General features: G+C 40.0%; 53 protein-coding genes and 1 pseudogene (1 of these 54 running past the window's edge). All 54 read left to right on the top strand.

Features of this window, described 5'->3' with window-relative positions; genetic code table 11:
- Nucleotides 1-971: the 3' portion of a stage II sporulation protein D gene (gene spoIID, locus BMZ99_RS07535; RefSeq protein WP_090934779.1), read on the top strand. It extends 22 nt beyond the left edge of the window; the window shows 971 of its 993 coding nt (coding positions 23-993); its start codon lies beyond the left edge, outside the window; its stop codon occupies nucleotides 969-971.
- 54 nt (nucleotides 972-1,025) lie between these two features.
- The gene (locus BMZ99_RS07530) at nucleotides 1,026-1,754 is read left to right on the top strand and encodes a M23 family metallopeptidase (protein ID WP_090934776.1); all 729 of its coding nucleotides are present in this window, start codon (nucleotides 1,026-1,028) and stop codon (nucleotides 1,752-1,754) included.
- Between the two features lie 157 nt (nucleotides 1,755-1,911).
- Nucleotides 1,912-2,178, top strand: coding sequence for a sporulation transcriptional regulator SpoIIID (spoIIID, locus tag BMZ99_RS07525; protein WP_090934773.1), 267 nt, complete (start codon nucleotides 1,912-1,914; stop codon nucleotides 2,176-2,178).
- Between the two features lie 152 nt (nucleotides 2,179-2,330).
- Nucleotides 2,331-3,359 (top strand): rod shape-determining protein, encoded by a 1,029-nt coding sequence (gene mreB / locus BMZ99_RS07520; protein WP_090934770.1) that lies wholly within the window; start codon nucleotides 2,331-2,333, stop codon nucleotides 3,357-3,359.
- A gap of 50 nt (nucleotides 3,360-3,409) precedes the next feature.
- A complete protein-coding gene (gene flgF / locus BMZ99_RS07515; protein WP_090934767.1) occupies nucleotides 3,410-4,153 on the top strand; it encodes a flagellar basal-body rod protein FlgF in 744 nt (247 codons plus the stop codon).
- A 153-nt stretch (nucleotides 4,154-4,306) separates the two neighbouring features.
- Nucleotides 4,307-5,095: a flagellar basal-body rod protein FlgG gene (gene flgG / locus BMZ99_RS07510; RefSeq protein ID WP_090934764.1), complete on the top strand. Its 789-nt coding sequence runs from the start codon at nucleotides 4,307-4,309 to the stop codon at nucleotides 5,093-5,095.
- A 9-nt stretch (nucleotides 5,096-5,104) separates the two neighbouring features.
- Entirely contained in the window at nucleotides 5,105-6,097 is a 993-nt protein-coding gene (flgA, locus tag BMZ99_RS07505) for a flagellar basal body P-ring formation chaperone FlgA (RefSeq protein ID WP_090934761.1), read from the top strand.
- A gap of 59 nt (nucleotides 6,098-6,156) precedes the next feature.
- Nucleotides 6,157-6,756, top strand: coding sequence for a flagellar basal body L-ring protein FlgH (locus BMZ99_RS07500; protein ID WP_090934758.1), 600 nt, complete (start codon nucleotides 6,157-6,159; stop codon nucleotides 6,754-6,756).
- A gap of 13 nt (nucleotides 6,757-6,769) precedes the next feature.
- Nucleotides 6,770-7,882, top strand: coding sequence for a flagellar basal body P-ring protein FlgI (locus BMZ99_RS07495; RefSeq protein WP_090934755.1), 1,113 nt, complete (start codon nucleotides 6,770-6,772; stop codon nucleotides 7,880-7,882).
- A 44-nt stretch (nucleotides 7,883-7,926) separates the two neighbouring features.
- On the top strand, nucleotides 7,927-8,274 hold the full coding sequence (locus tag BMZ99_RS07490; RefSeq protein ID WP_245754873.1) for a rod-binding protein: 348 nt from the start codon (nucleotides 7,927-7,929) through the stop codon (nucleotides 8,272-8,274).
- 55 nt (nucleotides 8,275-8,329) lie between these two features.
- Nucleotides 8,330-9,739, top strand: coding sequence for a phosphodiester glycosidase family protein (locus BMZ99_RS07485; RefSeq protein ID WP_090934750.1), 1,410 nt, complete (start codon nucleotides 8,330-8,332; stop codon nucleotides 9,737-9,739).
- Between the two features lie 50 nt (nucleotides 9,740-9,789).
- Complete coding sequence (locus BMZ99_RS07480) at nucleotides 9,790-10,098, top strand: biotin/lipoyl-containing protein (RefSeq protein WP_090934747.1); 309 nt, start codon at nucleotides 9,790-9,792, stop codon at nucleotides 10,096-10,098.
- A gap of 16 nt (nucleotides 10,099-10,114) precedes the next feature.
- Entirely contained in the window at nucleotides 10,115-11,920 is a 1,806-nt protein-coding gene (locus tag BMZ99_RS07475) for a SpoIVB peptidase S55 domain-containing protein (protein ID WP_090935002.1), read from the top strand.
- A gap of 237 nt (nucleotides 11,921-12,157) precedes the next feature.
- Nucleotides 12,158-12,931 (top strand): MlaE family ABC transporter permease, encoded by a 774-nt coding sequence (locus BMZ99_RS07470; RefSeq protein WP_090934744.1) that lies wholly within the window; start codon nucleotides 12,158-12,160, stop codon nucleotides 12,929-12,931.
- Nucleotides 12,932-12,953: 22 nt separating this feature from the next.
- Nucleotides 12,954-13,718: an ABC transporter ATP-binding protein gene (locus BMZ99_RS07465; RefSeq protein ID WP_090934741.1), complete on the top strand. Its 765-nt coding sequence runs from the start codon at nucleotides 12,954-12,956 to the stop codon at nucleotides 13,716-13,718.
- A complete protein-coding gene (locus tag BMZ99_RS07460) occupies nucleotides 13,715-14,989 on the top strand; it encodes an MlaD family protein (protein ID WP_090934738.1) in 1,275 nt (424 codons plus the stop codon). Before BMZ99_RS07465 ends, BMZ99_RS07460 begins: the two co-directional genes overlap by 4 nt.
- Nucleotides 14,990-15,118: 129 nt before the next feature.
- Complete coding sequence (locus tag BMZ99_RS07455) at nucleotides 15,119-16,432, top strand: TolC family protein (RefSeq protein ID WP_090934735.1); 1,314 nt, start codon at nucleotides 15,119-15,121, stop codon at nucleotides 16,430-16,432.
- A gap of 267 nt (nucleotides 16,433-16,699) precedes the next feature.
- Nucleotides 16,700-21,013 (top strand): translocation/assembly module TamB domain-containing protein, encoded by a 4,314-nt coding sequence (locus BMZ99_RS07450; protein ID WP_090934732.1) that lies wholly within the window; start codon nucleotides 16,700-16,702, stop codon nucleotides 21,011-21,013.
- Nucleotides 21,014-21,030: 17 nt separating this feature from the next.
- Complete coding sequence (locus BMZ99_RS07445) at nucleotides 21,031-21,669, top strand: sigma-70 family RNA polymerase sigma factor (RefSeq protein WP_090934729.1); 639 nt, start codon at nucleotides 21,031-21,033, stop codon at nucleotides 21,667-21,669.
- 154 nt (nucleotides 21,670-21,823) lie between these two features.
- On the top strand, nucleotides 21,824-22,378 hold the full coding sequence (locus BMZ99_RS07440) for a hypothetical protein (protein WP_090934726.1): 555 nt from the start codon (nucleotides 21,824-21,826) through the stop codon (nucleotides 22,376-22,378).
- An 18-nt stretch (nucleotides 22,379-22,396) separates the two neighbouring features.
- Nucleotides 22,397-24,124 (top strand): BamA/OMP85 family outer membrane protein, encoded by a 1,728-nt coding sequence (locus BMZ99_RS07435; RefSeq protein ID WP_090934723.1) that lies wholly within the window; start codon nucleotides 22,397-22,399, stop codon nucleotides 24,122-24,124.
- 171 nt (nucleotides 24,125-24,295) lie between these two features.
- Nucleotides 24,296-25,504 (top strand): hypothetical protein, encoded by a 1,209-nt coding sequence (locus BMZ99_RS07430; RefSeq protein WP_090934718.1) that lies wholly within the window; start codon nucleotides 24,296-24,298, stop codon nucleotides 25,502-25,504.
- A 104-nt stretch (nucleotides 25,505-25,608) separates the two neighbouring features.
- Entirely contained in the window at nucleotides 25,609-26,082 is a 474-nt protein-coding gene (locus BMZ99_RS07425; protein WP_090934715.1) for an OmpH family outer membrane protein, read from the top strand.
- A gap of 68 nt (nucleotides 26,083-26,150) precedes the next feature.
- The gene (locus tag BMZ99_RS07420) at nucleotides 26,151-27,092 is read left to right on the top strand and encodes a molecular chaperone Skp (RefSeq protein WP_090934712.1); all 942 of its coding nucleotides are present in this window, start codon (nucleotides 26,151-26,153) and stop codon (nucleotides 27,090-27,092) included.
- Nucleotides 27,093-27,191: 99 nt separating this feature from the next.
- Entirely contained in the window at nucleotides 27,192-27,608 is a 417-nt protein-coding gene (locus BMZ99_RS07415) for an OmpH family outer membrane protein (protein WP_090934710.1), read from the top strand.
- 30 nt (nucleotides 27,609-27,638) lie between these two features.
- Nucleotides 27,639-28,661 (top strand): UDP-3-O-(3-hydroxymyristoyl)glucosamine N-acyltransferase, encoded by a 1,023-nt coding sequence (gene lpxD / locus BMZ99_RS07410; protein ID WP_090934706.1) that lies wholly within the window; start codon nucleotides 27,639-27,641, stop codon nucleotides 28,659-28,661.
- A gap of 233 nt (nucleotides 28,662-28,894) precedes the next feature.
- On the top strand, nucleotides 28,895-29,521 hold the full coding sequence (locus BMZ99_RS07405; RefSeq protein WP_090934703.1) for a YjbH domain-containing protein: 627 nt from the start codon (nucleotides 28,895-28,897) through the stop codon (nucleotides 29,519-29,521).
- A 35-nt stretch (nucleotides 29,522-29,556) separates the two neighbouring features.
- The gene (locus BMZ99_RS07400; RefSeq protein WP_090934700.1) at nucleotides 29,557-30,426 is read left to right on the top strand and encodes a lysophospholipid acyltransferase family protein; all 870 of its coding nucleotides are present in this window, start codon (nucleotides 29,557-29,559) and stop codon (nucleotides 30,424-30,426) included.
- A gap of 204 nt (nucleotides 30,427-30,630) precedes the next feature.
- Complete coding sequence (locus tag BMZ99_RS07395) at nucleotides 30,631-32,982, top strand: hypothetical protein (protein ID WP_090934697.1); 2,352 nt, start codon at nucleotides 30,631-30,633, stop codon at nucleotides 32,980-32,982.
- A 57-nt stretch (nucleotides 32,983-33,039) separates the two neighbouring features.
- The gene (locus tag BMZ99_RS07390) at nucleotides 33,040-33,813 is read left to right on the top strand and encodes an amino acid ABC transporter ATP-binding protein (protein ID WP_090934694.1); all 774 of its coding nucleotides are present in this window, start codon (nucleotides 33,040-33,042) and stop codon (nucleotides 33,811-33,813) included.
- A 161-nt stretch (nucleotides 33,814-33,974) separates the two neighbouring features.
- Nucleotides 33,975-34,805, top strand: a complete 831-nt coding sequence (gene lpxC / locus BMZ99_RS07385; RefSeq protein ID WP_090934691.1) for a UDP-3-O-acyl-N-acetylglucosamine deacetylase — start codon at nucleotides 33,975-33,977, stop codon at nucleotides 34,803-34,805.
- 6 nt (nucleotides 34,806-34,811) lie between these two features.
- Nucleotides 34,812-35,240: a 3-hydroxyacyl-ACP dehydratase FabZ gene (gene fabZ, locus BMZ99_RS07380; protein ID WP_090934688.1), complete on the top strand. Its 429-nt coding sequence runs from the start codon at nucleotides 34,812-34,814 to the stop codon at nucleotides 35,238-35,240.
- Between the two features lie 180 nt (nucleotides 35,241-35,420).
- Complete coding sequence (lpxA, locus tag BMZ99_RS07375) at nucleotides 35,421-36,239, top strand: acyl-ACP--UDP-N-acetylglucosamine O-acyltransferase (RefSeq protein ID WP_090934685.1); 819 nt, start codon at nucleotides 35,421-35,423, stop codon at nucleotides 36,237-36,239.
- 11 nt (nucleotides 36,240-36,250) lie between these two features.
- Complete coding sequence (locus tag BMZ99_RS07370; RefSeq protein WP_090934682.1) at nucleotides 36,251-37,054, top strand: LpxI family protein; 804 nt, start codon at nucleotides 36,251-36,253, stop codon at nucleotides 37,052-37,054.
- Nucleotides 37,055-37,197: 143 nt separating this feature from the next.
- Nucleotides 37,198-38,355, top strand: a complete 1,158-nt coding sequence (lpxB, locus tag BMZ99_RS07365) for a lipid-A-disaccharide synthase (RefSeq protein ID WP_090934679.1) — start codon at nucleotides 37,198-37,200, stop codon at nucleotides 38,353-38,355.
- Nucleotides 38,352-40,076 (top strand): lipid A export permease/ATP-binding protein MsbA, encoded by a 1,725-nt coding sequence (gene msbA / locus BMZ99_RS07360; RefSeq protein WP_090934676.1) that lies wholly within the window; start codon nucleotides 38,352-38,354, stop codon nucleotides 40,074-40,076. The genes lpxB and msbA overlap by 4 nt, the downstream gene beginning before the upstream one ends.
- A gap of 28 nt (nucleotides 40,077-40,104) precedes the next feature.
- Nucleotides 40,105-41,400: a 3-deoxy-D-manno-octulosonic acid transferase gene (locus BMZ99_RS07355; RefSeq protein WP_090934673.1), complete on the top strand. Its 1,296-nt coding sequence runs from the start codon at nucleotides 40,105-40,107 to the stop codon at nucleotides 41,398-41,400.
- Between the two features lie 17 nt (nucleotides 41,401-41,417).
- Complete coding sequence (lpxK, locus tag BMZ99_RS07350) at nucleotides 41,418-42,581, top strand: tetraacyldisaccharide 4'-kinase (protein WP_090934670.1); 1,164 nt, start codon at nucleotides 41,418-41,420, stop codon at nucleotides 42,579-42,581.
- 14 nt (nucleotides 42,582-42,595) lie between these two features.
- A complete protein-coding gene (gene kdsB, locus BMZ99_RS07345; protein WP_090934668.1) occupies nucleotides 42,596-43,318 on the top strand; it encodes a 3-deoxy-manno-octulosonate cytidylyltransferase in 723 nt (240 codons plus the stop codon).
- A 142-nt stretch (nucleotides 43,319-43,460) separates the two neighbouring features.
- Nucleotides 43,461-44,285: a 3-deoxy-8-phosphooctulonate synthase gene (kdsA, locus tag BMZ99_RS07340; protein WP_090934665.1), complete on the top strand. Its 825-nt coding sequence runs from the start codon at nucleotides 43,461-43,463 to the stop codon at nucleotides 44,283-44,285.
- Between the two features lie 132 nt (nucleotides 44,286-44,417).
- Complete coding sequence (locus tag BMZ99_RS07335; protein ID WP_090934662.1) at nucleotides 44,418-45,386, top strand: KpsF/GutQ family sugar-phosphate isomerase; 969 nt, start codon at nucleotides 44,418-44,420, stop codon at nucleotides 45,384-45,386.
- The gene (locus BMZ99_RS07330; protein ID WP_090934659.1) at nucleotides 45,386-45,931 is read left to right on the top strand and encodes a KdsC family phosphatase; all 546 of its coding nucleotides are present in this window, start codon (nucleotides 45,386-45,388) and stop codon (nucleotides 45,929-45,931) included. Before BMZ99_RS07335 ends, BMZ99_RS07330 begins: the two co-directional genes overlap by 1 nt.
- A 65-nt stretch (nucleotides 45,932-45,996) precedes the next feature.
- On the top strand, nucleotides 45,997-46,929 hold the full coding sequence (locus BMZ99_RS07325) for a lysophospholipid acyltransferase family protein (RefSeq protein WP_090934657.1): 933 nt from the start codon (nucleotides 45,997-45,999) through the stop codon (nucleotides 46,927-46,929).
- The gene (lptC, locus tag BMZ99_RS07320; protein ID WP_090934654.1) at nucleotides 46,926-47,477 is read left to right on the top strand and encodes an LPS export ABC transporter periplasmic protein LptC; all 552 of its coding nucleotides are present in this window, start codon (nucleotides 46,926-46,928) and stop codon (nucleotides 47,475-47,477) included. The genes BMZ99_RS07325 and lptC overlap by 4 nt, the downstream gene beginning before the upstream one ends.
- Complete coding sequence (locus BMZ99_RS07315) at nucleotides 47,474-48,187, top strand: LptA/OstA family protein (RefSeq protein WP_090934651.1); 714 nt, start codon at nucleotides 47,474-47,476, stop codon at nucleotides 48,185-48,187. The genes lptC and BMZ99_RS07315 overlap by 4 nt, the downstream gene beginning before the upstream one ends.
- 190 nt (nucleotides 48,188-48,377) lie before the next feature.
- On the top strand, nucleotides 48,378-49,100 hold the full coding sequence (gene lptB, locus BMZ99_RS07310) for an LPS export ABC transporter ATP-binding protein (RefSeq protein WP_090934647.1): 723 nt from the start codon (nucleotides 48,378-48,380) through the stop codon (nucleotides 49,098-49,100).
- Nucleotides 49,101-49,113: 13 nt separating this feature from the next.
- Nucleotides 49,114-50,202, top strand: coding sequence for an LptF/LptG family permease (locus BMZ99_RS07305; protein WP_090934644.1), 1,089 nt, complete (start codon nucleotides 49,114-49,116; stop codon nucleotides 50,200-50,202).
- 147 nt (nucleotides 50,203-50,349) lie between these two features.
- The gene (locus tag BMZ99_RS07300; protein ID WP_090934640.1) at nucleotides 50,350-51,582 is read left to right on the top strand and encodes a DUF3084 domain-containing protein; all 1,233 of its coding nucleotides are present in this window, start codon (nucleotides 50,350-50,352) and stop codon (nucleotides 51,580-51,582) included.
- A gap of 389 nt (nucleotides 51,583-51,971) precedes the next feature.
- A complete protein-coding gene (locus tag BMZ99_RS07295; RefSeq protein WP_090934637.1) occupies nucleotides 51,972-53,090 on the top strand; it encodes an S-layer homology domain-containing protein in 1,119 nt (372 codons plus the stop codon).
- 339 nt (nucleotides 53,091-53,429) lie between these two features.
- On the top strand, nucleotides 53,430-54,671 hold the full coding sequence (locus tag BMZ99_RS07290) for a UFO1_4202 family uranium-binding S-layer protein (protein ID WP_090934634.1): 1,242 nt from the start codon (nucleotides 53,430-53,432) through the stop codon (nucleotides 54,669-54,671).
- 206 nt (nucleotides 54,672-54,877) lie between these two features.
- The gene (locus tag BMZ99_RS07285; RefSeq protein WP_090934631.1) at nucleotides 54,878-55,174 is read left to right on the top strand and encodes a hypothetical protein; all 297 of its coding nucleotides are present in this window, start codon (nucleotides 54,878-54,880) and stop codon (nucleotides 55,172-55,174) included.
- Between the two features lie 267 nt (nucleotides 55,175-55,441).
- Entirely contained in the window at nucleotides 55,442-55,864 is a 423-nt protein-coding gene (locus BMZ99_RS07280) for a RuvC family protein (RefSeq protein ID WP_090934628.1), read from the top strand.
- A gap of 218 nt (nucleotides 55,865-56,082) precedes the next feature.
- Nucleotides 56,083-57,315 (top strand): UFO1_4202 family uranium-binding S-layer protein, encoded by a 1,233-nt coding sequence (locus BMZ99_RS07275; protein ID WP_090934625.1) that lies wholly within the window; start codon nucleotides 56,083-56,085, stop codon nucleotides 57,313-57,315.
- 115 nt (nucleotides 57,316-57,430) lie between these two features.
- Nucleotides 57,431-57,671: pseudogene (locus BMZ99_RS26710) on the top strand (hypothetical protein); the annotation flags it as partial.

The following is a 57,671-nucleotide window of genomic DNA, read 5'->3' as shown; positions in this document are numbered from 1 at the left end:
CGGTTTTGTTGGTGCTGGTGTTGGTGATTGTTATTCCGATTCTAGTAATAGGCGGTTTTCATGGAGAACCAAGGCAGGGTGGGAATGCTAAAATGGCAAAAGGCGATCATATCATCATCAAAGTGTATTTTCATGAACAGCAGAAAATTGTTGAAATGAAGTTAGAAGAGTATTTAAAAGGTGTAGTAGCGGCAGAAATGCCTGCAGAATTTGAATTGGAGGCCTTGAAGGCTCAAGCAGTAGCAGCACGTACTTATGCGGTAAAAAATATGACTGCCTTTGGCGGCAGTGGCCTGGCAGAGCAGCCTGGTGCTGATGTGAGTACTGATTATAAACAAAGTCAGGCATGGCTGAATGAAGAAGTGCTAAAGAAGCGCTGGGGGAGTAACTATACTAAATTTTGGGGGAAAATTAGCCAGGCAGTTGAGGACACAAGCGGTGAAGTAGCTACTTATAATGGGGAATTTATTCAAGCTGTATATCATTCTACCAGTGGGGAGAGAACAGCAAGTGCAAAAGAGGTATGGGGATTTGATTATCCTTACTTACAAAGTGTAGCTTGTACATGGGATCAAAAATCTCCCCGATATTATGATAAAAAAGAATTTTCTTTTGCTCAGGTGGAACAATTATTGGGTCCAGAAACGCAAGTGGTTGCCGCTATGCAAAATGATAGCAGCGGAGCTATGGCTATTTTGAATACCACGGAGTCTGGGCGAGTCGGTCAAATTCGTATTGGCAGCAAAGTCTTGTCTGGGGCAGAGGTAAGGGAAAAATTGGATCTGCGTTCAAATAATTTTAATGTAGAGCTAAAAGACAATAAGATGATTGTCAATACAATCGGTTATGGGCATGGTGTAGGTTTGTGTCAATATGGAGCCAATGGCATGGCAAAAGAAGGCATGGATTATCGGCAGATTATTACGAAATACTATACTGGCGTGGCTCTTAAGAATATAAACGCCTACTAAGTAGGGGCGTTTAAAAACAGTTCTTATCGGACATACTGAGTATGAGGTGATAGTATGTCAAAATTAAAAATTCCTGCATTATCTTTTATTACGCTGCATTTAAAAAAAATAAATACAAGTTTATACAACCGACGTTTCTATCGAGAGCGGATTCCCTTCAAGAGTCTGTATACAGGTGCCTGTTTGTTAATGCTGGCAAGTGTATTGGTAACAACAGTATTTGTAACCATACAGAAAAAAGAACAAAATAGCACTGTCATTCCCCAGCCGGTTCAGAAAGAGGAAATTTCTGCTCCTACTGGGGTATTGATCGTAGACAAAAAAACGGCTTTACCTCAAGAAGTTGCTTCAGCATCCGCGCCAGTGGCAGTAAAAAGCCAATTTTCTAAAGAAGACTCAGGACGGTTTTTAAGAGTAAAAGGTGAGATAAGAGTAAACTTTGGCTGGCATTTGCATCCATTGTATAACGATTGGCGCTATCATACAGGAGTTGATATAATGGGGCATAAAGGACAGGCGGTATCAGCAATACATAATGGACAGGTAACTGAAATATTCCAAGATGCAAATAGTGGATTGACAGTAGTGGTAAAGCATAATAATTATCAAGTATATTATGGATCTCTTTTGAAGGTTTCCGTTGCGAAAGGAGACTTTGTTCGAGAGGAACAAGAGATTGGCAAAATGGGAAGCTGCGATGCAGAGCCATATGATCATTTACACTTAGCAATTAAAGAAAACGATGACTATGTAGATCCCTTGCTGATACTCAACAAAGACTAAAACTCTTATAGATGTATAGGGAGGCAGACTTAGTTCTTTCAGCTGCCAAATGGTAAGTTAATAAAAAAGTATCCTTTAAAAAGCACAGTAGTGCTTTTTTTTATTTTGTCCGCATATATATATCTTAGCAAAGCAAGGGTGAGGGGGCAGAAAGGTTATGAAGGATTATATCCGTAAAAGGGTATTGGACATTTGTCAGCACATTTTGGAAAGTAAGCACACGGTGCGGCAATCAGCCATAGTGTTTGGGGTAAGTAAAAGTACGGTGCATAAGGATATGATAGAAAGATTGCCGCTCGTGAATAAGAAGATGGCAAATCGTGTAAGAGTAATATTAGAACAAAATAAGGCGGAACGCCATATTCGCGGTGGAGAAGCTACACGAAAAAAATATAAGGAAGCGGGAGAATATAGCAAAAAATAAAGGATTTTTTTTATTCATGTAGAATGGGAGCAAGTGAAGCTATTTTTTAAGGCGTTAATTAACCACAAAGGCATAGATGTAGTTTTCTCAGTCTTTGTGGTTTAAATAAAAACTAAACAATGGACAAGTAGGAGTAGGAGAGGGGATTATTCATGTTTGGAATGTCAATGGACATTGGTGTAGATTTAGGTACTGCGAACGTTTTGGTGTACATAAAAGGGAAAGGGATTGTATTGCGAGAGCCGTCAGTAGTAGCGATTGATCGTGATTCCAATACTGTATTGGCTGTAGGGGAAGAAGCGCGTCGAATGCTTGGACGGACTCCCGGCAACATTATTGCGATTCGGCCACTACGAGAAGGGGTAATTGCTGATTATGATACAACGGAAACTATGCTGCGTCATTTTATTAGCAAAGTGGTTCCCAAAAACTTCTTTTTTAAACCTCGTATTATGGTTTGTATTCCTTCTGGTGTAACAACCGTTGAAAAACGGGCAGTACTAGAGGCTGCAGTGCAGGCTGGTGCTAAAAAAACCTACTTAATTGAAGAACCGCTGGCTGCTGCTCTTGGTGCAGGATTAGATATTTCAGAACCGTTTGGTTCTATGGTAGTTGATATTGGCGGCGGAACTACTGATGTAGCAGTATTAAGTTTGGGTGGCATTGTAGTGAGCGAATCACTAAGAGTTGGTGGAGATAAGTTTGATGAGGCCTTAGTACGTTATGTGAAACGAGAATATAACGTGATGATTGGTGAACGTACTGCAGAACAGATCAAAGTTACCATTGGTACAGCGCTAGTCTCAGGTCGTAATGAAAGTATGGAAATTCGCGGGCGGGATTTAGTTTCTGGCTTGCCGAAAACATTACGTATTACTTCAGCTGAAACCTTTGAAGCATTAAATGAGTCTGTGTCGTTGATTGTTCAGCGGGTAAAAACAGTACTGGAAATTACTCCTCCTGAATTGTCATCTGACATTATGGATCGGGGCATTGTCATGACTGGCGGTGGTTCGATGCTTTATGGTCTGGACAAGTTGATTCAGCAAGAGACTGGTATTCCTACTTATTTAGCAGAAGACCCTCTTTCTTGTGTGGCATTAGGTACAGGGAAAGCTTTGGATTCATTAGGGACTTTAGAAGATAGTCTGACAACATTAAAAAGAGGCAGTATTGCTTGATAAAGCGGTACTTGCAGAAATCTTGAAAATGAAAAAAAAGGAGTGATTACATGATTCGCGGTTTGTATACAGCAGCTTCTGGTATGTTGGCAGAGGCAGAACGTATTGATGTTACCTCCAATAATTTAGCAAATGCAAATACTGCTGGATTTAAAAAAGATGTAGCTGTTACTAAGGATTTTGCTAACATTTTAATTTCTCGTGTTAATGATGGTGAAGAAGCTCCTGTTATTGGCGGTATGGGGACGGGAGTTATGGTGGATGAAGTGGTAACAACGCATACTGGCGGCTCTATTAGAACGACCGGGAATGCCTTTGACTTAGCAATAGAAGGAAAAGGCTATTTTGCAGTGCAGACTCCCCAGGGATTACGATATACACGCAACGGTACTTTTGCAAAAAGTATTCGAAATCAATTAGTAACAAGTGATGGATATCAGGTGCTAGGAGATAATGGTCCTATTATGATTAATGGCAATAAGATGTCCGTTGACGCAAACGGACGTGTAGTCGTTGACAATGAGGTAGTGGGACAGCTAAGGTTGACAGAATTTGCTGATGAAAAGCAGCTTTCTAAGGAAGGAGCGAGCCTATTTGCTGCAGCCCAGGGGGATCAAGGGCAGCCAGCTACTGGCAGTGTAGTGCAAGGTGCCTTAGAAATGTCTAATGTAAATGTTGTTGGAGAAATGGTGAATTTGATTACGAATTATCGTTCCTATGAAATAAATGCAAAAGTAGTACGTTCTCATGATGATCTATTGGGAAAAGCTGCCAATGATATCGCAAAAATTTAAAACTTTATATTTTATTTAAGATTTCTCTCATTTGTAGCGATATTATAAATGAGATCAGTTATGGTCTAACTAGGATAATATAGTTAATGTTTGTGTTTTACTTTGTGGGAGCTTTAGCAATATACTTTTGTGTTTAGGGAGGATTTTTAGACTATGATGAGATCATTGTGGACTGCTGCATCAGGAATGGTTGCCCAACAGGCGAATATTGATGTAGTTTCCAATAATTTGGCAAATGTTAATACGACAGGGTTTAAGAAAAGCCGTTCAGATTTTGAAGATTTAATGTATCAAACTATGCGGCAGTCAGGAACGGCGACTGGTGCTGATACTCAATTACCTACTGGGATTCAATTGGGTAGCGGTGTTCGTCAGGTTGCTACTCAAAAAATCTATACCCAAGGTCCGACGCAATCAACTGGTAATGATCTTGACATGACGATAGAAGGAGATGGCTTCTTTCAAATCACTATGTCTGATGGAACGATTAATTATACTCGTGATGGAGCATTCAAGCGCGATGAGCAAGGCAGAATTGTGACATCGGAAGGGTATCCGCTAGAACCAGCTATTACGATTCCAGAGGGTTCTTCTAATATTGCGATTTCGGCTGATGGACGGGTTTCCGCTACCTTAGCGGGACAGACGGCAGCGCAGGAATTGGGACAAATACAGCTTGTTAAATTTGTAAATCCTGCAGGTTTGGATAGTGTTGGACATAACCTGCTAAAAGAGACTGCAGCTTCAGGAACTCCGGTTGCCAGCGACCCGGGAGTGGATGGAACGGGCACGATTATGCAGAAGTATCTAGAAATGTCTAATGTCCAAGTTGTCGAAGAAATGGTGAATATGATTGTAGCACAGAGAGCTTATGAAATTAATTCAAAGGCTATTACTACATCTGATAACATGTTGGAACAAGTTGCTAACCTGAAGCGTTAGGTGAAGGCAGTGAGTAAGAAAATATATCTGCTTCTTCTAGTCCAACTTTGCTTATTTATGAATTCAGTTTTTGCTGAAAGCACTGTAGTTATTATTGATGAGCAAGTTAGAGTGAATGGAGCGGTTATCAGCCTTGGACAAGTTGCAAAGATCAGCGGGGACGATGAGGCAGCCAATCAAAAGCTTCGTAAATTAAAAATCGGCGATGCACCTGTACCGGGCAGCAGCTTTGTGTTAACTAAAGAAGTTCTCAATATGCGATTGGCAGCAACGGGGATTGACTTAGCAAGTGTTACATGGCTAATACCTGATCGAATAACTGTGATTGGTGACTCTCAGGTTATAAGTGCACAAACGCTGATTGATCGAGGAATAAATGCGATTAGGGAACAAGTTGGACCTAATGTGCAATATGACGATTTACATATATTTTATGTTGGGCGTGAACAAGATGTAACAGTGCCTGTAGGGAATGTTATTCTATCCACCTCGCTGCCTTATGGAATACGTTATAATGCTCCCACGACTGTGATGATTTTTATAAGCGTGGATGGACAAGCCGTTACCAAAGTGGGACTGAGATTTAAGGTGAATTTATACCGTCAGGTGGCAGTGGCGGCTAGTCAAGTAAATGCCCGTGAAATCTTTACCGAAGGTAATTTGCGGTATGAACGGATGGACGCTGGACAAATTGCAGCTGGCTTTTTTACTGACAAGAACAAAGTCCTCGGATTGGAGGCAAGACGAGCAATAACTCCGGGTACAGTCATAACCGATTCTATGGTAAATAAACCTGTAATTGTTAAACGGGGCAACATGGTAACGTTAGTAGCTTTTGTAGGCAACATACAAGTAATAGCTTCGGGGCAGGCTATGCAGGACGGGTATGAAGGTCAATTGATTCGCATTAAGAACGTCATCACTAATAAAATTGTTTTGGGTAAGGTTATCGATGAGAATAAGGTGCAAGTATTAACGTATAAGAGCGCTTCTGCCTCTTAGAATGTGTTGTTACGGTATATGGGATTTTGTAAAGTGAGTAGAAAGTGAGGGTGTGGAATATGTTTAACCTAACAAAATTTAGTACTTGTTTGCTGTTAGGTTTCTTGTGCTTGGTGCTCTCAATAACATCTTCGGTTTCGGCTATGTCTTTGTGGAGTGATACTGGAGCGAGCAGCAGTTTATATAGTGATTATAGGGCTCGTGCAGTAGGCGATACCCTTACGATTATCATTAGTGAAAGTTCTAGTGCAAATCGCGTTGGAAATGCTGCTAACTCTAAATCTACTAGTTTAAATATGAACGCCGGTACGGGGATATTTCATGGTATAGCATCTGCGACAGCGGGTAATTCTGACAGTTTTCAAGCAAAGGGTTCTATTGCAAATACGAATAATGTCACCGCTAGAATGACAGCTCAGGTTCTTGAGGTCAAGCCCAATGGAGATCTAATTATTTCTGGTACGCAAAGCATTAAACAGAATGGTGAAGAACAAAAAATTACTATTTCTGGTATTGTGCGCCAGGCCGATATTACAGCTGATAATACAATATTATCAAGTTATATTGGAAATGCTCAAATTAAAATAGATGGCAATGGTCCAATCGCAAGAAAGCAGCGTCAAGGGATCGTCAGCCAATTATTGAACTTCTTGTTTTAAAACGGAGGGTATTATGCGCAGGTTAATCATCATGATAACGATTTTATCTTGTGCTATGGCTATTGTGCCAACAGCACTAGCAGCCAGCTCAATCACGCGGATAAAAGATGTAGCAAAAGTGCAAGGTGTTAGAGCCAACCAATTAGTAGGGTATGGATTGGTGACAGGATTAGCAGGTACAGGTGATTCGAATACACTTGTTCAAACGAGGCAGTCTATTGCTAATATGTTAAAAAGTTTTGGATTAACAGTAAGTGATTCACAGCTAAAATCAAAAAACGTAGCTGCAGTAATGGTTACTGCTCAATTGCCGGCTTTTGTAAAACCCGGTGATACGATTGATATGACCATTTCTTCTATGGGCGATGCCAAAAGTCTTCAAGGGGGAATTTTACTCCAAACGCCCTTGAAGGCAGCTAATGGGCAAGTATATGCCGTAGGTCAGGGACCTGTTTCTACAGGTGGCTATAGCGCAAGTGGCGGCGGCAGCAGTCAGCAAAAGAACTTTCCGACTACTGGCACTACCCCCAATGGTGCGATTGTAGAACGTGAGGTGCCCTCTCAGTTGATATCGCCGAATGGTTCGATTACACTAGCATTGAGCCAGCCTGATTTTACCACTGCTGCGCGAATTGGCGAAGCGATCAACAATCGATTCGGCCCTATTTCTACGACACGTGATCCAGGTACTGTCGTGATTTCAGTTCCTAGCGCTTATGATAGTGATGTGGTAGGATTTGTAGCGTCTATAGAAGAACTATATATTAATCCTGACACTATCGCCAAGATTATTATTAATGAAAGAACAGGTACCATTGTGATGGGGTCTAATGTTACGATTGATGAAGTAGCAGTAGCGCAAGGCGGACTCAGTGTTCGTATTGACAGGACGACAGATGTATCCCAGCCTCCGCCTTTCTCTGGTGGATCTACCGTGGTTACAAATAATACTTCTGTTGATGTGAAGGAAGATAAAGCAAATGTTATGGTATTGCCTTCTACGGCAAGTGTAGGCGATGTTGTAAATGCATTAAATGCTATTGGTGCAACACCGCGGGATATTATCTCTATATTGCAGGCTATGAAGGCCTCGGGAGCCTTACATGCTGACTTGCAGATTATTTAGGTAGGTGGATATGAGTGCAGATATCAGGGATTAGTTCCTCGAGTATGATAAATAATTTAGAATCTGTGCAAACTAAGGCTAAAGGTGATTTTGCTGAGCACTTAGCGCAGGAAACAGAAAAAGCACAGCAGACAAAAGATGATATTAAATTAAAAAAGACCTGTCAGGACTTAGAAGCTGTGTTTCTCAATATTATGATGACAAATATGCGTAAAACGGTGGATAAATCAAAATTAGTAGATACTTCTCAAGAAGATACAATGACATCCATGTTGGACGCAGAAATGACTAAAGATATGGCAAAGGCTGGAGGTATTGGATTGGCGGATATGATGTACCGCCAATTACGTACCCCGGATCCTGTCAGCAATAAGTCCCAGGCACCGAAATAGTGCCTGGGTTTTTCTCATAAAATGCACTAGTGGTTTTCTTAGGGGGAATATAATAATGAAGACGTTTAAACGTGTGTACATAGTAATGATTCTGCTTATATTTTGTTCGCAGATCGTATGGGCAGCAGCTCCAGCTAAGTCGGTGCTGCAAAAGTTGCGTTACAGCCAAAGCGCAGAGCAAGTACGTATTGTATTTGATGTAAATGAATTGCCCGAATATACAGCCCAGCTTACTGCCAAGCAAGATCAGATTATTATTGATTTTACAAATACAGATACCAGTAAATTGCCAATGCTGCAATTAAATGATCCGACAGTCAGTAATGTACAAGTTACTCAGGTGCAGCCGGACAAACAACGAGTGGTCATTACTCTCAAACAACCAATTGTCTCCTATAAATTATTTACGTTATCAAATCCCAAACGAGTTGTAATTGATATTGTAAAAGAATTTGACCGAAAGTATGAGGAACAAATTGGAACCGGCTTAAAGTACACTTCTTTATATCGCAGTACTAAGGCAGGACCTATTTCTGCATATGTGGTGGATTTAGCACCAGGTAATAACTATATTGTAAAGCCAGTTTTGTCCAATAATGCGATTGTAGATTTAGAAAAAGTACAATCGATGGCAGAGCGCAGTAAAGGTATCGTTGCTGTTAATGCTTCTTATTTTGCACTTAATGGGGAGATTATAGGGCTGCTGAAAATGGATGGAGAAATTGTGAGTTCTCCCACGATTGGACGGACCGCTTTAGGAATTTTGCCTGATGGAAAAATGCTGTTTGACCAAATTGACTATAAGGGGACGGTCACCCTGCCCGATGGAGCCATCATCGCTATTACGGGGGTAAATCATGAGCGAGGTCAGGATGATTTAATTCTTTATAATAATTATTATGACAATATGACTGGTACAAATGAATATGGTACCGATTATATTGTGAGTCAAAATATTATTACTGCAATCGTGCACGGTAATGCGGTTATTCCACCTGGTGCAATTGTACTTTCAGCTCATGGCAGCAACGAAAAAGCATTGTCTAGCTTAAAAATCGGGGATGCAGTAAAAATGAATCAGACGCTTGGCCCTATTTGGGATAAGACAATATATGCCATTGGGGCAGGCCCTAGGTTGGTTAAAAATAATAGTGTATTCTTAACGAGCAAAATGGAAGAATTCCCTCCGGATATAGCCGTTGGAAGGGCACCGCGTACTGCAGTGGGCGTAACGAAAGACGGTCATATTCTGCTTGCGGTAGTGGATGGAAGGCAACAGCACAGCATAGGGGTAACGCTGTTAGAATTAGCCTTATTGATGCAAGAATTTGGAGCTGTGGATGCTATGAATTTAGATGGCGGAGGCTCTAGTGAAATGGTCGTAAAAGGTAAAATTATGAATAAACCCTCTGATGGGCGTGAGAGATCAGTGGGAGACGCATTAATTATTGCCCCTAAGGATTGATAATTCATATTAATGTTGTATAATGAAACTAAGTAAGGAGGTGGCTTACCATGCTTCATAGAAAAAGCATAGCAGTTTTGGTAATCGGTTTTGTGCTAATTGTTGGCAGCTTATTAGTTACTGCAAATAGTGTTGTAGAACAAAAGGCATCTCTGGCTGGAACCATTACAAGTAATGGCTTGGTTAAACCTGGGGATACTGTCCGTGAAGGTGATGTTTTAGTGAAAATTGACACAATAACAGGAGCCATACCAGCATCAAGAGCCACAGCTAACGGCGTTGTAAAAGAGGTTTTAGTTTCACCAGGAGTCTCAGTGGCTGTTGGCGATGTAGTTGCTCGTATTGAAATCGGTAAATAAAGAAAGGATGATATATTTGGTAAGATTATGCAGGCAGTGTCGTCTGGCACTGCTTATTTTTTTATTAATGCTGCCCATGTCTTTAGTATGGGCTGCACCCGAAATCATGCCAGTAGAGGATATAAAGGTAGGTATGCAGGGCGTTGGCAAGACGGTAGTCTCCGGTACTAAATTAGAAGAATTTGGTGTAGAAGTATTAGGGATCATGAAAAACAAAGGACCAGCAGGAGATTTGATTTTAGTGCGAACTTCTGGAGATGTTATTGACCGAACTGGAGGAATTGCACAAGGAATGAGCGGCAGTCCTGTATATATTGATGGTAAGCTGGTAGGAGCTGTTGCCTACGGCTGGTCTTTGACGGATCATAAAGTTGGCATGGTTACTCCTATTGGGGATATGTTGAAATTATGGAATATGCCAGACAACTATAATGCTACAATGCAATTTGTAAAGGAGATACCAGATTTTGAGCCAATGACCACACCCTTGATGGTATCTGGTTTTAGTGAACATGCTCTAACGATGCTGCAAGACAAACTTAAGCCATTTAATTTAGTTCCCCAAGAAGTAGGAGAGACTCCTTCAGATGTGGTGTTTGCTCCTTTAGAACCTGGGAGTGCTGTTGGTGTTGAGTTAGTCCGTGGTGATGTAAGTGTGGGTGCTTTGGGGACTGTTACTTACGTGGAAGATAATAAGGTCTTGGCATTTGGTCATCCATTTCTTAAAAAGGGGAATATTGGATATTTTATGACCAATGCATATGTGTTTTCTACTGTTAGTGGCTTAGAAAACTCATTTAAAGTTGGTACAATGGGAGAACCTGTCGGTATTATCAATCAGGATCGAGGAGCAGGAATTGCTGGATATCTAAGCAGGTACCCAACGATTATTCCGATACGCATCATCGTGAAAGATAATGATACAGGACAAACTCAGGATGCAGCGGTACAAGTAGTAAAAGATGAACAACTCTCCTCTATTTTATCGGCTACTACCATGTTTAATGTGATTGATAAAACGATGGATCGGGTAGGACCGGGAACAGCTAAGGTGAGTTTTGAAATTTCTGGACGGAATATGCCAGTGGGAGTTATTACCAGAGAAAATATGTTTTATAGTCCTGTTAGCATTGGTGAAGCTGCAGTAGGTGAATTTTTAGATGCTATGGCGATGCTTACAGGTAATCCTTATAATCAAGTTGACCTGATGGATGTTAAGATCAACGTTTCTGTTAGTGAAGAGCGTCGTACAGCTACCATTGTGGAAGCACAGGCCAAAACTCCTAGTGTAAAACCTGGTGAAAATGTTGAAGTTGGCGTGAAAATAAAGCCTTTCCGCGGCGAGCCAATTCAGCGCATCGTTTCCTTTACGGTCCCTAAAGATCAGCCAGAAGGGCCTCTTACCTTAGAAGTGCGCGGGGGCGGCATGGTACCTTTGATACAGCTATTAGCTAAGAATCAAGGAGGGGATGAAGGATTATTGCTGCTTGGCAAGGCAAAACCCAGAAATCAGGAATTTGCTGATGTCATTAAAGAATTTATGGAACGTGACCGCAACAATGAAATTGTTGTAGAAGTTTTGGACATGGGAATGAATGAATTATTTGGTAACGCTACTTTAGGCAAAGAAAAAACAAATAGTAAGAATCAAGAGAAAGGTATAGTAGAAAATACAGTTTCTCTAAAAACTGATATTAAAGCGATAAATTCTAAAGATAAGAAAAAGCAAGGAAAAGTAAAGAATAGCATTACCACAGATTATATTATTGACGGCGATACACAAGTTGTAGTCAACGTGGTAAAAGACTCAACGAAGAAATAGATAAAGAAGACTCTGATTGCGGAGGGGATTCAAACCTTCTCCTAAGCGGAGTCTTCTTTGTGTTTTTCGAGTCTTCGCGTTTCAAGTGTTTTACTTTTTCGATCCATGTTTCACTATTCCATCAATTTCCCCTTTAAGAGGTGCAGGGAACTCACGTTTTTTATGGAATACTTCATTATAGGATAATTTTTAATGAAAGATAATAATAAAGTTTAAATGTCAATGTGAGGGATTATAATGTTGTTAGCTATAGTAGAAAGTATTGGACGGCAAGTGATACTTTGGATGGAAAATAGCGGTCGGATTGTTATCTTGCTAGGCAATACCCTGTTTCATTTGCGGGAAAAACCCAGAATAAATCATGTATTGCATCAGATGGCGCATCTAGGTGTAGATTCCTTGCCGATCGTATTACTCACGATATTATTTACAGGCATGGTTATTACATTGCAAACTGCCACCGAATTTATTAAATATGGTGCTCAATCATCCGTGGGGGGGGTTGTGGCAATTGCAATGGCAAGGGAATTAGCCCCTGTTTTAACAGGGGTGGTAGTTGCAGGACGTGTAGGGGCAGCCATTACAGCAGAAATTGGTTCGATGAAGGTCACAGAACAAATTGATGCGCTAAGGGTGATGGCCATCAATCCCATTAAATATTTAGTAGTACCCAGGTTGTTAGCTTGTGTAATTATGGTGCCTATATTGGTGATCTTTGCTGACGTCATTGGTACAATTGGTGGGTATTTGGTAGCAACCTTATATGCTGGCATCAGCTCTTTTACCTATATCAATTCCATAACAATTTTTACTGTAGTCAATGACATCATGGGCGGTTTGATTAAGGCTATGTTTTTTGGAGGTATTATTGCAATTATCGGCTGCTATAAAGGTTTAACAACAGGTGAGGGTGCCGAAGGTGTGGGTCGAGCTACAACAGCATCTGTAGTTAGCTCAATTATTCTAATTTTTATTAGCAATTATTTTTTGTCTTTAGTACTGTATCGCTAAGAGGCGAAAGGATGGTGGATGAATGATAAAATTAGAAAATATTAGCATGAGTTTTCATGGAAAACATATATTGCAAGGTATTGATTTGGAAGTGAAAAAAGGAGAAACGTTAGTCGTAATCGGTCCCAGCGGTTCGGGAAAAAGTACACTGCTGCGTTTAATGGTAGGACTGTTAAGGCCTACTCAGGGAGAAGTATGGATTAAGGGGCAAGAGATTTCTCGTTTATCGGAGGATCATTTAAATACAATTCGTATTGGAATGGGGATGGTTTTTCAGTACTCTGCCTTATTTGACTCCATGACAGTTGGGGACAATGTGGCCTTTGGACTCCGTGAACATACTGCTATGACTGAGGCTGAGATTCATAAGATTGTCACTCGCAATCTTCGCATGGTGGGGCTTGCAGGGCAGCAAGATGTTATGCCCAATGAGTTATCAGGCGGTATGAAGAAACGTGTAAGCTTAGCCAGGGCTATTGCGATCAGGCCAGAAATTATGTTATATGATGAACCAACAGCAGGGTTAGACCCAATTATGTCAGGAACGATTGATCGGCTGATTATGAATGCTAAGCGTGTATTAGGTGTTACCTCTGTAGTCGTTACCCACCATATGTCCAGTGCCTTTAAAATTGCTGACCGGGTTGCTATGATCCATGGAGGACGAATTATTGAGGTGGGTACGGTAGAACAAATCAAGCAATCAGAAAATGCAGTGGTACAACAATTCATTCTTGGTCTAAAATCACCGAGTGCGTATATAAGAAGGAGGTCTGAAATGAAATGAATATAAGCACAGAAGCAAAAGTCGGCTCGATTAGCCTGATCGCCTGTGTGTTATTGGTATATATTATAATTCATTTGAGTGGCTTTAGTTTTGGCGATAAAGGGTATCCGGTCCAGGCTGTATTTAGGCAAGTAAATGGAATTAAAGAAGGAAATATAGTACGATATGCAGGTGTGGATGTTGGGCGGATTAAAGAAGTACGTGTTTTGCCGCAAGAAGGTGTACAAGTGACGATGTTAATGGATCCTGGTGTTAAGATCCCTGAAGGATCGAAATTTCTTATTGGTGCTGATGGATTAATGGGAGAAAAATATATTAATATTATTCCTGCGGAACATAGTTCCAGTTATTTACTGCCAAATGCCAAGGTAAAAGGCGAAGAGATCCAAGGATTGGATGAGCTCATAGCCTCGTCAGATCGAGTATTAGCAGAGGTGCATGATTTAGTAAAATCTCTAAATGAGATCGTAGGGGATGAAAAAGTTAAGGCTGCTATGAAAAATACTATTTTAAATGCGCAGGAAATCACAGATAATATGAATATCATGATGGGAAATCTTGCACGCATGACACAAGAAAATGGTGACATTGATACTACAGTCAAAAATTTAAGTGCGATGTCGAAAAGCTTGCGGGAAGCTGCGGCAAGGGCAGAAATTATGATGCAGGCAGTAGACAATAATGGACAGACGGCAAAAGATCTGCGAGAAACGCTTATCAATATTAAAAACACCAGCAGCCGTGTAGAAAAAATGGCAGCAGCTTTGGAAGGGGTAGTAACAGATCCTACCACTGCACAGGACATTAAAGAGACATTAAAAAACGCTCGTATGGCGAGTGAAAGAGCGAATAAGATGTTAACCAAGGTATCTTCCATCGAAACAAAGGTGGGATTTGAGACATTATATAACCATGATACTGGAAAATATAGCAGTAATGCAGATTTGAAGATCAATACTTCTCCTACAGATTTTGCTGTGATTGGAGTAAGTCATATTGGTGACGGTAGCAAAGGAAATTTTCAGGTTGGCAAAGGCAATGAAGAGTTTGCTGGTAGAGCTGGTGTGATTGATAATAAAGTGGGGGTAGGAGTAGATACAAAAATTGGAAAACAGATGTCTTTATCACTGGATGTTTATGATCCTCAAGATGTACGAGTAAAATTGCGCTCTTTATATCAGGTTGCTCCTGATACATTTATTGTGGGACAGAGTGACGGAATCAATAAAGAGGACGAGCAGACGTATTTTGGTGTACGAAGAAATTTTTAACGAAATTGAATGATCTTTGCAATGATCTTTGATTGACAATAACTGGACTTCATCCTATAATTAATTACAGATTAATGATGTTGACTAACTAGTCATATCTCTTTGATGAATTGAGGGGGATTTTTTTACATGCTGAAACAAACTCATTGGAAGAAACAATTAATAGCAGCACTAACGGGTGGATTTTTAATATTCAATGCAGCGATTGCCTTGGCAGCTCCTATAGAGTTGTCTTTAGATGAGAGCATTGAGATGGCTTTAAATAGTAATCCAGCAATTAAGATGGCTGATGCAGAACGAAAGAGCGCAGAATGGGGGATCAGTGAAGCAAAAGGTGGTAAAGGTCCATCTTTTACATACACTCATGTTGATGAGCGTTATAAGAAGTATTCTACTACTACTGGGATTCCTTACCGATCGAATTATTTTACGAATACAGGTACGTTAAGCATGAATTTGTATACTGGTGGTAAGGTCGAAAGTGCTATAAGAACAGCCAAGCTAAATTTAAAAGTGGCTGACTTGAGTGTAGAAGAAAGTAAACAGCAAATCAAGTTGGATGCTACCGTTGCATATTTTACTATTTTACAAGCAAAGAACACCGTGAAAGCAGATCAAGAAACCGTTGATCAGATGATAGCTCATTTGAAAAATGTCCAGAGTCAATTTGATGTAGGTACGGTAGCCAAAACCGATGTATTGGCTTCGCAAGTAGCGTTGGCTGATAATCAACAAACGCTAACGAAAGCACAAAATGTTTATAATGTAGCAGTTGCTACTTTTAATAATGTAGTGGGTTTACCATTACAGTCTGAAATCAAAGTAAAAGATGAACTTACTCATGAGAAGTATAATTTATCCTTAGAAGATAGCATCAATTATGCTTTAGAGCATCGTCCGGAAGCAATTCAGGCGGATCATAATATTAAAATTGCTAAAGAGGCAGTGAAAACGGCAAAAAGCGGCAAGCTGCCTACGGTTACTGCTAGTGCCAGTGCATTCTGGGGTGATACAACGTTCCCAGGAGTAGATCAGGATAAAGATACATGGACAGTTGGCTTGACAAGTACTTGGACTCCTTTTGATTCAGGCGTAACCAAAGCTAAAATTAGACAGTCTGATTCAGCGGTGGTAAAAGCTGAACAACAAGCAAAACAAAAAAAGGATTCTATTCAATTAGCAGTAAGAGAAGCGTATTTAAATATGATAGAAGCTGAAAAACGTATTGATACTTCTCAAGTGACAGTGGAACAAGCGGAAGAAAATCTAAAAATTGCTGAAGTTCGTTACAGTGCTGGAGTTGGCACCAATACAGAAGTGATTGATGCTCAAGTGGCATTAACGAAGGCTAAAACAAATTATATTCAAGCAATGTATGATTTTAACACCAATAAAGCTAGCTTGATTAAAGCAATGGGTGTAAATGTTAGTGATAAATTATAGTAAGTTGAAAAGATAATTTGAAGAGAATCGAGAGAATTTCGGTTCTCAGGTTGTAGACAAAGTTAGCATCCCTGCCAATGTGGTACAATAAACCTATTGGTAGGGATACTTTTATGTATAGAAGATTAAGTGCTTTTTGAAGCATTGGAATAAATTACTGTACCAGGGATAAAATAATTTCAGCTAAAAGATAAAGGAAGCTGGCACTGCTATGTAGAAGTATATGCTGTTATGAACGCCTTATGAGGTGGAATCAGGAGGCTAAGAATGAAAGAAAGAGTCATTGCAGTATTGGCAGTATGTATGATCCTTTTAATTGGCAGTGCCTATTGGCTAACTAAAAGCCAAACCGTTATGACGGGGGCACAAAATGCGCTGAGCATAGAATTGGCCAATGTATTCGGCAGCTTAGTCACCGTGGGAGACATTGAAGTCACCTCTTATAATCAAGTAGCCATACATAATGTGACTATTTATGATAAACAATCGGAAATTCTAGCTGCTACTGACAAAATTATTATTTCCTATAGTCCCTGGAGTATTTTGACTGGATGGAATGTGATAAAATCTATTTCTGAGCTAAGGGTGGAGGAGCCTACTCTTTGGCTTACGCAGCGAGAAAGCGGTCAGTGGAACATTCAAGATATTGTGATTAAAGATGATTCATCAGAGTCATCTTTATCGGCCAAAATAAAAGTAGTGAATGGTAAAACTATAGTCAATGCTTATCATTCTCAATGGACAGTGGAGGAGTTAAATGGAATTTTAGATCTTGCTAATGCTCCTAGAATCAAGATGGAGTTAGAAGGATTGCACAATGGGACAGCAGTGAAAGCAAAGGGGACGATTCATAGTAAAGGGCGCAGTACTCTCGCTCTTCATGCAGATCAACTCATGCTAGCTGGTTTTCAAAGGTTAATACCTGAAAGCGGATCGATTCAGTTGGTGGGAGGCAGCGTAAAGCAGATAGAAGCAACCATTGCCTATGAAAACGGGGCTATGGAGTGGGCTGGTGAAGCACGCCTGGAAAAAACCGATATAAATCTTGATGAGATCCCTTTACGTCAAATCGATGGAGGTATCGCATTTACCAATAAGAAGATATATATGTTTGTGGCAGGAAAAATATTTGAGCAGCCTATTGATGTACGAGGCAGTGTGGATACGGATGCCAGTGAAATGATTGTGGATCTAACAGTGGCTTCGGCTGCTTTTGATCCTAGTGCAACAAATTATGATATTCCTGTTAAAGGAATAGTAGCATTGAAGGCTGGCATTACAGGCGTTATCTCAAATCCTGTTGTTACAGGGGGATTTGAAATGCCAACAGGGGAAGTAGCCGGGTATCAGGCAGCTAATGTACAGGCGAAAATGAGTCTGGTGGATAAGATCATTACAATTCAGCAATTGGAAGGGGATATTTTTGATGGACATGTTGCTGTTTCAGGGCAATTTCAGCATGATACAGGCAGTTATCAGCTTTCCCTTAATGGTCAGCATATTAATATTCAAAAATTCCCTGAATTAGTGCCGGATATGAACGGTTATGCAGATGCGGTTTTAGCGATTAAGGGGGCAGGAGATTTAGCAGGAGCTGAGATTCAGGGGAATGTGACAATCGGATCAGGTGAAGTTAACAATATTCCCTTTACTTCCGTGACCAGCGGATTTTACTACCATAAGGGAAATGCTGCTATAGACTATTTGAATATTGGTATAGGTCAAGGTATGGTAACGGCTCAAGGGGTGGTGAAAGATCAAGCTATTGCTGTGCAAATATCTGGTCAAGGCATACCATTAGAGCTGCTAGGCAAAAGTATAGAAGGAAATACTGCAGGAGTCGGTCAATTTAATGGGGAGGTTCGTGGTACGTTAACAGCCCCTGAGATAACTGCTGATTTTATAGCTATCAATGGGGAACTATTATATCAGCCTTTTACTCAAGTAACAGGCAATATTCATATAACGCCTGACCAAGCCACACTGCAAAATGCTGAAATGGTTTACGGTCCAACTAGACATATAGCCCAAGGTCAGATTGGATTATCTGGTGGGCATGAAGTGGATATTTCTATTGTTTCCAGAAGAGCTAGAGCAGAAACGTTAGTGCCTCTATTGGTGCCGGGAGAGAAGCTGACAGGTAATGTAGATAATGAGATGGTCATTACGGGTTCCTTGGAGAATCCTATGATCGCTGGTAAAATCACTTTGACGGATGGCAGTTTCCGTGGTCAGTTGTTGGCAAAGGCAGCTGGCTCTTATAGAAGAGAACAAGGAGTAACCAGCATCCATGATGTTGTTATCCAGTCACTCGGTACCCAGATTCAGCTTTCAGGTACAATTTCTCCCAATAATGATTTGAATTTTGATGTTGCCGCCCAAAATATTGATTTGGAGAAATTAACTTTAAGTAATAGTGCTTACACTGCTGCAGGCAAGGCGCAATTTGTTGGTAAGTTGACGGGCAGCCCTTCGATTCCTATTTTTAAAGGACAATTATCTGCAGAGACTCTTAGCCTGAATCAGCAGAAAGTCACAGGCGTAACTGGCACCATTGCTGTTACAGGTGATGACGTAGAGATTCCCAGCCTTTCTTTTGCTCAAGGAAAGGGTAGATTTACTTTCTTTGGCGGTTTTGATCGGGGAACAAATGAAATTTATGGTACTTTAAATGTAGAAAATGGCGAATTACAGCCTATACTAGCAGCAGCTAAGTTAGGTAATAAAGAGATTTTGGGTACATTAAACGGTCAGATAAAGGTAACTGGCAGTCTTGATAAGCCCAATGTTCGACTGATTGGCGATTTAAAAGCCGGTAGTGTGAAAAAATATCCAGTTGAGTCCATCACTGTGGATGCTGCATTAGAAAATAATATTCTTACTATCTCAGATTTTTCTGCCAAGCAGGGCACGGGAGTTATGCTGGCGCGTGGAAGAGCAGATTTAAATGCCAATGGGCCTCTTAACATGGAAGTAGGCGGAAGGGGAATCGATGCCGGCTTAGTCGCTGCCTTCTTTAATACCTCCATTCAGCCTACGGGCAAGCTGGATTTTGCCGCGCAAGTTTCAGGGGTATCGGATAATCCTCATACTGCTTTATCGTTAGAGCTTGTGAATGGCGGAATAGGTGATACGACTTTTGACTCTTTATATGGGTTATTGATCCTGGATAAGGATGTAATTCATGTGGATCAAGTATTGCTGAAAAAAGGCCCTTATCAGGCCAGTGCTTATGGTGTTATTCCTGTGGCAGCCCTTAGTTCTGAAGGCAGAGAGCAAGCCAGTTCCAGAGAGCAGATGAATCTCAATGTGAAATTGGATAAAGCAAATTTAAGCATTTTGCCACTATTAACAAAACAGGTTGCATGGGCTGAGGGGGCGACCCAAGGTGAAATCACTATAGCTGGTACCTTAAAGCAGCCAGCTCTTAAGGGAAATATTACGGTTAGTAATGGCACGCTTAAATTGTCAGCGTTAAAAGACCCCATCCAAAAAGTGGGGGTTGCTATTGCCTTTGAAGGTGATACAATTAATATAAAGCAATTTGATGGTTATATGGGAACTGGTTCGTATCGCGCGACAGGCACTGTGAAGTTAGATGGATTTCGCTTGGCGGATTATAGCATGTCGTTAATTTTGGATAAACCTATGATTCGCAGCAAATATTTTACTGGTGCTGTTGATGGAAATTTGACTATTAGCCAAGGCAGTATACGACCGAAATTAACAGGTAAGTTGCTTTTTGAAAATAATATCATCGACATTCCTGCTCTGCCGGATATGGAACCATCCAATCTGGACATGAATTTGGATGTTGATATACAGGTTGGGAAGAAAGTTCGCTTTTATAATCCCTATCTGTATGATATGTTAGCTGTTGGTAGAGTGAAAGTAGGGGGCAGTATTGCAGAACCTGATGTTTCGGGACGCATTGTCGTAATTCGTGGTACTGTAAGTTATCTAAGAACGCAATTTAAGGTGGAAGAAGGAAGTGTAGAATTTCGGCAATTTGCGTCTTTTGAACCAATTATTAAACTACATGCTAAAGCAACCCTGCAGCAAACGGTGGTATATTTAAATATCAATGGTCCTGTGGGAGAAATGGCATTTAATTTGACTTCAGAGCCAGCTATGAACCAGCAGGAAATTCTATCACTTCTGACGCTGCGCAGCCGTTATTTTGAAAAGCAAAACAGCGGAGATACAGGGATTGGGCGGGATGAACTCATGGGGGCCCTTGATGCTGGTCTGCAAATGCGTTTTATTAGTGAAATTGAAGGAAATGTCCGTAGTGCTTTGGGCTTGGATGAATTCCGTTTTGTTCGAGATACTAGCTCTAGTATTGTGAAAAAGAATACTACTAAAAGTGATGAGAGCTCTACCATCAATAAAGAAGTATATAATTTGGAGATGAGTAAATATTTGACCGATAAATTACTGATAAGCTATGTTATGGGCGTTGATCACAGTAAAAATGAAGTATCGTTTCGTTATAGCTTAAATCGTAACATTAGTTTAACAGGCTCTATTGATGATGAAAAAGAGACATGGCTTGGCGCAGAAGCTAGGTATAGGTTTTAAGAAGAAGGATGATCCACATGATATTAAGTCAATATGTAAAAGAGCTTAAGAAAATACGCATGCTGTCACGAGAAGAAGAAGAAGCCTTGTGGCTCCAGTATAAAGAACATGATAATATGGACTGCCGCAGCAAGATTATTGAGCATTATCAACCGCTGGTATTTAAGATTGCTACTGGCTGGCGTTTGAATGAAACGGTGATCATGGATTTGATTCAAGAAGGGACAGTGGGACTGATTGAGGCAGTAGAGAGATTTGATCACCAAAGAAACGTGGCTTTTAGCCTATTTGCGTCTCAGCGAATACGAGGACGTATCATTAATTATATGGAAAAAGAAGGTAAATTTAGCATTGCCTCTATGGATAGTCCTTTATCAGCACAAGAAGACCTTACTCTCAGAGATGTGTTAGTTGATGCTAAAGCTGGTGTCTCCAGCCAAGCTGAGCACAATTATCTAGTGGCCCAGGTCAAAAATGCCATGGATCGTCTGCCTGTTAAGGAGCAGGCGGTGCTGAGCGGCGTATTCTTAGAAGATTGTGAACCCAAACAATTGGCGGAAAACTTAGATCTAAGCATCTCTCATATTTACAAATTACAAAAACAAGGTATCAGGCGTATTCGAGGCATGTTATCCAAATTTATGCAGCACTGGTAATGATGAAAAAGAGAGAAAAAAGGCACATATAGTACGAATTGTTATAGAAAACATGATTAATCATCGAAAACAAAGGTTTTTCAAAGGAAATCAATGACCATAATCTGGCCTCTTTTCAGGATTGTATATATTGTTTATAATAGGGGTGTTGTATATGGCTCATTTTAGAAAAAATGTATACCAGCATTTGTCTTCTGCGAAAAAGTGGCTGACAAGAGCAGAGGAAGCTTTTGACAAAGAACGAGATATTCGTGGTGAGCTTGATCTAATGTTAGCTCAAGCTGAACTTCAGCATGTAAAAGAAGTCAGCCGTTCTAAACATTGGCGTCACAAATATACAGTGGTTCGTCATGGAGTCGCTTTGACCTGTGCCGTAGTAATGGCAGCAGGATTGGGGGGAGTCTATTGGTGGACGTCTAAACCAGATCATGTTGTACCTGTTCCTCTGGTGAAAAAAGTAAGTGCACCAGTGGAATCTCAGATACAAAGCAGCAGTAATGGTGGGCAATTGCCAGCTGTCTCTGTGGAGACAAAGAAAGTAGTAGTAATAGATGCTGCTCCGCCAGTACAACGTGTTGCAGCACCAACTTCAATGAGTCAGGAAAAAAGAACTGAAACTTCTCAGCAGGTGGAGCCAGCGGCGGCCATCTCACCTGATGAAATGCAAAAATTGGTGCGGGCCGCCGGAAAAACATTACGCGGCCAGTAAGACAAAAGGAGGTAATGCATGAAAATTCAAAAAAACTATAAGCATATTCTGCTTGCAGCTATCTTTAGTATCAGTCTTGTATTTTCTATTTTAGCTCCAGCTTATGCTGCTGATCCTACAGGTAAAACTGTAACTTCCATAACTGTCACTGGCAATACAACAGTACCAGAAGCGACGATCATGGGTGCAGTAAAGTTGAAGCCTGGTGAAGCGCTGACAGCGGACAAGGTGAAACAAGATATGCAAGCGATCTACGAATTAGGTACTTTTTTTGATGTAGTATCCAACTTCAATGAAGTTCCTGAAGGGGTACAAGTAGTCTATACCGTGATGGAAAATCCAGTATTGCAGGAAATTATTATAAAAGGCAATACCAAGGTGTCATCCGATAAGCTAAGCAGTATGCTGACAGTTAAAACAGGCAGTATTTTAAATTCGAAAGCGTTAAATGAAAATGTAAGATCCATTGAAGAGTATTATCATGATAAGGGTTATATCTTGACCAAAGTAAGCGATGTTGCAATGGGAACTGGCGGTGTGCTGACAATTACCATTAATGAAGGTATGCTGGAAGGCATTGAAGTCAAAGGCAATGAAAAGACAAAGACCCATGTTATTACTCGTGAAATGAAATTAAAGCCGAATCAGCCATTTAACGTAAAAGATGCGAAGCGCAGTATGCAAAAAGTGTACAACCTTGGTTATTTTGAAGATGTAAATATGAAACTGAACCCAGGAAAAGAACCGAATGCCATTGTTCTCGAGACTACAGTTGTAGAACAAAAGACAGGTCGTTTCTCCATTGGGGGCGGCTACAGCAAAAGCGATGGTATGATTGGGATTATTGAGCTTGGTGATGACAACTTCCGTGGTACGGGAGATAAAGTGAAGTTGCATTGGGAGTTTGGCGGCAGTGCCAGCAACAAGAACTATGAAGTGAGTTACACTCGCCCATGGCTGGATGACAAGCAAACATCTCTTGGATTTAGCTTTTATGACATGACCAACGAATATAATGATTATGATGATGATGGAGATAAGAAAGCTACTTACGACAAAAGACGTAAAGGCTTTGATATCACCCTTGGTCGTCCTCAAGGTGAGTATGTACAAAACTATATTACTTTGAAACAAAGAAAAGATGACTATGTAGAATGGATATCAGGAGAAGATTATACAAAAGATCCCGAGTATCTTAAAGATAATTTTGGTACAACTCGCAGTATTAGCTTAATGCGTGTTTATGATTCCCGTGATAATGTATTTAGCCCTACAGAAGGGAATCGTGTGGCTCTAACAGCAGAATTTGCCGGAAAAGCTTTAGGCGGTGATTTTAACTATAATAAATACACTGCTGAGACTCGGAACTATCTGAAGGTAGGACATGCACAAGTAGTAGCACTGCGGGGAACTGTTGGTTATGCTGATGGCAAAATGCCAGACAGCGGACGTTTTGCCGTAGGTGGTTCTGACACTCTGCGTGGTTACCGTGATGATCAATTTAAGGGTAATAAAATGCTGGCCGCTACAGCAGAATATCGCTTCCCGATTGCCAAAAAAGTAGAGGGTGTAGCTTTTACTGATGTTGGTAAAGCGTGGACAGGTGAAGGATATAAGCTGAATGATCTAGAGGCCAGTGTAGGTGTGGGGATTCGTGTTTCTACGCCAATCGGTCCGATTCGTCTTGACTACGCCCAAGGCAGTCAAGGTGGTAGAAGTCACTTTAGTTTTGGCGGACAATTCTAATCCAAATGTTTATCAGAGTCAGGTCATTGGCCTGACTCTGATATCTATATATTGCGATTAAGTCATACTGGGACATAGAGCATTTTTAGCGGGAGGTGTATTATTATTCCTCTATATCATTTTCGTCTTATTCTCACAAGCACGTTACTCAGTTTACTATTGTTTTCAGGGGTGGTTTATGCTTCTGATGACTTAGTAGAAACAATCGATGTCACTATCGTTTCTAGTCATATGCCTCCTTCTAAAATTGAAAAACGCATGATGGCCAGTGTGAATACTGTAGGTGAGCAAATGATTGTAGGCCGTAAGGTGACTGAAGTAAAAGAAAATCAGATTACTTATGAAAAACTGATTAAGGAAATTTTTGATCGCGTATTAGTAGGATATTCTGTTCAGTCTGTTGATCTTAGACCTGGTTTGAACACTGCTCTTACGATTGAGATAGTACCCTGGGGAGATGTGGTGCGTCAGGTCTCTATAGCATATGACTTTGGTACTCTTTCCCCGGATATCATAAATCTGATAAAGAATGATATGGGAAATGTAGAAGAAAAATTAAATGATGTACTAATTGGACTACCTATTGATGCAGTAGACTGGGCAGGAGGGTTGTCGAAAGTCGCAATACGTGAATCATTGGCAAATCTGCTGCCTGAATTTCATGCTAATATGGATATTATTCCGGGAGAATACACAGTAATAAAGTTCTCCTTATCACCATTGGGAACGACTGTACAGGATGTTCATGTCTCCCTTCGTTCTACGACCATCCCTAATGTCGTGTTAGCGGCAGTGCGACCGACGATGAATGAGACCAGTAAAATACTAATTGGCCTGCCTGTAGCCTTTGTGGAACGGCACCGTGAGTATTTTACAGCGAAATTGCTTGCAGAACAGCCTTTGACTAAAAAATATGGAATTACAGTAAATCCCTTGCTTAATGCTGGGGCAGATACTGAAATTGCTTTAGATGTTGAAACCGATAAATATAACATCACGCTGGAAGCTTATTTGGATATGGGTCACGATGAAGACAATGCTTTTGCTAGATTGCATGCAGGAAAGATTGTCAGTAAGCGTGATGAGGTCTTTCTAGAAGTGAATTTTATTCCCAGCTCTGTTTCCTGGGAGTTTGTGCCTGGGTGGGGGCATAGACTGGGAGCTAATACAATAGCTGGGATCAAATATAATACATCAAATTCACAAAATGGGCTGTGGCTGCAAAAAGAGCTTAATCCAAGCTGGACAATGCGATTAGAGCGGAATACTAAAAATCGCAATAATGAACTAGGACTTCGTTACAAGCTCCATGATTTTTTAAGTGCTGAATATATTATTACAAAGGATGATCAATGGCTGCGACTGGTTGGTCATTTGTAAAAATTAGGAACACCTTTTAGCAGCAATATCTTGAATATGTGGATATACCCTGTTATAATGGAGAGGTAAAAATTTGATGCCAATAGGCAGAGAGAAGGTTTTTTATGCTGAAATTACAGAAAAAACAAGTGAAATTTGTATCCCTGGCAATAGCAGTGATGTTTCTGCTAGGTATAGTTGGATTGGCTGTATCACAAAGTAGTACATCTTATGCGGCAGAGTCCAATAACTCCTCTAAGATTGGTGTTGTAAATCATCAGCTGTTAGTTTCTCAGCATCCAGATATGGAGAAAGCGCAACAAACAATGCAAGCTGAAGTAGAACAGGCCAAAAAAGATTTTGAAGAAAAATCAGCGACAATGAATGATAAAGAAAAGCAAGATTATTATGCGCAAGTTCAACAGCGCTTGACCTTGAAAGAACAAGAATTAATTAATCCGGTATTCGAAAAAGTAGATGCAGCGATCAAAGCGGTTGCAGATGCTAAAGGATTATCTGTGGTTATGGATAAAGGCAATGTTGTTTATGGCGGTCAGGACATTACAGCTGAGGTTGGCAAAAAAATAAGCGGCAAGTAATTTAAAAATTGTAGCATGGCCGAGCAGGTTTCACCAGCTCGGTCCTTTATTAGAAAGAGGGTGATGGGGTGTATAATCATAAGTTTCTGATCATGATACTGGCTTTCATGTTGCTTGTTGCCGGATGTAGTACGAAAAAGGTGCAAGACGCTAAGGAACCTCAGCCCTTGATAGGTATTGTTGATATGAAAAAAGCAGTACAATCACATCCTAAATATAAACAAGTATTGTCTTTAGAGCAAGAAGTGCGAAGCATATCAGCTCAGGCTCAGGCCCAGCAGGCTGCTATGGCGCAAAATGCCCAGAGAACGTTAAATCTACCAGAAGCATCTCAAGGAGATTTGGCGGAATTAAACAAGGCTTTTCAGCAAGAGTTTACAGAAAAGATGTCTTTAAAAGAAAAAGAAGTTAATACGAAGCTTGCTACAAAAGAAAATTCTATTCATCAGACTTTTTCCGATGAATTTAAAGTGTATACGGATGAAATTGATAAGGAATATCAGCCACAAATTTTTAATTTACAGCTGAAATTGAAAACCGTGCAGCTAACGAAAGAAGAGGCTGCCTCATTAGAAGAACAATTAGAAACACTGCAAACACAGCGTACTGAAAAAATCGCTGAGAAGCAAAAACAGTTGTCTGAACAAATGACTGAAAAGATAGCCCCTGATAAAGAAGCTGCCCAGCGTGAATTAGAAACTTATAGTAAACAAGTTAACCAGGAACTTTCTCAAAAAGCTGCTGCAAAACAAGAGGAAATAGCAGCACGGAGTACGCAAAGCTTGTCTTTGCCGGGAAGTACGACAACAGAGGCTGATAATATCCAGCAGCAGGCAATGATGAAGCAGCAAGAACTGAAAGTATTACAGGACTCAATTATTCAAGATATCAATGATAAAATTGGTAAGGTTGCAATTGACTCAGGTCTTGAAGCAGTGTTGACCAATGTGACTGTGAATGTGAGTGGTGTAGATATAACCGCTGCTGTTATTGCAGAGTGTAATAAATAGTAAAGTTGTATATAATAATATTGTTTAAGAAATAGTAAAGTATTTCTTAAACAATATTAACTTCGCAAAAAATGAAGCAAAGGAATAGGAGGACTTACAATGAAACAAGGAAGAAAATTAGCATTACTGTTCTTATTAGTATTTACAGCTGCACTTTTAGGCGGTTGTAATTCGAGTGGTAATGTGGGTGTAATTGATGTAAATAAGGTGATGACAGAAAGTCCGAAGGTGAAGCAATTTCAAGAACAATTGAATGTCAAAGGCAAAGAACTTAGTGACCAGTTAGAAAAAGATAAAACATCGTTAAGTGCCGCTGATTTTCAAAAAAAACAAGAGACGCTTTATGCAGAGTTCATGAAAGTCAAGCAAGAAATGGAAGGACAAATTGACAGCAGTATTAAGGAAACATTAGATGGTATTGCGAAAGAGAAAAAATTGGGTGTGATTTTATATAAGAATGGCGTAGCTCAAGGTGGTACAGATATTACAGATGATGTGATTAAAAAATTACAATAAGAATTGATAGCAATTCAGGAGGATTTCTCATTGAAGAAGACATTAAGAGAAATTGCTGACTTGGTAGAAGGTGTGTTACTAGGTGATGGTGATATTGAAATAACGGGGGTAACAAATCTGGAGGATGCTGGTACAGCAGATATTTCTTTTGCTGTTCCACCTCATTTGGAGAAGGCGGCACGATCTAGTGCCGCTGCCGTTATTATCCCGATGACTACTACAGAATTTAGTAAACCTGCCATTCAGGTGGAAAATCCAAGAGCAGCATTTACAGAATTATTAAAAGTATATGCACCTAAAATCATGATTGAACCCGGAGTTCATCCTACAGCTGTCGTAGGACAGAATGTTACTCTTGGAGAAAACGTTGCGATTATGGCTTGTGCAGTAATTGATGATCAGGTTGAAATCGGCAATAATACAATTATTTATCCCCATACTTATATTGGAAAAGAAGCTGTTCTGGGTAGTGACTGCATTCTATATTCCAATGTGACAGTGCGAGAGCGTTGTCACATTGGCAATCGATCCATACTTCACAGTGGTGCAGTTGTTGGCAGCGATGGTTTTGGTTTTGTTACGATAGGTGGTCGCCACCAAAAAGTTCCTCAAATCGGCAATGTAATCATTGAAGAGGATGTAGAAATAGGAGCAAATACGACGATTGATCGGGCGACTACAGGCAGTACAGTTGTTAAGCAAGGGACTAAAATAGATAATCTAGTGCATTTGGGTCATAATGTTGTCGTCGGGGAAAACTGCTTTTTTGTGGCGCAGGCAGGTATTGCAGGCAGTGTTAAAATTGGCAATAACGTTACCTTTGCAGGACAAGCAGGCTGCGCTGGTCATATAACCATCGGAGATAATTCTGTCTTTGCAGCTAAAGCAGGAGTCATTGGCAATGTACCTGCAGGATCCTTCTATTCTGGATTCCCAGCCAGACCACACAAAGAATGGTTGCGAGGAGAAGCGAGCTCCAATAAAGTCCCTGATTTACTTAAAAAAGTTAAAGATTTGGAAAAGCGCTTAGCTGCTATAGAAAGTAAATCATAAAAAGAGTCGAATCAAAAGAGAACGCAGAGAACACGCTACAGTGTACTCTGCGTTCTCTGTGATTCAAAAATTCCGGTACATAATATGTTTTAGGATGTGGAGCTTTTTTCTTACTAGGTTCCCCTATCTTTATAATGGGCAATTATTACCTAAGTAGTTTTGGCAGGATTGTAGCTAGTTATGAAGAATATATAAATATTGGACTAAAAGTAATTGTTCTTAAGGAGGATCTCGTGAAAAAAGTTTTATTTGGAATTAGCTGTGCTCTAGTATTAGCGTCTGGGTCTGCCTTGGCAGCACCATCTGTGAATGGATCCACAGGTTTAATTAATAACCCATCTGCAGATGTACTGCGGGAAGGTGAATTTTCTTTAGGTTATTATCACCTGAAAGATGGTGGTGTCGGTATATTTAATACGAATATATTACCTAAGTTAGAAGTTGGTGTGGCAGGGTTTCGTTATGACCATCAAGATAATGAGAATTATATAAATGCCAAGTTTAGTATCTTATCAGAAAGCGTATTAAGCCCGGGGGTGGCAGTAGGGATAGAAGATATAGCCAATACTCGTGAACGTTCGGCATATGCCGTAGCAAGCAAAGCATTGCCTTTTGGATTTCGGATGCATGTAGGTGCAGGTAATGGACGATTTGATGGTGTATTTGCCGGTATTGAAAAAATCATTAATCCCATTAGTGTTTTGACAGGAAATAATGTTTTTCCTGCGACAACACTAATCGCTGAGTATGATGGCAAGCATATGAATTATGGCGCGCGTATGGCGATTGTGCCTGGTCTTAAACTGGATGCAGGCTGGCGCAATCACGATGGATATGTTGGTATGAGTTATACCTATTAGTCGTTTTGAGAAAAGTCTGTTGAGGAGGAGCATACATGCTATATAAATTTGTAAAAATGATGAGTAGTATTATTAGTATGCTGCCTCGGGCTGTATGGCAAAGTTTCGGAAGTATGTTAGGGGAAGTATGCTGGGTATTACTGCCTGGTAAACGAAAGAGCATGGCAATTGAAAATATTATGTGCAGTTTATCTCTTGACCGAAGGCAGGCACATCAGATCGCCAAACAAAGTACGACACGATTTGGCAGGATGTTTATGGAAGTGTTGCGTATGCCCAAGATTAATAAAGATAATATAAAACAATATGTAGCAATTGAGCATCCTGAATATTTAGCAGAGGCATTATCACACGGAAAAGGTGCAATTGTGGCAACAGCTCACAGTGGCAATTGGGAGCTATTGGGGGCTTCCTTAGCAATGTATGGTTTTCCTTTGGTGGCTGTGGTACAAAAACAAACCAATGGGGATATGGATAAATTTATAAATGAAAATCGTACAAAAGCGGGCATGCATGTGACCTATAAAACCGGTGTGCGGGAAATGGTTAAGATGCTAGGAGAAGGACAGATTATTGGACTCTTAATGGATCAGGACGCGCATCGAGATGGTGTTTTTGTTGAATTCTTTGGGCGTTTAGCCTCAACCCCTCCTGGGGCTGCAGCTTTAGCCCGTATGAAAGGCGCTCCCATTATTCCGGCTTTCATTACGGCAAACCCGGACGGTACTCATAAAGTAATATTACATCCTCCTGAGTGGGTAGAAAAAACAAATAACCGGGAAGAAGATCTTCTTCTCATGACACAAAAATTAACAAACATTATTGAGCAGCATATACGAACTATTTCTCATGAATGGTTCTGGCTGCACAATCGGTGGAAGAGTACACCAAAAATAAGTAAATAAATACAAAAAAGTGAACTTTGCTTCGTTCCTGGTATTCGACATTCGTGTCACCAGAAACATAGCAAAGTTTTTTTATTTGTGATTTAAATGTTTTATCATTCTTTCACTTCCAGTATATACATTTATGCAAAATAGTATATACGTATTCAGTTTTTTTGATATACGTGATATAATTAATCCTTGAAGGAAAGGGGTGAATAAGTCATGTCTACTAGTCTAGCCAAAAGAAAGATCATGAATCTAACAAAGGATTCATTTTATCGAGATATCATTACCCTGATGGTAGTTAGTATCGTGATTGGTTCACTGCTTGCTACTTCTATCTCTACGGCAGCTAATTCCTATTTTTCTAAAACCTTAGCGAGTTTAGTAGGTGACTATGGTGAATATGATATTCTCATTCAATCCCGGGAGGAAATGAAAGAAGATACTGCAACTCATATTCAAAAAATTATTGAAGAAGTTTTTCCGGGAGCAAGAATGAAAGAGGGACCGACGATTACAGGTAAAACGTCTTTCTTTATTGCTATACCTGAAGAAAATAAAACCAAGCAAACCTATGAAGAATTAGGGAAGATTTTTGGCGGTATTCCTGGTGGTGCAGGAGTTGGTGTTTTAACGGAACCAAGACTGACCATTCGTGGTGTGCCAGAGGGAGCAAGAACCATGATGATGGATGTTATTACGCAAATTGACGGTGTACGCTTTGCTTTTCGTGATGGCTCATCTATTGGTGTTGTACTATCATCCCTTGATAAATCTACCATGGTTACAGAGGAAATTAAGAAGGTCTTAAAACAATACCAAGTAATTGAAATCAGTTTCCCCGTTGGCAGTGAACCCCAAAATCCGATTCGTATGGGAGAGTCTATTGGGGATGCTATGAAAAATCAATTGAAGTTAGAATATGCTAAAAATGTGTCGATTGACGGCAAAAATGATGATATGACCTATATGGTTAGTACAATGATGGAATTAAAGCGATTTCTAGCAGCCTATGCTTCTCAAGTGACGATCACGCCAAATGGAAGTACAAAGTTAGTGAAAGGAGATACCATTGCATTTGCAGGTATTGGGACGGCTTTGGCGCCTGGCAATCCTGTAGATAAAGGAAATGTAATCGTGCAGATTACAGCTGTGCATACAGATGGCAAAGGGGAAGGGACGATTACCCAAGGAGATGCAGCCCTTCTTACGAATAATCAAGGATATCGGGCAAGTAATGGTGTAATTAGTGATTATGTCGGTACAGCTGCGTATCAGAATCCAAGACAGCAGCTGGGGACAGCATTAACGGAAACCACTAAGATCGTAGATCAGATCCCTGGATTTGCTCAGGATAGTCAAAATTTAAATAAAATTGCTACCCTCACCCTGGACAATTACAGCAATAGCATTGCTGCCATGGAGCAAACCCTAACGAGTCTGAAAACAGCAGGTACGACCATTCAAACAGCTACTAGCGGTCTTGCCAATATTGATACAAGATCTGTACAAGATCAGATCGATAGTTCTTCTAGATCTATGGGAGGGTTAATTAATACCTTGCAGGTGCTAAAGTTGGTAGATAGCAGTGTCGGTGGGACAGTAGACAATCTAGTTGCCTCTCAAAAAAACTTAAGCACCTTAAAATCTGGATTAGCAGCCTTGGATAACGTTGCTGCTGATGCGCGCCAGGCCAAAGGATCGATTGACAATATTGTAGCTAATGGAAATAATACCATTGGGACTTTACGTGCATTTGATGTAGAAGGTACTAAGAAAAATATGAATAGCATCAATACACGATTAAATCAGCTTGGGCAGCTGGATACGCCTCTAGTAAGTAAGCAATTGCAATATTTGGCAGTTTCTGTGCCGAACCTCAAAGATGAGGAAATTACTCGTTCTGTATCTGTATTAGATAAATTCATTGCAGGACAAGCGATTCCAGGAGAACGAATTCAAATTCTCACTACCAGCAATATCAGCACAGATGCAGTAGCGCCTGTTGTATATAGTCAGGTGGGTCATAAGAATGTATCTTTATACTCTACTGATCTTGGGATTATTGAACCGAATGCACGCGGTGAGCTGTATAGTGTATTAAATGAAGTTAGAGCAGTTCTGTCTGGGATGACTGCAATTATTGTCACCATACTCTTCTTGGCATTAGACCATACAGCAATTATGACGGTTATACGCTGCAGCAGAATCAATAAAAGACAACCAGCAAGAGGCTGGCGTGGGTTACTTCGTTCATTTACAGCTATTTTCACAAGTGCTGAACGAATTTATGGGATGGTAATCGGCGCTATTTTATTAACGGGTATATTTATTTTGGGGAAAAGCGGAATTCCTTATTTACCATGGGCCGCTGTGCCTTTGGTAGGTGCCCTCATTGGGCTAATTGTTGCTTGTTATACAGAAAAAATAAGTCCAATATCGGGTGATGAGATGATGGCAGGGCAATCATTGGGATTGTCTATTGATGAGATCATGCGAGAGATTGTCATTCCCAGCGGTCGTCCTGGTCTATTGCAGAAGCTAAACCAGCGTAAAATGAAATTCAAGTAAAATCATAATTCTATAGCTTCTTCTCTTTTAGCTTTAAAAATGAAAGGGGGTGATTCTATGCTTACAATTGAAAATCTGTATAAAAGCTTTGGAAAACTGGTAGCCGTGAATGATTTCAACTTGCATGTCAAAGAAGGAGAAACAGCCGTTCTTATGGGACCCTCTGGCTGTGGAAAATCAACGATGATTCGTATGATTAATCGTCTAATTGAACCTGATAGTGGGACAATTTGTGTTTCTGGAACAGAAGTAACGAAACTCGATTTAGAAGGATTACGCCGGGTGCGTAAACGTATCGGTTTTGTCTTTCAGCAATTTAATTTAGTTGGACGTTTAACTGCTGTGGAAAATGTTATGCTAGGATTAGTAATGGATGGCATACCGCGGGATGCAGCATATGATAAAGCGATGAAGGCATTAGAAAAGGTTGGACTAGAAAAGCGTGCCCAGCACAAATCTGCTGAAATGTCAGGAGGGCAGCAGCAGCGGGTAGGCATAGCAAGAGCGCTGGCTTTTGAACCAGATCTTATGCTATGGGATGAACCGACAGCTTCTCTCGATCCTATTTTAGTAAGAGAAGTTCTAGTCATTATGGAAGATCTGGCAAAATACCGAGCAAGCAGCATGTTAGTTGTAACACATGAAATATCCTTTGCCATACACGTTGCTGATCGGATCGTATTGATGGATAAGGGGAGTATTGTAGAAGAAGGAATGCCTGAAGACGTATTTGGCCACCCCGCATCCCATATCGGTCAGCAATATAAAGAACTCATTGAGTATCAGCAAATAACCAACGCCCGCACCCTAAACAGCAAAAATATTGCTTAAAAATTTCTGGAACTTTTGATCCTATTCCCTTTGTGTCCTTTGCGCCTTTGTGGTTCCGATTCGTTTTATTCGCCAAATACAAAATAATTTTTAAAATACTTCTTGCAGGGAGAAGAATTATTCTATAGAATGTATAAAGGTCATTATATCAGGAGGACATTATGCAGCAAACAACAATAGCAAAAGCTATAACATACACAGGTATCGGATTACACTCAGGTCAAGACGTAACGATTACGATCAAACCGGCGCCTCCTGATACGGGAATTGTATTTGCAAGGATCGATTTGCCAGGAGCACCACAAGTAGCAGCGACAGCTGACAATGTTACGAATGCCATGCGAGCTACTACATTAGAGAAAGGCTTGGCAAAGGTTTTTACGGTGGAACATCTGCTAGCAGCTTTTTTTGCCATGGAAGTAGATAATTGTTTAGTAGAAATTAATGCGGTAGAGCCTCCCGTAGCCGATGGAAGTTCTCTGCCTTTTGTTCAGATGATTCAAGAGGCTGGTCTTTTGGAGCAAAATGCTTCTCGTCATCTTGTAGCCGTTACAGAAACCCAAATAGTGAGAGTGAATGACAAGTTTATTACGATATTGCCTTATGATGGATTTAGAGTCACTTTTACCTCCATTAATTCTCATCCCATGTTAGGTGTGCAATTTGGTGATTATGAAATTACAAGAGATAGTTTTATTGATGAAATTGCATCAGCGCGGACGATTGGTTTTATGCATGAGGTAGAACACCTTAAGTCCCAAGGTCTCGCTTTAGGCGGCAGTTTGGAAAATGCAGTGGTATATGATGATACAAAGGCTCTCACGCCTCTGCGGTTCCCAGATGAGCTGGTTCGTCATAAGATTTTAGATATTATTGGGGATTTGGCATTAGCAGGCCGTATTAGAGGTCATGTTATTGCTGTAAAGTCAAGTCATGCATTAAATACTGCATTGGCAAAAAAAATAGTGGACCATATTTTAGTAAGGAGCTGAATACACATGTTGTCTGCAACTGAAATACAAGAAATCATTCCTCATCGGTATCCATTTTTATTGGTGGACCGTATTCTTGAACTTGATCCTATGAAACGGGCAGTTGGCATTAAGAATGTCACTATGAATGAACAATTCTTCCAAGGACATTTTCCAGGGAAACCCATTATGCCTGGTGTACTACTATTAGAGGCTATGGCACAAGTGGGTGGCGTGGCGATGTTATACTCGGAAGAATATCGTGGCAATCTAGCATATTTTGTTGGCATTGATCGCGTCAAATTCAGAAAACCGGTGGTTCCTGGTGATCAAGTACGCATGGTCGCAGAAATTATCAAAGTACGCAGCAGCATGGGGAAAATATGGGCCCAAGCTTTTGTTGATGATCAATTAGTGGCAGAAGGAGAGTTCTTATTCGCATTATCTGCCAGATAATGAAAAAAGAAGTAAAATAGTGATAAACTGAATTATCAGTGAGATAATTCAGGAAAAAAGGCTATAAACGGTAAAAATTGGCTTAAAATTGATTGCCATGTTTAGACTGTTCAGTCGGATTATTAAGTATAGTAGCATGTAACGAAAATGTATTTAGTCTAGTAAGGAGTTGATGAGCAGATGAAGCCAGAAAAGGTTGTCGTACCTCTGCGTAAAATACATGAGACAGCAGTCGTCCATCCCAATGCTCGTATCGGCAAAGATGTTGAAATTGGCCCATATGCAGTGATTGGTGAGAATGTGGTAATTGGTGATGGGACTAAAATTAGCGCCCATGCTATTATAGATGGCTGGACCAGTATTGGAAAGAATTGTGTAATATTCCCAAGCGCATCTATTGGTTCAGATCCCCAAGATTTAAAATTTGCTGGTGAGAAAAGCTATGTTTTTATTGGTGATAATACCAAAATCAGAGAATTTGCTACGGTAAATCGTGCGACTGGTGAAGGTGAAGAAACCCGAATTGGTCATGATTGTTTACTAATGGCTTATACTCATGTAGCTCATAACTGTATTGTAGGCAATCATGTGATTATGTCTAATGCAGCGACGTTAGCTGGTCATGTAGTAGTAGAAGACCGCGCTGTTATTGGTGGTTTAACCGGAGTTCATCAATTTGTAAAGATTGGTATGAATGCAATGGTTGGTGGCGCGTCTAAAGTGGTACAGGATATTCCTCCTTTTGTGATTGCAGATGGACATCCAGCCAGAGTATCAGGGCTTAATAATGTTGGGATGGCTCGTTCTGGTATAAGCCGCGAAGCTCGCAACAATATCAAGAAAGCATATAAAACATTATATCGTTCCGGTCTGCCTTTGGCACAGGCGATTGAAGTTATGGAACAAGAATTAGAATCCTATCCTGAAGTAGAGCACTTCCTGCGTTTTCTGCGTAATGTAGAGCGGGGGGTCTGTCGCGGTCGTCGGGACGGAGAATAGGAGTTTAACAAATGAAAATAATAGGTTTATTAGCTGGTGTCGGACGATTGCCAGTAGAATTTGCCCGTGCCGCTCGCGGCATGGGCTTTACCGTGATTGCTATCACTGTGGTGCCTAATACGGATGAAGAGTTAGGTAGGGTGGCAAATAAAACCCATCATATTAGCGTTGGTCAATTAGAAGCAATTATTACTACCCTTAAAGAAGAAGGCGTTACGGAAGTTACTATGATCGGCAAAGTCACTAAAGAATTAATGTTTGCAGGTGCAGTTTCTCTTGATAGTCGGATACAGAAGCTGCTGGCAAGTCTTACTGATAATAATGATGATACCATTATGTTAGCTTTTGTTCGTGAATTGGCAATGGAAGGGTTGGGCATCTTGGATCAAACGGCTTTGATTCGTTCATTGATGCCTGGAGCTGGTGTACTGACGGAACGGGAACCGACAAAAGAAGAGCAAGCAGATCTAGATTTTGGCTTTACAATGGCCAAAGAAATAGGCAGATTGGACATTGGTCAGACAGTAGTAGTAAAGAATTGTGCTGTTATGGCTGTAGAAGCCATTGAGGGTACAGATGTATGTATTCGCCGCGGGGGTGAATTAGGACGAGGTGGCGTGCGAGTCGTAAAAGTCGCTAAGCCGAATCAGGACATGCGTTTTGATGTGCCAACTGTGGGACCGAATACCATAGAAGCCATGGTTGCAGCAGGAGCGACAGCTCTCGCTATAGAAGCTGGTAAAACGCTGCTGGTAGATCGGCAAGCTGTTTTAAAAATAGCCAACAATCATGGCATAACAATTCTGGTAATGTGATAAAATAAGAGATACCTAGGTTTTTGAACCACAAAGATACAAAGGGGATTATTTAGGGGATGTTTTCTTTGGGTAATGCGTTAGCGTTGTTGTGTCTTTGTGGTTCAAAGAACTTTTGATTTACTATTTGTTGGAGGCTTTGTATGTGTAAAATCATGATTTCAGTAGGAGAAGCATCGGGTGATTTGCATGGAGCTAGTGTTGCTCGTGCTTTAAAAACCATACAACCAAGCATCAAATTGTTTGGCATGGGCGGCAAGGCCATGGCAGAGGCTGGTGTGGAAATTGTATATGACATTGCTGATCTAGGTGTTATTGGCTTTGTAGAAGTCATAAAAAACCTGCCGAGATTATTTAAATTGCGCGATGACCTAGCCGAACTCATGGAGCGTGAGAAACCTGATGCTTTAGTCGTTATTGACTACCCTGACTTTAATATGCGCCTAGCTAAAATTGCAAAACAAAAAGGTATTCCTGTAATATCTTATATTAGTCCTTCCGTCTGGGCATGGAGAAAAGGCAGAGCAAAAGAAGTCGCCAAAATTGTAGAAAAAGTGGCGGCTATTTTTCCTTTTGAAGCGGAGGCTTATAAAGAAGCTGGAGCGAACGTTGCTTTTGTGGGGCATCCCTTGCTTGATATTGTCAAACCAACCATGCCAAAACACGAGGCGTATCAATATTTTGAAGCGGATTCAGAGAAACCCATTGTACTGTTATTGCCAGGCAGCCGCCAGCAGGAAATTACCAGTTTGTTACCTGTCATGCTTGCGGCAGGGGAGAAAATAGCCGAAAAAGTACCAGAATGTCAATTTTTTTTACCAGTAGCATCGACAATTTCCTGGGAAATGCTACATAGTATGATCAAACAATATAAGATAAATGTTGTTTTAACCGAAAAGAATACGTATGATTTGATGAATATTGGAAATGTAGCAATTGCGGCTTCCGGTACAGTTACTCTAGAGGCATCCTTATTGAATCTGCCAACTGTAATTATATACAAATTAGCAACCTTTACCTACCTTTTAGGCAGACTGTTAGTAAAAATTCCGTATATTAGCCTGCCTAACATTATTGCGGGGCGTAAGGTAGTGCCTGAATTATTACAACATGCAGTAACAGCTGATAATATTGCTAATGAAACTACTGCGATTTTATTGGATCCTCACTTGTACAAAACGATGCTGCACGACTTAGCAGAGGTAAAAAATAAACTAGGTGAAGTGGGTGCTGTTGAGCGTGTAGCAAGAGAAATCTTAGCTGTAGGGAAAGGCCAAGGCTTACTTGGAGGACAAAAATGAAAACCTATACACGTTTGTTACAATATATAAGACCTTACTTACTCCGAATGGTCGTAGCCGTTTTTTGTATCATCCTAGCGGCAAGTGCCACTCTGTATGTGCCTTGGATATTGCGAGAAGTGATTGATGAGGTGTTAACAACAAAAAATATGACAATGCTGAATACGATTGCGATTGGTATTGTGATTGTATATTTTCTGCGAGGTATCTTTTTCTTTGGGCAAACCTATCTCATGTCTTATATTGGACAGAAGGTCATTATAGACATTCGTGAGGAAATATACAGGCATATGCAGCGTTTATCGTTATCGTATTTTGAAAAACGCCAGACAGGTAAAATTATGAGTTATATTACCAATGATGTAGCTGCAGTACAAGGTGCTTTGGTGGACAGTATGATTGAACTGGTCACCGAAGGAATGACCTTAATCGGTTCACTGGGAGCTATGTTCTATCTTCATTGGAAGTTATCATTATTAACGCTGGTAACATTGCCTTTAGTAGCGCAGGCAATTAAAATCTTTGGTAAAAAATTACGAATATCCAGTATGGCAGTTCAGGAACGAACGGCTGATATTACCTCTGTTCTGCAGGAAAGTATCTCTTCTGTGCGAGTTATAAAATCCTTTGCCAGGGAAGAGTATGAAATAGAGCGTTTCCAAAAGGAAAATAACCAAAATTTTAGAGCACAGATGAAAAATTCTCAAATTATGGCTACTTTAACTCCTGTCATTGAATTTTTGGCTGCTATTGGTGTTACCATGATTATCTGGTATGGAGGAAAAGAAGTTATTGATAATAACTTGACGGCTGGTTCGCTGATTGCCTTTTTAATATATGCAGTTAATTTATCCAATCCTATTAAACGTTTAAGTCGTGTGTACGGCAATATTCAAAAGGCCTTATCTGCCGCGGATCGAGTATTTGAAGTCCTTGATACCAAGCCAGAAATCGAAGATATGCCAGGTGCCATTGCATTGCCAACCATAGAAGGATATGTGGCATTAAATAATGTGACTTTTGAATATAAAAAAGGTGAGCCTGCCTTGCAGCAGGTGAACCTCAAAATCAATCCTGGCCAGGTAGTGGCAATTGTAGGACCAAGCGGTGCAGGCAAAACTACCATTGCAAATCTGATACCACGGTTTTATGATACGACAAATGGCAATATTACCATTGATGGTATTGATATAAAGACAGTTACCTTACAATCCTTGCGAGAGCAAATTGGCATTGTTCCCCAAGAGACGATTTTGTTTAATGGCAGTGTATACGATAATATTTTATACGGGAAGTTAGACGCTGATTATGACGAGGTTATGAATGCTGCCAAAGCGGCTAACGCACATAACTTTATTATGAACATGCCTGACGGTTATGATACGCAAATTGGTGAGCGGGGCTCGAAATTATCGGGTGGTCAAAGACAGCGTATTTCCATTGCTAGAGCAATTTTAAAGAATCCTCGCGTACTGATTTTGGATGAAGCTACATCAGCATTAGATACAGAAAGTGAGAAGTTAGTACAAGCAGCAATCGATAAATTAATGATAGCGCGGACATCTTTTGTAATTGCTCATCGTTTGTCTACTGTACAGCGTGCCGATTTAATTGTAGTCATGGAAAAAGGACGAATTGCAGAACAGGGGACGCATGCAGAACTTTTGGCAGCAAATGGCTTATATAGTAAGTTATATCAAGTTCAGTTTGAAAAGCGGTAAAGAGGAACGATGAAAAAGAGGTATTAACATGCATTTTCTTTACAATTTATTAGTTACATTGCTTGTTGTGTTGGCAACTCCGGTGTTCATCTTCCGCTTTATTCGGGAAGAAGGATTTGGCCGGCGCTTACGACAAAGCTTTGGTTTTATACCAGAAGAAGAGTTAGCACCGGTGCTGCAAAAAGATTGTATTTGGCTGCATGCCGCATCGGTAGGTGAGATTGTTGCAGCAAGCCCTATTATAAAAGAAATCAGTCATGAACTTCCTGATAAGCCCATACTAATATCTGTAGTGACGTCTAGCGGGTATGATATGGCCAAAAGAATTATAAAAGATGCAGATAGTATTATCTTTTTTCCTCTAGATTTGCCGTACCTTAGTCATAGTGTGGTAAAAAGGGTTCGACCCAGTGTATTTTTGTTGGTGGAAACTGAATTGTGGCCTAACTTTTTAAAGGCTGCAAGGAACTTTTCGATCCCCGTTATGATGGTGAATGGCAGAATCAGTGATAAGAGTGTAGAACGATATCATTATATGCGCAGCATACTAAAGAGTATGTTAAATACTGTGGAGAAATTTTGCATGCAATCCACTATTGATGCACAGTACATCATTCGTCTGGGAGCAGATGTACAACGAGTTGTTGTTACGGGTAACACTAAATTTGATCAAACCTATACGAATGTTACTCATGAGGAACAGCAAGCCTTGCGTCAAGGAATGGGAATTGAAGATTCTGTTCCGGTTATAGTAGCCGGCAGTACTCATCCTGGAGAAGAAGAAATATTGCTTGTTGCCTTTCAAAAGATACGAGAATCTTACCCAAGTGCCAAGCTGCTGATCGCACCGCGAGATATTATACGCAGCGAAGAAATTGTTAACTTGGCCGCAACCTATGGCTTTACAGGAATACTTAGAACTAAATTTTCTCAGCAACTTTGTGCACAGCATGACATTATTGTGCTGGACACCATTGGAGAATTAGGGAAGGTATACAGTATTGGCGCTGCCATTTACGTAGGGGGCAGTCTTGTGCCAAAAGGTGGTCACAATATTTTAGAACCAGCAGCGCATGGTAAACCGATTCTGGTTGGTCCACATATGTTTAATTTCAAGGAGACCTATGCATTGTTTTCTGGTAGGCAGGCATGCGTGACGGTATATGATGCTGAAACGTTAGGTACAACGTTTTTAGAGCTTTTAAATAATGAAGAATTACGGTTAACGATGTCTCAAGAAACATTTACGATTATTGAAGAAAATCGTGGAGCTTCACGTAAAAGCGTGATGTATCTTAAAGAGTTATTGGGACGAATAAATTGAACAAAGGCGGAACAAGTATGCGCCAACGTGAAGAAATACAACTTTATTTATATCGATTAGTACATGGTGAAGAACCAGGCATTCTTACTGATTTCCTGTTAGGTGTACTACACATTTTCTCTATTATTTATGGCTGGGCTGTGCTTTGTAAGCTAGCCTTATATAAGTATGGAATTTTAACGCAGCACAAGCTGAATTGCCATGTGATTAGTCTAGGAAATATTACAGTGGGCGGAACTGGTAAGACTCCTACTGCTCAGCGATTGGCTACGATTATTCGAGATATGGGATATCGAGTCGTCATTTTAAATCGTGGCTATCGGGCAGGATGGAGAGGACAAATTGGTCTGGTTTCAGATGGAGAAAAAATTTATATGTCTGCAGCAGAAGCTGGCGATGAAGCTTATTTATTAGCGAAAAGTTTGCCCAAGGTTTCAGTGGTTATTGGGAGCAATCGTATTGTTACAGGAGAATATGCTGTGAATGAGCTAAAAGCAGATGTCATAATCTTAGATGATGGATTTCAGCATTGGAAATTGGCACGCGATTTAGATTTTGTACTCATTGATTCTCTAAACATGTTTGGCAATCAGTTTATGCTGCCAAGGGGGACGCTGCGAGAACCTTTATCTAATTTATCTCGAGCGCAAATCTTTTTATTGACAAAAATTGATCAGTCAAGCCTTGAGGCAAGGGAAATGATTTATAATACTTTGAATCAATACAACAAAAAGGCATTAGTTGTGGAAAGTATTCATAAACCTCGTTGTTTCGTGGAAATTGAAGAGTGGTATAAAGGAACACTTGGGCGCAAGAACGTGCCATTGGAAAGTGTCCGCGATCATAAAGTATTAGCTTTTTCAGCTATCGGCAATCCGTCTTCTTTTGAGCAGACCATTTTAGATCTTGGCGTATCAGACGTATGCGGTGTTAGATATGCTGATCATCATGACTATACTATGGCAGAAATGCAGTATATTATGCAAAAAGCTGTAGATGAAGGGGTATATGCCTTGGTTACTACCGAAAAAGATGCGGTAAAGATTCCAGCAGAATTTATTCACTCTGATCGACCATTGCCTTTATATGTCCTAAGTATTGCTGTATTCTTTACAGAAGGCTATGAGGAACTTATGAGTTTAATTAAGAAAGTTGAAAAAAAGCAGGATGGTGTAGAATAAAGGAGGTTTTCTATATGAATGTAGTATGTGTCATTCCAGCACGATATTCGTCTACTCGGCTTCCGGGTAAGCCTTTAGCTGATATAGCTGGCAAGCCAATGATCCAACATGTGTATGAAAGGGCTTCCTTGGCCAAAACGCCCCAGCGTGTAATTGTGGCAACGGATCATCCTCTAGTATTGGAAGCGGTTAAAGCATTTGGCGGTGAAGTTCTATTAACATCTGCCGATCATCCTACAGGTACTGATCGGCTGGCGGAGGTGGCAGAGCAATGCCCCGATGTGGATTTAATTATAAATGTCCAAGGGGACGAGCCTATGATCGAGCCAGAGGTGATTGATCAATTGGCTAGTGCTTTTGATAATCAGCCGGATCTAAACATGGCTACGTTAATGACGAAAATGGATAAAAGTGAGTACCAGGTTCCCAGCGCCGTAAAAGTAATAACGGATTTACAAGGTTATGCCCTATATTTCTCTCGTTCACTGATCCCTTATCCTCGTGTGGAGATTGGCTTGCCAGTTTTTAAGCATATTGGAATTTATGCATATCGGCGAGATTTCTTGCTGAAATATGCCAAGTTGGCTCCTACTCCTTTGGAAAAGACGGAATCATTAGAACAATTACGCGCCTTAGAGCATGGCTATCGCATAAAAGTAATTGAAACCAATTTCAAGTCCATTGGCGTAGATACCATAGAAGATCTAGAAAAAGTAAATTTGATGCTGAAGAATTAGGATCATAGGGGAAAATCTAACTTAGGAGAAAAAGTGCTGGGCTGTGAAGGTATGGTTTAATATTTTATTTGAAGCATCGTCAATCTTTTTCTGGTTTATATATTTGAAATATGCTAACTAACATTAAGCAGGAGGTTTTTCTATGAATACAGTTAATATTGGTTCTATAACAGTAGGAGCAAAAAATCCTATTGTTTTGATTGCTGGTCCTTGTGTGATTGAAGGATTGGACCGTACGTTAAAAATTGGTAAGGCAATCAAAGAAATTACCACTAGACTGGGAATACCATATATCTTTAAAGCATCCTTTGATAAAGCCAACCGTTCCTCTTATTCCTCTTTTCGAGGGCCAGGCCTTACAGAAGGTTTAGCTATGCTTAGCCACATTAAAAAAGAGTTAGATGTTCCTGTCGTAAGTGATATTCATTCCAGTGAGCAAGTAAGTCCGGCAGCCGAAGTATTAGATATCTTACAAATTCCGGCTTTTTTATGCCGTCAGACCGATTTACTAAACGATGCAGCAAAGACTGGCAAAGTCATTAATGTGAAAAAAGGACAATTCTTAGCACCAAATGATATGAAAAATGTTGTTGCCAAAATTCGTGAGGCAGGCAATGAAAATATTCTTCTTACAGAGCGAGGTGCAAGTTTCGGCTACAATAATCTAGTTGCCGATATGCGTTCCTTACCCATTATGAGATCTTTTGGCTATCCGATTGTTTTTGATGCGACTCATAGTGTACAATTGCCGGGAGGAGCAGGAACGACTTCCAGTGGACAGCGAGAATTTGTGCCTTATTTGACTCGAGCAGCTGTAGCAGTAGGAGTTGATGCCTTATTCATGGAAGTTCATGATAATCCTGCTGAAGCTCTGTCTGATGGGCCTAACATGTTATATATTGAGCAATTAGAAGAATTATTGAAAGATGTCCAAGCTCTTGATCATGTAGTTAGGAAGCACAAATAATAGAAAAAACAACAAAGAATCTAGAAACACAAAGGACACTAAGACGCTGTCGCAGTGCAAGATAGCACAAGAGGATGGCTAACTTTGTGCTCTTTGTGTTTCAATTTTTAAAATTTCAAGGAGGTAATTACTATGATTATTGAACAGGCAAAAGAAGTATTGGCAATTGAAGCTGCAGCCATTGAGAGCTTAATTCCTCGAATTAATGGTCAATTTACGGCAGCGGTGACAATGATTTTAGAATGCTCGGGAAGAGTGATTATTACTGGGATGGGGAAATCAGGTCATATTGGTAGAAAGATTGCTGCAACATTTGCCAGTACTGGGACTCCTGCTTATTTTCTTCATCCTGCAGAAGGCATCCATGGAGATTTAGGGATGGTCACAGCTAATGATATCGTACTAGCGTTGTCCAATAGTGGTGAAACCGCAGAAGTCGTCAGCATCTTTCCTGCCATTAAGCGAATCGGTGCCAGAATCATTGCTATGTGCGGCTGCGAAGAATCTACAATGGGGAAAAATGCAGATATATTCTTAGATACCGCTGTAGAAAAAGAAGCATGCCCTCTAGGGCTGGCACCAACAGCTAGTGCGATTGCAACATTGGCTATGGGGGATGCCTTAGCCATCGCTTTATTATCGGAACGTAAATTTACTCCAGAAGACTTTGCAGTATTTCATCCAGGGGGATCATTAGGCCGTAAATTACTCTTAACAGTGGAAAATGTAATGCATGCAGGAGAAGAAAATCCGGTGGTTACGTTGGATAATACTGTGAAAGAAGCATTATTTGTTATTACTGGTAAAGGGCTTGGTGCGACAAATGTTGTAGATCAAGACGGTCATTTAGTGGGTATTATTACCGATGGCGATATACGCAGAGGATTGGAGCATGGTCATGAATTCTTAGATAAGAAGGTAGATAGTATCATGACTAAAAATCCTCGCACCATTACTGCTAATAAGTTAGCAGCTCAAGCTCTTTCCGTCATGGAAAAGAATCATCCGCGTCCCATTACGGTACTCCCGGTGGTGGATGTGAATAATAAAACGATTGGTATTATTCACCTTACTGACTTATTACGTCAAGGAGTGGTATAATGGGTATAGAAGCTTGTGTTAAAAATATTAAGCTTCTGGTATTAGATGTAGATGGCGTATTGACAGATGGTCATATTATTTTTGGCACTACCGGAGAATTGCTGAAGAATTTTCACTCTCATGATGGATTGGGCATTGCACTTGCACATCAAGCAGGCATGAAAACGGCTATCATCACGGGACGCGAAAGCCAAATTGTTCATTTACGCAGCATTGAACTAAAGATTATGGATGTACATCAGGGGGCTAGAGATAAGTTAGAAACGCTTTCTGTTCTGCTAAACAAATACAGCTTGTGTTCGGATGAAGTGGCTTATGTGGGAGATGATTTGCTGGATTTGTCAATTATGAGTCAAGTTGGATTGGCCTGCGCGGTAGCCAATGCTGTACCGGAAGTGAAGCAGCATGCCCACTTCATAACCACTAAACAGGGCGGTCAAGGGGCCGTGCGAGAAGTGGTTGAGTTTATTCTAAAAACCCAAGGGAAATGGAACGATATCATCAATTCCTACCTACAAGGCGGCAACATCGAAAGCAGACAATAATAATTCCCTTCTTTTGAAGGGGCGTAGGCGGGGTGTGTTCATCCCCTACAGAAAGGAGGTCGCCAATGTCTAATGCTTGGCAGTACTATTTACTAAAGATATTAAGTTCTTTTATCTGTTTATTACCGTATAAAGGTGTTTTATGGCTAGGGAAGATTCTGGGGAAACTATATTATCGTATTGCTGCACGACAGAGGCGACGAGCCTTACTGCAGATACAAGAGTCGCTGGGAATTTCGTTAGAAACGGCAGAAAAGCATATTGACAGTTTGTTTATGAAATTGGGACAAACTTTTGTAGAGATGCTGTATATGCCTGCTCTCACGTTAGAAAGGTTGCATCAATATATTACGATAGAAAATCGTCATTTTCTTACTGAAGCAGTTGAGCAAGGGCGAGGTGTGGTGCTGCTTACCGCTCATGTAGGGAATTGGGAATGGCTGGGAGCCTCTTTGGCAATGGATGGATTTCCACTGGCTGCTGTGATTAAGCGTCAGCCCAATGATCAGCATACCAGGATTTTAAATGAATACCGTGAAATGGCAGGGATTGAAATTTTTGCCCGAGGTACTACAGAATTAGTCAGTGCGGCAAGAGCATTAAAAAAAGGTAAGATTCTTGGGTTTTTAGCGGACCAGGATGCAGGCACTACAGGTTTATTCATTGAATTTCTAGGTAAAATGTCTTCTACTCCAACCGGACCAACAGTATTTGCCAAAAAATTTAAGGCTCCCGTTGTACCGGTTTTTATGGTTCGTAAACCCGAAGGCGGACATCGAATTATCATTCATAAACCATTTTATTATGAAGATACAGGTAATGAAGAAGAAGATAACTATAAAATTACAGTCAAGATGACGAACATTATTGAAAATACCATTCGAGAATATCCTGATGAATGGCTATGGTTTCAAAGACGCTGGAATACAGCATATTCTGAGACAGATGTGGAGTATAAACAAAATATGTCTTCCGAAAGGATAGGTAAGCAGGCATGAAAAAGAAAGCAGGAATAATTCTTGCCTGTATAATAATAGTAAGTGGCTTATATTACTTTTTAAAAGATGAACCGCTTGCTCAAACTCCTCCAGTGCAACCAAAGGATCAACAAACCTCAAAGTTGGCCTATGTGGGAAATTCCATCATGGAACAAAAGGATGGAAAACCTTTATGGGAATTAAAGGCTGAGTTTATTGAAATTGATGTGGATACAAAAAATGTGCAATTAAAAAATCTGGTAGGAACCTTTTATCAGGAAAAAGGTGGTAAAATCGAGATCACAGCACCAGAGGCGTTTATGAATAGCCAGACAAAAGAGATCATCATGTCTGTGAAAGTCCAGGCGACAGCAAGTGACGGCACAACTTTTACAGCTACTGAAGCTCGTTGGTCGAGTTCAGAACAAAAAATATATGGTTCTGGCAATGTTGTTCTTACAAAAGATGATGCAGTGCTTACTGGGGATAAAATAGAAAGTGATTCCAATATGGAGAAAATAAAAGTATTTGGCAATGCTAAGGTAGTAAAAGGAGGAGTGGCTAGATGAAGTCTAAAATAGTGCATATAACTCTCGGGTTTATACTCTCCCTTAGCGTAATTTCATACGGATATGCGGCTTCCAATAAACCAGTAGAACTGGCGGCAGATACGATCGAATATGATTCCGTAAAAGGCGTTATGGTAGCCCAGGGAAATGTTCGCATGGTACAGGAAAATGCTGTAATGACGGGTACGAATGCAGAATATAACAGCAAAACAAAAGAAGCTCATATATACGGTGGTGTCCAGGTTGTGCAAGAAGATGCCACCTTGTTGGCAGAAGAAGTGAATTCCTATGATAATAATCACATCGTTGCCATTGGTAACCCCATATTGACCAAAGGGAGCAGTCGATTGGATGGTCCTAAAATTGATTATTATGCTGACAAGCAGTATGCTATTGTGACGGGTTGGGCACGTTTGAAAACAGAAGATACGATCTTGACAGCCAATCAAATTGAATCTTTCTTTAGTGAAGATCGTGCCGTCGCCCAGGGTGATGTACACATTGTTAGTGACACTCGCAAACTAGATGCAGTAGCAGATCAGGCTGTATATTATGGCAGTAAAGAGCAACAGGGCAAAACCGTTTTAACTGGTAATGCCAGAGCAGTTCAAGATGGTAATGTACTAACTGGAAACACCTTGACCCTATATCTGGACAATAAAGTCATAGATGTCCAAGGCCGTAGCAAATTAGTCATAACTCCGCAGTAGAAAGTAGTAGGAGAATGTAACGCAGAGGACGCAGAGATCCGCAAAAAACACAGAGGGTAGATCAGAAGAGTATAAATACTCTCCTTTGCGTCTTTGTGGTTCAAAGTGATTAATTTATCTTTTTTTCTGTGTACTCTGCGCCTCTGCGGTTCCCAAATAGTATTTAATCCTTATAGCAAGGAGTTTTCATATGTATATTGAAACATTTAACTTAGTAAAAACCTATAAAGATCGCAACGTAGTAGATGGTGTTAGTCTTAGAGTCAATCAGGGCGAGGTTGTTGGTTTATTGGGACCAAATGGTGCCGGTAAAACCACTACATTTTATATGATTGTTGGTCTAGAACGCCCTAATGATGGTATGATTGTCATTAATGACCAAGATGTAACTGATATGCCCATGTACCGACGTTCCAGCTTTGGAGTCGGATATCTTCCTCAAGAGGCATCTGTATTTCGCAAACTTACAGTAGAAGATAATATTATGGCAATTCTAGAAACTACTAGACTGAATGCTTCTCAGCGTAAGGAAAAGGCAGAAAGTCTACTAGATGAATTTAATATCAATCATGTTGCAAAACGAAAAGGTTCCCAGCTCTCTGGAGGAGAGCGTCGCCGCGTGGAGATTGCTCGCTGCTTAACTACGGATCCGGCCTTCATCTTGCTGGATGAACCTTTTGCTGGAGTTGATCCTATTGCTGTAGCTGATATTCAGCAGATTATTAGCTACCTAAAACAACGAGGAATTGGTGTGCTTATTACAGATCACAATGTGCGGGAGACATTAAGCATTGTAGATCGTGCATATATTTTGAACGAGGGGCAGATTTTGATTCATGGTGATGCTATAACCATAGCAAATAGTGAAATCGCTAAGAAATTCTACCTTGGAGAGAATTTCAGCTTAAAATAGTAGGGAGAATTGTATGCGTATACTTGATAAATATATAGTCAAAGAACTACTAGGTCCGTTTATATTTGGTATTGCTTCTTTTTCAAGTGTTTTTATTGGTACAAGTACTTTAATGAAAATTGCCCAATATGTAACTCAATATGGTGCTTCTTTAAGTTCTGTAGTCAAGTTATTCATTTATAGCTTGCCGCCAATTGTCGTTTTAACTTTTCCTATGTCGATGCTGCTTGCAGCATTGTTAGCTTTTGGCCGATTATCTGGTTCTAGTGAAATTACTGCGATGCGTTCTGGGGGGATTAGCTTCTATCGGTTATCTGCCCCTGTGTTCGTAATTGCCTTTTTTGTTAGCATCTTTGCTGTCTTTTTCTCTGAAATGGTAGTTCCTCAGTCCAATTCAGCTTATAATTATGTAGTCCGTTATGAAATCCAAAGAAATACAGCTCCTAAATCTCAGGAACATATCATCATTAAAGATGTCAAAGGCGACATGCTAGAACGATTAACCTACGCTCGTAAATTTGAAGAAGAGACGAATACGATGTATGCGGTAGCCATGCAAGAATTTGAGAATGGCACCTTAGTGCGGGTAGAAAATGCAGAAAAAGCTGTATGGCAGGATAATCATTGGACTATGATCAATGGGATTATTCATGATTTGACGGCTGAAGGAAATCTTGAGCGTACGATGCACTTTGAACAGCAGATCATGCCAATGGCAAAAGCACCAAGTGCTATTTCTAGGGAACAGAAAAAACCAGATGAAATGACCATTAAAGAATTAAAACAGCATATAAAAATATTACAAAGGGAATATGTTAATGCCAAAAAATATGAGATGGAATTACAGCAGCGATTAGCGATTCCCGTAGCCAGCTTTGTTTTTGCATTGATTGGCACACCATTAGGGCTGCAGCCTAATCGCTCTAGTTCCTCCATCGGTCTTGGAATTAGCATTATTATCATTTTTGTATATTATGCAATTATGACTGTTTTCACGGCATTGGGACAAGGCGGTGCCCTTCCTGTGGTTCTTGCTGCTTGGGTACCAAACATCATTGGTATCATTGCAGGTGCGCTTCTAGTGCGCAAAGCCTCACGGTGAGGATGTAACGAACCGCAGAGGCACAGAGATCACTGAGAAAAGATGTGAGGTATATTTATAATCTCCTCAGCGCCCTCTGCGCCTCTGCGGTTTAAAAATTCCTTCGTGCTTTAAAATCGTTTTTCTCAGAAAGGAGGTACACACATCATGTATGGTTTTACACTCATTGCCGTTTTAGCCATTACAGGCGGAGCGATTGCCTATATTGGTGACAAATTGGGTACAAAAGTTGGAAAGAAGAAATTGAGTATTTTTGGTCTGCGCCCCAAGCACACCTCTATTGTTGTTACAATTATTACTGGCATTCTGATTACTGGGTCTACCATTGGTGTATTATCATTAGTATCTAAGGATGTGCGTACCGCTCTTTTTGGCATGGAAGCCTTAGCACAAAAACTGTCTACGTTATCCCAGGAGGTAGCCAGTAAAAATGTCGAATTGGATACTAGCCGTATTGCTCTTGAATCTAAGAATGCGGAATATGCTGCTTTGTCGCTGAAAGTAAAAGATACAGCAGAGCGTTTGCGAGCCATTAGCAGTGAACTAACAGAGGTAATTTCCCAGCGTGACCGCACTGCCTTAGAATTAGAGCAAGCAAAAGGAGATTTAGAAACTTCCAAGCAAGCTTTAACGACCTTGCAGGAGACCAAAAATCAGCTGGATCTGCGTGTCCAATCACTAAATCAATCTAAATTCACCTTAGAACAGGATGTGGATCGCTTAAATCAATTAACAACCAAGCTAGGAGAAGGCATCCAGGTTGTTCGGGAAGGTTCTATTATCTATCGCGCAGGTGAAATTCTATCTACCTTTACCCTTCCCGGTGGTGAAAGTAAAGCGGATACAGAACGAGCATTAAGGGAAGCTATTTATACAACAAATCAAGGGATTATTAACAAATTAGGTATTGAAAATAAAAATCTGGGAATCTTATGGATTGCCCAGGAAGATTTTGATAAAATTGTTGCTGCCTTAGTGAATCATCCAGAAGACGTGATTGTCCGAATCTCTGCAGGAGGCAACACGGTATATGGAGAGCCTGTTGTTGGTCAAATTGGGATATTCCCCAATCGTTTGATTTATGCCCAGGAGGAGACCATTTACATGGCTACTATCGAAGGCGGTTCTAAAGCAGCGCACCCAGAGGAAAGTGTCATGGCTTTTTTACAGAAAGTGAATGCTTCAGCAGTAGAAAAAGGGATATTGCCAGATCCTATTCAGGGGACAGTGGGCGCTATCAATGGGGCAGATTTTTATGATGCGGTCAATAAAGTAAAACGGTATAGCGGTAAAGTAACGATTACAGCAACGGCCAAAAATGATATATACACAGCTGGTCCTTTAAAGATTGAATTGCACATTCAAGAAGTTCCTAAATAAGGCTAGAGCCATTTTACAGAAAGTACCAGAGGAGAATTCTGCTTTTAAAGCAGGATTCTTTTTTCTTTTGGCGAAATAGATAGTTATAAAGTTTATGTAAACAATATATATTTTTTAATATTTGATGACTAAATAGTCATGCATTGTAAATAAAGGAAATTACCAATATTTACACATAGATGTTAAGCAGGAATAAAAAAAGATATATAGAATTATGTAAACTAGAACCTGTAAAAAGCGACAGGGACATGAAAGGGATAGATGATGAAGGATGACTGTTATTATGAGGAAACGTGGAAACTCATGAAACACTCCTTAATTCAATAGCTCTTATCATGTTGGTGGTAGCACCCGCGAAAAAAACAACATTTTAAGGGGGATCTTTCCAAATGAACAAGAAACTTTTAAAAGTAGCAGTGACTACTGCACTAGCTGCTAGCATGGCAGTACCAGCATTCGCAAACCCATTTTCCGATGTACCTGCAAAACACTGGTCTTACGATGCAGTAAACAAATTGGCTCAAGCTGGTGTAGTTGAAGGTTACGGCGATGGTACTTTCAGAGGAGACAAAACCGTTACTCGTTATGAAATGGCTCAAATCGTAGCAAATGCTATGACTAAATCTTTGAATGCAGACCAAAAAGCAACTGTAGATCAATTATCCAAAGAATTTGCTACTGAATTAAACACGTTGGGCGTAAAAGTAGAAGGTATGCAAGATCAAATTGACAAAATGGTAAAAATCTCTGGTGATGCTCGCGTACGTTATACAAATGTAGAAGATGAAAACGACAAAACTGATCTTCGTACTCGTGTTTCCTTTGATGGTAACATCAATGATGACGTTAAGTATAATGCTCGCTTAAGCGGAACTTTCCAACCTAATGAAAACAACCAAAACGTTGGAATTAAATTAGATACTGCTAACGTATCTTTCAATGCTCTTGGTGCTGATGCTACAGTGGGTCGTCAAGATGTTCTTCTAGGTTCAGGTATTATGTTTGACGACAAAATGACTGGTCTTGGATTACAAGCTGGTGGCTTGAAATTGTATGCTGGTAATAACACTGGTACTAGTGATGCAGATTCAGAACGCATGTATGCTGCTGAATACGGCGCTAATATTTTTGGTGCTAAAATCACTGCTGATTACCTGAAAAATGGTGATAACAAAGCATACGGAATCAATGGTTCAGCTCCTATCACTAGTGGTGTAACTGCTCTTGCTGACTATGTTAAAAACGATTCCAATGATGCTGATGCTACTGCTTTTGGTGTGAAGCTTAATAAACTTGGATTAACAGTACTTCACAGAGATGCGGATGCAGGTGTTTACAACGCTTACTCTAGCGCAGATGTAATTGCTCTTCCTACCGATCAAGCAATTAAAGGTATGGAATATCAATTTGACAAATCTCTTACTAAGAACGCTGATTTAAAAGTAAAATATCAAGATTTCGATAACATGAATGCACGTACTTCTGCAGCTGTTAACGTAAAATTCTAAGATACTCTTTACAAAAGCACCCTTCGGGGTGCTTTTTTTATCCTGTTCCTAGGCCATTGTATTCTTCATTTCTTACGTTTCGTCAATATCTCAAGAAAAATGAAATAAATAAGTAGCAGCAGCAGGATATTTTTAAAATATATAGAATGATAATCAATATCAAATAATTAAAATGTATTTGATAACAATCTATTTGCTATATCTTTTAGATCGTAGTAAATAGACGAGAGTGATGATCTTTCTAAAATGTGTGGAGTTGAGGAAACTTGGAAACTCAAAATCAGCCTTTTAGATTTCACTCAAGGTAAAACAAAAAATAAACCTAAGGAGAAATCGAATATGAACAAAAAAATGGTAGCTTCCCTCGCAGCTGCAATGGTACTTGGAGTAGCTGGTACATCATTTGCAGCATCCAATCCCTTCGTAGACGTCCCTGCAAAACATTGGTCTTATGATGCGGTAACTAAATTAGCTAATGCTGGTATCGTAGATGGTTATGGCGATGGTACTTTCCGAGGCGATAAAACCATCAGCCGTTATGAAATGGCTCAAATCGTTGCTAAGGCACTGGCTCATTCTGACAAAGCAACGGCTGAGCAAAAGGCTTCTATCGACAAATTATCTGTAGAATTTGCTGAAGAATTAGAAGGACTTAATGTTCGCGTAACGAAATTAGAAAAAAATTCTTCGACTATTAAAGTGAGCGGAGAGGCTCGTTTAAAATATGAAGATACGGATAAAACAGATAGTGGGTTTAACTTGCGGTCACGTATCAATCTTGATGGTGCAATTAATGATGAATGGTCATACTATGGTCGCCTGCAAGCTGAGAATAACTTAAAAGGTGAAGGCGATACACAAGTAACCATGGATAATGCTTTCGTTAAAGGGCCAATCTTAGGCACTACCGCTACAATAGGACGATTTGATTACTTCTTGAATAACGGATTAATGATTGATAGTACACTAAATGGTATTAACGTTGAAGTTGGTAATGTAGTAAAAGGTAATCTCTTCTATGGCAAAGATAATAATGATGATGTGTTTGGCGCTAGTGATGGTCCGCATTTGACTGTGGCTGGTATAGGCTTAGATTATGCAGCTTCTAAAGCGACTAGTGTAAATGGTGGTTATTATCAATTCGAAAATAAAGATGATGCTAGTTATTTTGGTAGTGATGGAGATAAACGAAAAATTTGGGAAGCTGGATTTAAAACACAACTATCATCTAATTTCTCATTAACTGGCTCTTATGGTAAGTCTGATGCTAGTACAGATGATACTGCTTACTATGGCGAAATTGCCTATAAAGGTGCAGAACAATCTGCAGTTGGCTCCTATGGTGCGTGGGTGAACTATCGCCATTTAGAAGCAAATGCAGCTCCTAAAACTACCTTTGATGGTCCATATGCATTTGATTCTCAAGCTGACGGAGGCAAAGGGTATGAGATTGGTTTAAGTTATACTCCCGTTTTGAACACTGTTCTTACCGTCAAATATGCTGATTTGAAAGCAACAACTGATGGGAGTTCTTCTGATAAGACAAAGTATTATCTAGCACAAGCTGAATTCTTCTTCTAAAAAAATATCTTATACCGCTGGCTTTATGCCAGCGGTTCTTTACGTTTTGATCGCAATAGAGGAAATACAAATGCAATTCAAATTGTGTTCTATTAAGATATAAAAGTAACTTTTAAGTTTTTATAGATGCTGCAATTAGTATAGATGGTAAGAGATGAATTAAATAATGAACTTTATAAGTTAAAGTAGAAAAGGGAGAATTCTTTATGCGAATTGTTATACTATGCATTTTGATAGTTACTTTGATGATACCGGTTTGTAGTGCAGAAAATACTGTGCATGAAATTGAAGACTCTATGGCGATGGATAAATGGGCTCATTTAGGTTTGGGGTACATCATGAATGATCAGTTAAAGAAGCAAACGAAATTAACAGCTGTTGAGCGATTTTTAACAGTGTGGACAGTAGCATACGCAAAAGAAAAATGGGCAGATTCAAAATTTGACCGAAACGACATGATCGCTACTATGGCAGGTGGCCTAGTTTATGAAGCTAAATTCTAATTTGCATAAATCAATTCAATTTTCGCAGTCATCCACCTTTTAATTAGGTGGATGACTTTTTTGTACAGGTGCGGGTATATAAAGTAGAAGCTTGTAATCACTATAGTTATATAACTATGGCATCAAATCAAAAAATACGAAAGGCTTCAAAGGAATCTAACAAAAGAAATAGAACAGTAATCTTATTATAGAAAATTCCTTCTAGAGGAGGGCTCTCTCATAATAGATTCCCCTCTAGAGAGGGGTGCCTGAAAGGCGGGGTGTGTCGTGACCACTAACCAAACCATTATCAGCATCGACCCAGGACGAGAAAAATGTGGCATTGCTGCAGTCCATCAAGAGAAAGGGGTTTTACAAAAGAATATCATATCAACCCAGGACTTACCTTTCATTATTCAAGAGTGGCTTAACACGTACCATACGAAAACCGTGATTATGGGAAATGGCACTTCAAGCAAAGATGCCAAAAATCTGTTAGAAAAAATCCTGATAAATGGACAGTCCCTTGAAGTGACTTTAGTAGATGAATACCGAACGACCGACGATGGCCGCCGCCGCTACTGGCAGGAAAATCCCCCTCAGGGCTTTTGGCGCCTGATACCTGTGACCATGCAAACACCGCCTCAGCCTGTTGATGACTATGTTGCTGTAATACTGGCAGAACGCTATCTGGAAATTGTTAACAAATAATTAGCGAAAAGTTAACATTTTTTTAAAAAAATACATAATAGTAAGAAGGAAAATAATATATTATGGAGAATATACTAGAAAGTAAGGTAAGATCTTACATAAAATAGTACTAAGTAGGAGAGATTGAGGAAACATGGACACTCAATTAGGAACCCTTCTTAGGCTTATCATGTAAGATCACCGAACAAAAATAAAAAAACCTAAGGAGAGATTCAAACATGAAAAAGAAATTAGTAGCTTCCCTGGCAGCTGCAATGGTACTTGGCGTAGCTGGTACATCATTCGCTGCATCCAATCCTTTCGTAGACGTTCCTGCAAAACATTGGTCCTATGACGCGGTAACAAAGCTAGCTAGCGCTGGTATCGTTGACGGTTATGGCGATGGAACTTTCAAAGGCGACAAAACCATCAGCCGTTATGAAATGGCACAAATCGTTGCAAAAGCAATGGCAAAATCCGACAAAGCAACTGCTGAACAAAAAGCTTCTATCGACAAATTGTCCGTAGAATTTGCTGAAGAATTAGAAGGCTTAAATGTTCGTGTAACAAAATTAGAAAAAAATTCTTCCACTATCAGAGTAACTGGTGAAGCTCGTTTGAGATATGAAGATTATAGTGATAGTATTGCAAGCTATAAATTACGTACTCGGATACATCTGAATGGTAATATCAATGATCAATGGCAGTACTATGGTCGTTTGCAATCCGTTAATAATTTAAAGGGCGAAGGCGATACTGAGGTAACTATGGATAATGCCTATGTAAAAGGACAAATCGCAGGCACTACTGTTACCGCCGGTCGTTTTGATTATTTTTTAGGTAATGGTATGCTGATTGATAGCACGTTAAATGGTGTAAATGTTGCAGTAGGTAATGTGCTAAAAGCAAATGTATTTTATGGCAAAGAAAATAACAAAGTCTTGGGTGCCTCTAATTATTTGACCGTAACTGGTCTAGGTCTAAACTATTCAGCGTCAAAAGCTACTACTCTTAATGGTGGTTATTATCAATATGAAGATAAAGATAATGCTAATTCTTTTGCTGTTGGTGAGGACACTCGTAAAATTTGGGAAGCAGGCTTCAAAACTCAATTTGCAACTAATTTCAATTTATCAGGTTCTTATGGAGATTCCGATGCTAGTGATGAAGATACAGCATACTTTGCTCAAATTGGCTACAAAGGTGCTAACAAAAGTAAAGTTGGATCTTATGGCGCATGGGTTCAATACCGTAACATCGAAGGTGCTGTAGCACCTGCTACTACATTTAATGGTGTATACACTGCATTAGGAAAGAAAAATGGTGGTAAAGGTTATGAAGTAGGTTTCAACTATACTCCAGTACTAAATACTGTACTTCGTGTAAAGTATGCTAAAATTCAACCAACAGTTGACACTGTATCCTCCGATAAAGTTAATTTCTATCAAGCACAAGCTGAATTCTTCTTCTAAAAAAAGATAAAAAAGGGGCTGTCTCAATAAGAAATTGAGATAGTCCCTTATATGTATTAAAAATACAAGAGGCAGGTTCCGAAGAACCTGCCTCTTGGTGTAGAATTAAACTGCTATGAAAAACTTTACACATATAAATCCTACAACAAAAACAAATTCATATCAACTAGTTTTACCGCTTCCTATCGAAATCCTCATACCAGAAAACGATTCGGTCAGGCTGTTAAGTAAGATAATGGATCAACTTGATTATTCGCTGTTATACAAAGCGTATTCTCGTAAAGGCAGAAAATCAGTAGTCTCACCTAAAATGCTTTTCAAAATTATCGTTTATGGTTATATGAATAATCTCTACA

Origin of the sequence: Pelosinus propionicus DSM 13327, assembly GCF_900114615.1 — a bacterium.
GTDB classification, from domain to species: domain Bacteria; phylum Bacillota; class Negativicutes; order DSM-13327; family DSM-13327; genus Pelosinus; species Pelosinus propionicus.
The sequence above is the reverse complement of the archived record's forward strand: the minus strand, read 5'-3'. Positions and strand labels throughout refer to the sequence as shown.

Bases quoted from the DNA above. Each gene is read 5' to 3' on its own strand.
- BMZ99_RS07530 (WP_090934776.1), top strand. From the start codon at position 1,026: ATGTCAAAATTAAAAATTCCTGCATTATCTTTTATTACGCTGCATTTA.
- spoIIID (WP_090934773.1), top strand. From the start codon at position 1,912: ATGAAGGATTATATCCGTAAAAGGGTATTGGACATTTGTCAGCACATT.
- mreB (WP_090934770.1), top strand. From the start codon at position 2,331: ATGTTTGGAATGTCAATGGACATTGGTGTAGATTTAGGTACTGCGAAC.
- flgF (WP_090934767.1), top strand. From the start codon at position 3,410: ATGATTCGCGGTTTGTATACAGCAGCTTCTGGTATGTTGGCAGAGGCA.
- flgG (WP_090934764.1), top strand. From the start codon at position 4,307: ATGATGAGATCATTGTGGACTGCTGCATCAGGAATGGTTGCCCAACAG.
- BMZ99_RS07500 (WP_090934758.1), top strand. From the start codon at position 6,157: ATGTTTAACCTAACAAAATTTAGTACTTGTTTGCTGTTAGGTTTCTTG.
- BMZ99_RS07495 (WP_090934755.1), top strand. From the start codon at position 6,770: ATGCGCAGGTTAATCATCATGATAACGATTTTATCTTGTGCTATGGCT.
- BMZ99_RS07490 (WP_245754873.1), top strand. From the start codon at position 7,927: ATGATAAATAATTTAGAATCTGTGCAAACTAAGGCTAAAGGTGATTTT.
- BMZ99_RS07485 (WP_090934750.1), top strand. From the start codon at position 8,330: ATGAAGACGTTTAAACGTGTGTACATAGTAATGATTCTGCTTATATTT.
- BMZ99_RS07480 (WP_090934747.1), top strand. From the start codon at position 9,790: ATGCTTCATAGAAAAAGCATAGCAGTTTTGGTAATCGGTTTTGTGCTA.
- BMZ99_RS07470 (WP_090934744.1), top strand. From the start codon at position 12,158: ATGTTGTTAGCTATAGTAGAAAGTATTGGACGGCAAGTGATACTTTGG.
- BMZ99_RS07465 (WP_090934741.1), top strand. From the start codon at position 12,954: ATGATAAAATTAGAAAATATTAGCATGAGTTTTCATGGAAAACATATA.
- BMZ99_RS07460 (WP_090934738.1), top strand. From the start codon at position 13,715: ATGAATATAAGCACAGAAGCAAAAGTCGGCTCGATTAGCCTGATCGCC.
- BMZ99_RS07455 (WP_090934735.1), top strand. From the start codon at position 15,119: ATGCTGAAACAAACTCATTGGAAGAAACAATTAATAGCAGCACTAACG.
- BMZ99_RS07450 (WP_090934732.1), top strand. From the start codon at position 16,700: ATGAAAGAAAGAGTCATTGCAGTATTGGCAGTATGTATGATCCTTTTA.
- BMZ99_RS07445 (WP_090934729.1), top strand. From the start codon at position 21,031: ATGATATTAAGTCAATATGTAAAAGAGCTTAAGAAAATACGCATGCTG.
- BMZ99_RS07440 (WP_090934726.1), top strand. From the start codon at position 21,824: ATGGCTCATTTTAGAAAAAATGTATACCAGCATTTGTCTTCTGCGAAA.
- BMZ99_RS07435 (WP_090934723.1), top strand. From the start codon at position 22,397: ATGAAAATTCAAAAAAACTATAAGCATATTCTGCTTGCAGCTATCTTT.
- BMZ99_RS07425 (WP_090934715.1), top strand. From the start codon at position 25,609: ATGCTGAAATTACAGAAAAAACAAGTGAAATTTGTATCCCTGGCAATA.
- BMZ99_RS07415 (WP_090934710.1), top strand. From the start codon at position 27,192: ATGAAACAAGGAAGAAAATTAGCATTACTGTTCTTATTAGTATTTACA.
- BMZ99_RS07400 (WP_090934700.1), top strand. From the start codon at position 29,557: ATGCTATATAAATTTGTAAAAATGATGAGTAGTATTATTAGTATGCTG.
- BMZ99_RS07395 (WP_090934697.1), top strand. From the start codon at position 30,631: ATGTCTACTAGTCTAGCCAAAAGAAAGATCATGAATCTAACAAAGGAT.
- BMZ99_RS07390 (WP_090934694.1), top strand. From the start codon at position 33,040: ATGCTTACAATTGAAAATCTGTATAAAAGCTTTGGAAAACTGGTAGCC.
- lpxC (WP_090934691.1), top strand. From the start codon at position 33,975: ATGCAGCAAACAACAATAGCAAAAGCTATAACATACACAGGTATCGGA.
- fabZ (WP_090934688.1), top strand. From the start codon at position 34,812: ATGTTGTCTGCAACTGAAATACAAGAAATCATTCCTCATCGGTATCCA.
- lpxA (WP_090934685.1), top strand. From the start codon at position 35,421: ATGAAGCCAGAAAAGGTTGTCGTACCTCTGCGTAAAATACATGAGACA.
- BMZ99_RS07370 (WP_090934682.1), top strand. From the start codon at position 36,251: ATGAAAATAATAGGTTTATTAGCTGGTGTCGGACGATTGCCAGTAGAA.
- lpxB (WP_090934679.1), top strand. From the start codon at position 37,198: ATGTGTAAAATCATGATTTCAGTAGGAGAAGCATCGGGTGATTTGCAT.
- msbA (WP_090934676.1), top strand. From the start codon at position 38,352: ATGAAAACCTATACACGTTTGTTACAATATATAAGACCTTACTTACTC.
- BMZ99_RS07355 (WP_090934673.1), top strand. From the start codon at position 40,105: ATGCATTTTCTTTACAATTTATTAGTTACATTGCTTGTTGTGTTGGCA.
- lpxK (WP_090934670.1), top strand. From the start codon at position 41,418: ATGCGCCAACGTGAAGAAATACAACTTTATTTATATCGATTAGTACAT.
- kdsB (WP_090934668.1), top strand. From the start codon at position 42,596: ATGAATGTAGTATGTGTCATTCCAGCACGATATTCGTCTACTCGGCTT.
- kdsA (WP_090934665.1), top strand. From the start codon at position 43,461: ATGAATACAGTTAATATTGGTTCTATAACAGTAGGAGCAAAAAATCCT.
- BMZ99_RS07335 (WP_090934662.1), top strand. From the start codon at position 44,418: ATGATTATTGAACAGGCAAAAGAAGTATTGGCAATTGAAGCTGCAGCC.
- BMZ99_RS07330 (WP_090934659.1), top strand. From the start codon at position 45,386: ATGGGTATAGAAGCTTGTGTTAAAAATATTAAGCTTCTGGTATTAGAT.
- BMZ99_RS07325 (WP_090934657.1), top strand. From the start codon at position 45,997: ATGTCTAATGCTTGGCAGTACTATTTACTAAAGATATTAAGTTCTTTT.
- lptC (WP_090934654.1), top strand. From the start codon at position 46,926: ATGAAAAAGAAAGCAGGAATAATTCTTGCCTGTATAATAATAGTAAGT.
- BMZ99_RS07315 (WP_090934651.1), top strand. From the start codon at position 47,474: ATGAAGTCTAAAATAGTGCATATAACTCTCGGGTTTATACTCTCCCTT.
- lptB (WP_090934647.1), top strand. From the start codon at position 48,378: ATGTATATTGAAACATTTAACTTAGTAAAAACCTATAAAGATCGCAAC.
- BMZ99_RS07305 (WP_090934644.1), top strand. From the start codon at position 49,114: ATGCGTATACTTGATAAATATATAGTCAAAGAACTACTAGGTCCGTTT.
- BMZ99_RS07300 (WP_090934640.1), top strand. From the start codon at position 50,350: ATGTATGGTTTTACACTCATTGCCGTTTTAGCCATTACAGGCGGAGCG.
- BMZ99_RS07295 (WP_090934637.1), top strand. From the start codon at position 51,972: ATGAACAAGAAACTTTTAAAAGTAGCAGTGACTACTGCACTAGCTGCT.
- BMZ99_RS07290 (WP_090934634.1), top strand. From the start codon at position 53,430: ATGAACAAAAAAATGGTAGCTTCCCTCGCAGCTGCAATGGTACTTGGA.
- BMZ99_RS07285 (WP_090934631.1), top strand. From the start codon at position 54,878: ATGCGAATTGTTATACTATGCATTTTGATAGTTACTTTGATGATACCG.
- BMZ99_RS07275 (WP_090934625.1), top strand. From the start codon at position 56,083: ATGAAAAAGAAATTAGTAGCTTCCCTGGCAGCTGCAATGGTACTTGGC.